Source organism: Streptomyces hokutonensis (genome assembly GCF_042751305.1).
GTDB lineage: Bacteria > Actinomycetota > Actinomycetes > Streptomycetales > Streptomycetaceae > Streptomyces > Streptomyces hokutonensis_A.
Window position 1 is genome coordinate 39,546 of sequence record NZ_JBHYWD010000032.1, and the last position, 54,556, is coordinate 94,101.

Genomic DNA, 54,556 nt, shown 5'->3' on the forward strand with positions numbered 1-54,556 from the left:
CCACCCCACCACCCCCACCCAAACCAACACCCCCCCCCCCCCCCCCCACCCACCCCCCCCCCCCCCCCCCGCCCCCCCCCCCCCCGCCCCCCGGGGAACTGCGCGACCAGCCACGACGGCGGGTCAGCCAAAAAACGGTGTTACGCGTCCTTGGCCTCGTCGTCGGCCTCAACCTCAGCCGGCTTGGCGTCCTCGACGACCTCAACCGGAGCCGCAGCCTCGGCATCCTTCGCCGCACGCTTCGTCGCCGCCTCGGCCTCACCCGTCGCAGCCTGTGCAACAGTCAGCGCCTCGACCAGCTCGATGACAGCCATGGGCGCGTTGTCGCCACGACGGTTACCGATCTTGGTGATACGGGTGTAGCCACCGGGACGGTTCTCGTAGCGCGGGCCGATCTCGGTGAAGAGCGTGTGGACGACGCTCTTGTCCGTGATCACCTGGAGCACCTGACGGCGGTTGTGAAGGTCGCCCTTCTTCGCCTTGGTGACCAGACGCTCGGCGTACGGCCGCAGCTTGCGGGCCTTCGCCTCGGTGGTGGTGATACGGCCGTGCTCGAAGAGCGACTTCGCGAGGTTCGCGATGAGCAGCTTCTCGTGCGCGGCACTGCCGCCCAGACGGGCACCCTTGGTGGGCTTCGGCATTTCTTTCTCCTTGGTATCTGCCCCGGCCGTATGAGGTACCGGAGTCAGGACCCGGTGAGCGGACGCTCACCGGCAACAACCGATCAGTACTGCTCGGTCTCCACAAAACCCGCGTCCACGTCGTCGTCGGCGCCGAACGCGTCCGCCGCGGCCGTCGGGTCGAATCCGGGCGGGCTGTCCTTCAGGGCCAGGCCCATGCCGGCCAGCTTCGCCTTGACCTCGTCGATGGACTTCGCACCGAAGTTGCGGATGTCCAGGAGGTCGGCCTCGGAACGAGCCACGAGCTCACCCACGGAGTGGATGCCCTCGCGCTTGAGGCAGTTGTAGGAGCGGACGGTGAGTTCCAGCTCCTCGATCGGCAGGGCGAGGTCGGCGGCCAGGGCGGCGTCCGTGGGGGACGGGCCCATGTCGATGCCCTCGGCGTCGATGTTCAGCTCGCGGGCGAGACCGAACAGCTCCACCAGGGTCTTGCCGGCCGACGCCATCGCGTCACGGGGACGCATCGCCTGCTTGGTCTCGACGTCGACGATCAGCTTGTCGAAGTCGGTGCGCTGCTCGACACGCGTCGCCTCGACCTTGTACGTGACCTTCAGCACCGGCGAGTAGATCGAGTCGACCGGAATACGGCCGATCTCCTGACCCACCTGCTTGTTCTGCACCGCCGAGACGTAGCCGCGGCCACGCTCGACCGTGAGCTCCATCTCCAGCTTGCCCTTGCCGTTCAGCGTGGCGAGGACGAGGTCGGGGTTGTGCACCTCGACACCGGCCGGGGGCGCGATGTCGGCGGCGGTGACCAGACCCGGACCCTGCTTGCGCAGGTACATCACGACCGGCTCGTCGTGCTCACTGCTCACGACCAGCTGCTTGATGTTGAGGATCAGGTCGGTGACGTCCTCCTTGACGCCCGGCACGGTGGTGAACTCGTGCAGAACGCCGTCGATCCGGATGCTGGTGACAGCGGCTCCGGGGATCGAGGAGAGGAGCGTACGACGGAGGGAGTTGCCGAGGGTGTAGCCGAAGCCGGGCTCCAGCGGCTCGATCACGAACCGGGAACGGAACTCGTCAACGACCTCTTCGGTCAGAGACGGACGCTGAGCGATCAGCATGAGGTGATTCCTTCAGTCATGGACACCCACTATTTGATGTCCTGCTGTTACCACAAGGGTACGGGCGATACGGCACCGAAGTGCCGTACCGCCCGAATCCTCAAGACAACCGTGCGTCAGACGCGGCGGCGCTTCGGCGGACGGCAGCCGTTGTGCGGGGTGGGGGTGACGTCCTGGATGGAGCCGACCTCAAGACCGGTGGCCTGGAGGGAGCGGATCGCGGTCTCGCGACCGGAGCCCGGGCCCTTCACGAAGACGTCGACCTTGCGCATGCCGTGCTCCTGCGCGCGACGGGCGGCCGACTCGGCGGCCATCTGCGCGGCGAAGGGGGTGGACTTGCGCGAGCCCTTGAAGCCGACGTGGCCGGCGGAGGCCCAGGAGATCACGTTGCCCGAGGGGTCCGTGATCGAGACGATCGTGTTGTTGAACGTGCTCTTGATGTGCGCGTGGCCGTGAGCGACGTTCTTCTTTTCCTTGCGGCGCACCTTCTTGGCAGCGCCCTGACGACCCTTGGGGGGCATCTATTACTCCTACGGGGAGGTGGTCGGTCCTACAGCGAAGACCGCTGGTGAAGCGTTGTCCGCTGTGGACTACTTCTTGCCCGGCTTCTTCTTGCCGGCGATGGCGCGACGCGGACCCTTGCGGGTACGAGCGTTCGTGCTGGTGCGCTGACCGCGAACGGGCAGACCACGACGGTGACGGAGACCCTGGTAGCAGCCGATCTCCACCTTGCGGCGGATGTCGGCCTGGATCTCGCGACGGAGGTCACCCTCGGTCTTGATGTTGGCGTCGACGTACTCACGAATCGCGACGAGCTGCTCTTCCGAGAGGTCGCGAACGCGGGTGTTGGGGTCGATGCCGGTCTCGGCCAGCGTCAGCTGGGAAAGGGTCCGACCAATGCCGAACACGTAGGTGAGGGCGACCTCCACGCGCTTTTCGCGCGGGATGTCGACACCGGAAACGCGTGCCATTCAATGGCTCCAGTTGATCTTCGGAGGTCTTCCGCAGAACCGGATCCCAGCCGCCGGCCTCTTCGTTCGAAGATTTGGTACGGCGTGGGTCCCCAGCCTCCGAGCCGGGGGTGTCGGACGCCTACTACGCCCGGGTCCTGCGTATGAACATGTACTGCTCGCGTCGCGCGAATCTCTGCGAAAAGATGCAGAGGGAAGGTCGTGCGTCAGCCCTGGCGCTGCTTGTGGCGCGGGTTCTCGCAGATGACCATGACCCGACCGTGACGGCGGATCACCCTGCACTTGTCGCAGATCTTCTTGACGCTCGGCTTGACCTTCATTGGTGAGGTTCTCCGGGTCAGTTGCCTGCGGCGCCGCTTGCGCGGAACCTGGGCAAGATCTACTTGTAGCGGTAGACGATCCGGCCACGCGTCAGGTCGTACGGAGACAGCTCCACCACGACCCGGTCGTCAGGGAGGATGCGGATGTAGTGCATACGCATCTTGCCGCTGATGTGTGCCAGGACCTGGTGGCCGTTCTGGAGCTCCACCTTGAACATGGCGTTCGGGAGAGACTCGACGACAGTGCCTTCGATCTCGATGGCACCTTGCTTCTTGGCCACGCTTCGCCCTTCGAATCGACTACCTTGATCGACTCACGAGCGTTCCCCTTGCGGGGTGCATGCGGACATGCGGGTGCACGAGAGCCGACGAGTCAGTCTACGTCAGGGCCCTCGGAAAGACGAATCGATGGAGGATGCCCCGGGCTGGAGATCATTAAGCACGCGGGGCTTTTTTGGCGCCCTCGCGGAAGGCGCCCCAAAGGGGCGCGGGGCTGCGACATTTGCGGCTCCGCCGCGCGGGCGCGACCAGCCCCCACCGGGCCCGCGGACAAACAACTACGCAACGGGATCCGGCGCAGCCGTGATCCCGTACTCGGCCAACTTCGCCTTACCCCCGTCGGGAGCCGTAAGCACCAGCGGCCCCTCCTCGGTCAAAGCAACCGAGTGCTCCCAGTGAGACGACCACGTCCCGTCGGTCGTGATCACCGTCCAGTCGTCCGAGAGAACCTCGGTCTTCGGCGTACCGAGCGACACCATCGGCTCGATCGCCAGGCAGAACCCGGGAATCAGCTTCGGCCCCTTGCCCCGCCGCTTCTCCACGTAGTTCAGCAGATGCGGATCCATGTGCATCTCGGTGCCGATGCCGTGACCACCGTAGTCCTCGACGATCCCGTACTTGCCGCCACCCGGCTTCGGCTGCCGTCGGATGTACGTCTCGATGGCTCGGGAGATGTCGACGAGCCGGTTGCCGAGCTTCATCGCGGCGATGCCGGCCCACATCGACTCCTCGGTCACCCGGGAGAGCTCGATGAGTTCCGGGGAGTGCCCGGAGCCGACGAACGCGGTGTACGCCGCGTCGCCGTGCCAGCCGTCGATGATCGCGCCGCAGTCGATGGAGATGATGTCGCCGTCCTTGAGCACGACCTCGTCGGAGGGGATGCCGTGGACGACGACCTCGTTCACCGAGGTGCAGATGGTGGCCGGGAAGCCGCCGTAGCCGAGGAAGTTGGGCTTCGCGTTGTGGTCGGCGAGGACCTTGCGGGCGACCTCGTCCAGATCCTTCGTGCTCGCGCCGGGTACGGCCGCTTCACGCGTGGCCGCGTGGATCGCGGCGACGACCAGCCCCGCCTCGCGCATCTTGGCGATCTGCTCGGGGGTCTTGATCTGCACCATGGGGGCCTGCGCTCTCCGTCTTCCGCGTCACATGGGATTTTGGCTGTACACAACAGTACGGCCGCGACGCCCCTGAGGGCACCGCGGCCGGAACTGGTGGGCGACTACTTGTCGTCGTCGCGCTTCAGCGCGTCCAGCGCGCGCTGGGTGATCTCGTCCACCGGGCCGAGCGAGGAGATCGTGACCACCAGGCCCTGGGCCTTGTAGTAGTCGATGATCGGCTCGGTCTGGGTGTGGTAGACCTCCAGCCGGGTGCGGACCGTGTCCTCGGAGTCGTCGTCGCGCTGGTACAGCTCGCCGCCGCAGGTGTCACAGACACCGTCCTGCTTGGGCGGGCTGTACGTCACGTGGAAGACGTGGCTGGAGTCCTTCCGGCAGATGCGGCGGCCGGCGATGCGCTTGACCACCTCTTCCTCGGAGACCTCCAGGTCCAGCACCGCGTCCAGCTTGATGCCCTCGGTCTTCAGCAGTTCGTCCAGCGCCTCGGCCTGCGACACATTGCGCGGGAAACCGTCGAGGAGGAAGCCGTTCACAGCGTCCGGCTGCTCCATGCGGTCCTTGGCCATCGCGATGGTGACCTCGTCCGGGACCAGGTTGCCCGCGTCCATGTAGGACTTCGCCAGTTTGCCGAGTTCCGTGGCCTGACTGATGTTGGCACGGAAGAGATCGCCGGTGGAGATGTGCGGGATGTGCAGCGTCTTGGCCAGTCGCACAGCCTGCGTTCCCTTACCGGCGCCCGGCGGCCCGACGAGGACGATTCGCATCAGCGGAGGAACCCTTCGTAATTGCGCTGCTGGAGCTGGCTCTCGATCTGCTTCACCGTCTCGAGACCGACACCCACGATGATGAGGATGCTGGTCCCGCCGAACGGGAAGTTGCCGCTTGCGTTGAAACCGACCAACGCCATCGTCGGTACGAGAGCGATCAGACCCAGATACAGCGAACCCGGCCAGGTGATCCGGTTGAGTACGTAGCTCAGGTACTCAGCGGTGGGCCGGCCAGCCCGGATGCCCGGGATGAAGCCACCATACTTCTTCATGTTGTCGGCGACTTCCTCGGGGTTGAACGAGATCGCCACGTAGAAGAACGCGAAGAAAACGATCAGGAGGAAGTAACTGACCAGGTAGATCGGGTGGTCACCCTTGGTCAGGTTCTGTGTCACCCAGGTCTTCCAGGCGGAGTCGCCGCTGGAGAACTGCGCGACCAGAGCCGGGATGTAGAGCAGCGAGGACGCGAAGATGACGGGAATCACACCCGCCTGATTGACCTTCAGCGGGATGTAGGTCGACGTACCGCCGTAGGAACGGCGGCCGATCATGCGCTTCGCGTACTGGACGGGGATGCGGCGCTGGGCCTGTTCGACGAAGACCACCAGGCCGACCATGACCAGGCCGACGAGGATGACGGTGCCGAACTCGATCCAGCCGTCTGCCAGCGTGCCCTGCTTCTTGATGGCCCACAGCGCGGACGGGAAGGTGGCCGCGATCGAGATGAACATCAGGATCGACATGCCGTTGCCGATGCCGCGGTCGGTGATGAGCTCACCGAGCCACATCACGACGCCGGTGCCGGCGGTCATGGTGACGACCATGGTGATGGTCGTGAAGATGGCACGGTCCGGGACGATGCTCGTCGCGACCGTGCAGCCGGAGAAGAGGGCGCCGCTGCGTGCGGTGGCCACCAGGCCGGTGCCCTGAAGGATGGCGAGCGCCACGGTCAGATAGCGCGTGTACTGCGTGATCTTCGCCGTACCGGCCTGGCCCTCCTTCTTGAGGGCCTCCAGACGCGGGATCACCACGGTCAGCAGCTGCAGAATGATGCTCGCCGTGATGTACGGCATGATGCCGAGCGCGAAGACCGTGATCTGCAGCAGCGCACCGCCGGAGAACATGTTGACCAGCCCGAAGAGGCCCTGGTTGCCGGAGGCCTCGGTCACACACTGCTGTACGGCCGTGTAGTTGACGCCGGGGATCGGAACGTGGGTACCGACCCGGTAGACCACGATGATGCCGAGCGTGAAGAGCAGCTTCTTGCGCAGGTCGGGCGTCCTGAACGCCCGGGCGAACGCGGTGAGCACGGTGCCTCCTGCGACCCCCGCGCGCGTGCGTCAAGGGTGACGGTCTTGAGGTTCGACGAATAAGAACAGTGCAGGCCACCTTACCGGCGACTCTGCCCCCGTGGAACGACCAACCGGGGATACCCCGTTATGGGGTATCCCCGGTCGGGATCGCTTATGTCATCGCGCTCAGACGAGCTCGGTGACGGTACCGCCCGCGGCGGTGATCTTCTCCTTGGCGGAACCGGAGACGGCGTCCACCGTCACCTGCAGCGCCACGGAGATCTCGCCCTGGCCGAGGACCTTGACGAGGCTGTTCTTGCGCACCGCACCGTTGGCGACGAGACCCTCTACGGTGACCTCGCCACCTTCCGGGTACAGGGACGCCAGCTTGTCGAGGTTCACGACCTGGTACTCGGTCTTGAACGGGTTGCGGAAGCCCTTGAGCTTCGGAAGACGCATGTGGAGGGGCATCTGGCCACCCTCGAAGCGCTCCGGAACCTGGTAACGGGCCTTCGTACCCTTGGTTCCACGACCGGCCGTCTTACCCTTCGACGCCTCACCACGACCCACACGGGTCTTGGCGGTCTTGGCGCCCGGGGCGGGACGGAGGTTGTGGATCTTGAGCGGGTTGTTCTCCGCCATGATCAGTCGACCTCCTCAACCGTCACGAGGTGGCGGACGGTGTGCACCATTCCGCGGAACTCGGGGCGGTCCTCCTTGACGACCACGGTGTTGATCCCCTTGAGACCAAGCGACCGCAGCGTGTCACGGTGGTTCTGCTTGCTGCCGATGTACGACTTCGTCTGCGTGACCTTGAGGCGAGCCATTACGCACCCGCCCCGGCACGTGCACGAAGGAGAGCCGCGGGGGCGACGTCCTCGAGGGGCAGACCGCGGCGGGCCGCGATCTCCTCGGGACGCTGCAGGCCCTTGAGGGCCGCCACGGTCGCGTGCACGATGTTGATCGCGTTGGACGAGCCGAGCGACTTCGACAGGATGTCGTGCACGCCGGCGCACTCCAGGACGGCTCGCACCGGGCCACCGGCGATAACGCCGGTACCGGGGGAAGCAGGCTTGAGCAGGACGACGCCCGCGGCCTTCTCGCCCGTGATCGGGTGCGGGATGGTGCCCTGGATACGGGGGACCTTGAAGAAGTGCTTCTTGGCCTCTTCAACACCCTTGGCGATCGCGGCCGGCACCTCCTTGGCCTTGCCGTAACCGACACCGACGGTGCCGTCACCGTCGCCCACCACGACGAGCGCGGTGAAGCTGAAGCGACGACCACCCTTGACAACCTTGGCGACGCGGTTGATCGCGACTACGCGCTCAACGTACGCGGTCTTCTCGGCGGCAGCAGCGCCGCCGTCACGGCCCTTCCGGTCCCGCCGCTCGCCGCCACCGGCACCGCTTCCACGGCGCTGGGGTCCAGCCATTGGATTACCTCTCTCTTTCCGCTAGCTACGGAAGCGACTAGAACTTCAGTCCGGCTTCGCGGGCGGCGTCCGCCAGGGCGGCGATGCGCCCCGCGTACTGATTGCCACCGCGGTCGAATACGACAGCCTCGACACCGGCGGCCTTGGCGCGCTCGGCGACCAGGGCGCCGACCGACTTGGCCTGCGCGGACTTGTCGCTCTCGCCGCCGCGGATCGAGGTGTCCAGGGTCGACGCCGACGCCAGGGTGTGACCCTTGATGTCGTCGATGACCTGGGCCACGATGTGGCGGTTGGAGCGGGTCACGACCAGGCGCGGACGCTCAGCCGTACCGGAAATGTGCTTCCGGATGCGGATGTGACGACGCTTGATGGCAGCACGCTTGTAAGCGTCGCCCTTAGCGATCTTCGTACCGTATGCCATGGCTTACTTACCCGCCTTTCCGACCTTGCGCCGGATGACTTCGCCCTCGTACTTGACGCCCTTGGCCTTGTACGGGTCGGGCTTGCGCAGCTTGCGGATGTTGGCCGCAACCTCGCCGACCTTCTGCTTGTCGATGCCCTCGACCGAGAAGTGCGTCGGGTTCTCGACCTTGAACGAGATGCCCTCGGGCGCCTCGACGGTGATCGAGTGGCTGTAGCCGAGCGCGAACTCGAGGTTCGATCCCTTGGCCGCAACGCGGTAACCGACACCGCTGATCTCGAGCTTCTTCACGTAACCCTCGGTCACGCCGGTGATCATGTTCGCCACCAGCGTGCGGGACAGGCCGTGCAGGGCCTTGTTCTGACGCTCGTCGTTGGGGCGGGTGACGTTGAGAACGCCGTCCTCACCCTTGGCGATGTCGATCGGCGAAGCGACGGTGTGGGTCAGGGTGCCCTTGGGGCCCTTGACCGAGACCGTACGGCCGTCGATGGTGACGTCCACGCCGGCGGGAACCGTGATGGGGAGCTTGCCAATACGCGACATAGCTTCTTCCGATTCCTTTCCGCTACCAGACGTAGGCGAGAACTTCTCCGCCTACGCCCTTCTTGCCGGCCTGCTTGTCGGTGAGGAGACCGTGCGACGTGGAGATGATCGCCACGCCGAGGCCACCGAGCACCTTGGGCAGGGAGGTGGACTTCGCGTAAACCCGGAGACCGGGCTTGGAGATCCGCTTGATGCCCGCGATGGAGCGCTCACGGTTCGGGCCGAACTTCAGCTCGAGGACGAGGTTCTTGCCGACCTCGGCGTCCTCGACCTTCCAGCCCGTGATGAAGCCCTCCTGCTGGAGGATCTCCGCGATGTGAGACTTGATCTTGGACGCCGGCATCGTCACGGAGTCGTGGTATGCCGAGTTCGCGTTCCGCAGACGCGTAAGCATGTCTGCGATCGGATCAGTCATGGTCATGAATTGGCCTTCGGCCTCTCTCGCCGGGGTTTCCAGGTGCCCATCCCTCTCCTCGATCCGAGACGAGGCGGGTGCGGTGCGGTGGACCTACGGCGTAGTAAGTCGTATGGGCGGCAATCAGGCGCCCAACCCCCCTAGCCTAAGCCATGGAGGGGTGGGCACCTGACCGTGCCCTTTGCTTACCGAGAGCTTCGGGAGTCCGGAAGTACCGGACTACCAGGAGCTCTTGGTCACGCCCGGCAGCTCGCCACGGTGAGCCATCTCACGAAGGCACACGCGGCAGAGGCCGAACTTGCGGTACACGGAGTGCGGGCGGCCGCAGCGCTGGCAGCGGGTGTAGCCACGCACACCGAACTTGGGCTTACGAGCAGCCTTGGCAATCAGAGCCTTCTTCGCCATCTCGCTTACGCCTCCTTGAAGGGGAAGCCGAGGTGACGGAGAAGGGCACGGCCTTCGGCGTCGTTGGTCGCCGTGGTCACCACGGTGATGTCCATACCCCGGACGCGGTCGATCTTGTCCTGGTCGATCTCGTGGAACATGACCTGCTCGGTGAGACCGAAGGTGTAGTTGCCACGACCGTCGAACTGCTTGGGAGACAGACCACGGAAGTCGCGGATGCGCGGAAGCGCGAGCGACAGGGTGCGGTCCAGGAACTCCCACATGCGGTCGCCACGGAGCGTGACGTGGGCACCGATCGGCTGACCCTCGCGCAGCTTGAACTGCGCGATGGACTTGCGGGCCTTGGTGATGGCCGGCTTCTGACCGGTGATCGTGGTCAGGTCACGGACGGCACCGTCCATGAGCTTGGAGTCACGGGCGGCGTCGCCGACACCCATGTTCACCACGATCTTGACGAGGCCGGGGATCTGCATGACGTTCTCGTACTTGAACTCGTCACGCAGCTTGCCCGCGATCTCCTCGCGGTACTTCGTCTTGAGACGCGGAGTGGTGGTGGTAGTCATCAGATGTCCTCACCCGTCCGCTTGGCAACGCGAACCTTGTTGCCCTCGTCGTCGAAGCGGTAGCCGACACGCGTGACGACCTTGTTGCCGTCCTTCTCAACGACCAGCTGGACGTTGGAGACGTGGATCGGCGCCTCGGTCGTGACGATGCCACCGGCCTGCGAACCCTTGGCGGTGGGGCCGGCCTTGGTGTGCTTCTTGACCCGGTTGACACCCTCGACCAGGACGCGCTCGTCGCGCGGGTAAGCGGCAATGACCTTGCCCTGCTTGCCCTTGTCCTTGCCGGTGATGACCTGAACCGTGTCACCCTTCTTGATCTTCATGCTTACAGCACCTCCGGAGCCAGCGAGATGATCTTCATGAACTTCTTCTCGCGCAGCTCGCGCCCGACCGGGCCGAAGATGCGGGTACCACGAGGGTCGCCGTCGTTCTTCAGAATGACGGCGGCGTTCTCGTCGAAGCGGATGTACGAGCCGTCCGGACGGCGGCGCTCCTTGACGGTGCGAACGATGACGGCCTTGACGACGTCACCCTTCTTCACGTTGCCACCGGGGATCGCGTCCTTGACGGTGGCGACGATGACGTCACCGATGCCCGCGTAGCGGCGACCGGAGCCACCGAGCACACGGATGCAAAGGATTTCCTTCGCACCAGTGTTGTCGGCGACGCGCAGTCGCGACTCCTGCTGGATCACGTCTATCTCCTGATCGTCTGCCGGTTCCCCAACAGGGCTGAGTAATCAGCCCTGTTGGAGCCTGGCGGAACTGTCCTGCGGAATTTTGCCCGCAGGAATTACTTGGCCTTCTCGAGGATCTCGACGATGCGCCAGCGCTTCGTCGCGGACAGCGGACGCGTCTCCATGAGGAGGACGCGGTCGCCGACGCCTGCGGCGTTCTGCTCGTCGTGGGCCTTGAGCTTGTTCGTACGGCGGATGACCTTGCCGTACAGCGCGTGCTTCACGCGGTCCTCGACGGCGACGACGACGGTCTTGTCCATCTTGTCGCTGACGACGAGACCCTCACGGGTCTTGCGGAAGCCGCGGGAAGCGGTCTGCTCTTCAGTCACGTTGCTCTCGCTCATCAGGCGCTCTCCACCGTCTCGATGCCCAGCTCGCGCTCACGCATCAGGGTGTAGATCCGCGCGATGTCCTTCCGGACGGCCTTCAGCCGACCGTGGTTCTCGAGCTGACCGGTCGCCGCCTGGAAGCGGAGGTTGAACAGCTCTTCCTTGGCTTCGCGGAGCTTCGCGAGAAGCTCCTCGTCACCCAGTTCGCGCAGCTCGGACGCCTTGGTACCGGCCGACATCACGCTTCACCTGCCTCGCGCTTGACGATCCGGCACTTCATCGGCAGCTTGTGGGCTGCGCGAGTGAGGGCCTCACGGGCGATCTTCTCGTTGGGGTAGGACAGCTCGAACATGACCCGGCCCGGGTGCACGTTCGCGATCCACCACTCGGGAGAACCCTTACCGGAACCCATGCGGGTCTCGGCAGGCTTCTTCGTGAGCGGGCGGTCCGGGTAGATGTTGATCCAGACCTTGCCGCCACGCTTGATGTGGCGGGTCATCGCGATACGGGCGGCCTCGATCTGGCGGTTCGTCACGTACGCCGGCGTGAGGGCCTGAATGCCGTACTCGCCGAACGAAACCTGCGTACCGCCCTTGGCCTGACCACGACGCTTGGGGTGGTGCTGCTTGCGGTGCTTGACCCTACGGGGGATCAGCATTTCGGTCAGGCCTCCGTTCCGGTGCTCTCAGCCGGAGCGGCAGCGGCGGCGGGAGCGTCGGCCTTGGGGGCCTCGGCAGCCGGCGCGGACTGCTGCTGCGGCTTGCGGCCGCGGCCGCCACGCTCGCCACCGCGGCCACCGCCACGGGCCGGGCGGTCGCCGCCCGGGCCACCACCGCGGGCCGGGCGGTTACCCGCACGGGCAGCGGCGTTCTCGGCGCGGACCTCGGCGATGTTCTTGACGTCGCCCTTGTAGATCCAGACCTTCACACCGATACGGCCGAAGGTCGTCTTGGCCTCGAAGAAGCCGTAGTCGACGTTCGCGCGGAGCGTGTGCAGGGGCACACGGCCCTCGCGGTAGAACTCCGAGCGGGACATCTCGGCGCCGCCGAGGCGGCCACCGCACTGGATCTTGATGCCCTTGGCGCCGGCCTTCATCGCCGACTGCATGCTCTTGCGCATGGCACGGCGGAAGGAGACGCGGGAGGACAGCTGCTCGGCGACGGCCTGGGCCACCAGCTGAGCGTCCGTCTCCGGGTTCTTGACCTCGAGGATGTTCAGCTGGACCTGCTTGCCGGTCAGCTTCTCCAGGTCACCGCGGATGCGGTCGGCCTCGGCGCCGCGGCGGCCGATGACGATGCCCGGGCGAGCGGTGTGAATGTCCACACGCACGCGGTCACGGGTGCGCTCGATCTCAACCTTCGAGATGCCGGCGCGCTCCATGCCGGACGTCATCATCCGACGGATGGCGACGTCTTCCTTGACGTAGTCCTTGTACAGCTTGTCGGCGTACCACCGGGACTTGAAGTCCGTGGTGATGCCGAGCCGGAACCCGTGCGGGTTAACCTTCTGGCCCATTACCGGGTTCCTTCCTTGCTGCTGACGACCACGGTGATGTGGCTGGTCCGCTTGCGGATCCGGTAGGCGCGGCCCTGGGCACGCGGACGGAACCGCTTCAGGGTCGGGCCCTCGTCGACGTAGGCCTCGGAAATGAAGAGGCTGTCGGCGTCGGTGTGGTCGTAGTTGTGCGCGGCGTTGGCAATGGCGCTGTCCAGCACCTTGCCGACCGGCACGCTCGCGGCCTGCGGGGCGAAACGCAGGACCGCCTGAGCCTCCGTGGCGTCCATGCCACGGATGAGGTCCACCACGCGGCGGGCCTTCATGGGCGTGACGCGGATGTACCGCGCCTGGGCCCTGGCTTCCATGGTTGTCCCTTCAGTGTTTGTCATGGTCGTTCACCCCGCGCTAGCGGCGCTTCGACTTCCGGTCGTCCTTGACGTGACCCCGGAAGGTGCGCGTCGGCGAGAACTCGCCGAGCTTGTGGCCGACCATCGACTCGGTGACAAACACCGGGATGTGGGTCTTGCCGTTGTGCACCGCGATCGTGTGGCCGAGCATGGCCGGGACGATCATCGAGCGGCGGGACCAGGTCTTGATGACGTTCTTGGAACCGGCTTCGTTCTGGGCGTCCACCTTCTTGATGAGGTGTCCGTCGACGAAGGGCCCCTTCTTGAGACTGCGCGGCATCTAAACCCGCTCCTAGCGCTTCTTGTTCGTCTTGCGGCGGCGGACGATGTACTTGTTCGAAGCCTTCTTCGGCGAACGAGTACGACCCTCCTTCTGACCCCACGGGCTGACCGGGTGGCGACCACCGGAGGTCTTGCCCTCACCACCACCGTGCGGGTGGTCGACCGGGTTCATCGCCACACCGCGGACGGTCGGGCGGACGCCCAGCCAGCGCTTGCGGCCGGCCTTGCCCCAGTTGATGTTGCTCTGCTCGGCGTTGCCGACCTCGCCGACCGTGGCGCGGCAGCGCTGGTCGACCAGGCGGATCTCACCGGAGGGCATACGAAGGTGGGCCATGGTGCCCTCCTTCGCCAGCAGCTGCACGGAGGCACCGGCGGAGCGGGCGAACTTGGCGCCGCCACCGGGACGGAGCTCGATCGCGTGGATCGTGGTACCGACCGGGATGTTGCGGAGCGCCAGGTTGTTGCCCGGCTTGATGTCGGCCCCGGGACCGTTCTCCACCCGGTCGCCCTGCTGCAGGTTGCGCGGGGCGAGGATGTAGCGCTTCTCGCCGTCCGCGTAGTGCAGCAGCGCGATGCGCGCGGTGCGGTTGGGGTCGTACTCGATGTGCGCGACCTTCGCCGGCACGCCGTCCTTGTCGTGACGACGGAAGTCGATCACTCGGTAGGCGCGCTTGTGTCCGCCACCCTGGTGGCGAACGGTCACACGACCGGCGTTGTTACGGCCGCCCTTGCTGTGCAGCGGGCGGACCAGCGACTTCTCCGGCGTGGACCGCGTGACCTCGACGAAGTCGGCGACGCTGGAGCCACGACGGCCCGGCGTAGTCGGCTTGTACTTGCGGATTCCCATTTCTCAGTCCTCGTCCGATATCGGACGATCCGACCCGCTTACGCGGCCGGACCGCCGAAGATGTCGATACGGTCGCCCTCAGCGAGGGTCACGATCGCGCGCTTGGAGCCCGCGCGCTGACCGAAACCGGTCTTGGTGCGCTTGCGCTTGCCCTGGCGGTTGATCGTGTTGACCCCGGTGACCTTGACCGAGAAGACCGCCTGGACGGCCTGCTTGATCTGGGTCTTGTTGGCGCCCGGGGCCACGATGAAGGTGTACTTGCCCTCGTCGAGGAGCGCGTAGCTCTTCTCCGAGACGACCGGCTTCAGCAGCACGTCACGGGGGTCCGTGTACGACTTGCTGATCGGCGTCTCGACGGTGTTCTTGCCTTCGGCCTCGTGGCGCTTCGCCTTGGCGACGCGCGCGGCCTTGGCGGCCTTGGCCGCCTTGGAGGCGATGCTCGGGTGACGCGTAGCCATCAGGCTTCGCTCCCTTCGGTGTCAGCGGCCTGGGGGCCAGACACGAAGGACTCGAAAGCGGCCTGGGTGAAGACCACGTCGTCCGAGACGAGAACGTCGTACGTGTTCAGCTGGCCCGGCTCCAGGATGTGGACCTGGGGCAGGTTGCGCGCGGAAAGCAGCGCGGCCTCGTCGGAGCGCTCGATGACCAGGAGCACGTTCTTGCGCTCGCTGACCTTGCCGAGGAAGCTCTTGGCGGCCTTGGTGGAGGGGGTCTCGCCCTCGATCACGCCGGTGATGACGTGGATGCGAGCGTTGCGGGCCCGGTCGGTGAGGGCGTGGCGCAGGGCCGCGGCCTTCATCTTCTTCGGGGTCCGCTGCGAGTAGTCGCGCGGCGTGGGGCCGTGGACGACGCCACCGCCGGCGAACTGCGGGGCGCGGGTCGAACCCTGACGGGCGCGGCCGGTGCCCTTCTGGCGGTACGGCTTCTTGCCGCCACCGCGGACCTCGCCACGACGCTTGACCTTGTGCGTGCCCTGACGGGCGGCGGCCAGCTGTGCGACGACGACCTGGTGAAGCAGCGGGATGCTGATCTTCTCTACGTCGAAGATCTCGGCCGGGAGCTCTACGGTCCCGGCGGTGTCGCCGGAGGGCGACAGAATGTCAATGGTGCTCATAGTCCTCAGGCCCCCTTGGCCGCGGTGCGGACCAGGACGAGGCCGCCGTTCGGACCAGGAACCGCGCCCTTGATGAGGAGCAGGCCCTTCTCCGCGTCAACGGCGTGAACGGTCAGGTTCTGGGTGGTGACCCGCTCGTTGCCCATACGACCCGCCATGCGGAGGCCCTTGAACACACGACCCGGGGTGGCGCAGCCACCGATGGAGCCGGGAGAGCGGTGCTTGCGCTGGGTGCCGTGTCCGGCGCCGAGGCCCTTGAAGTTGTGACGCTTCATGACACCGGCGAAGCCCTTGCCCTTGCTCTTGCCGGTCACGTCCACCTTGACGCCGGCCTCGAAGGTCGCGGCGGTGATCTCCTGGCCGAGGGTGTACTCGCTGGCGTCAGCGGTACGGATCTCGACGAGGTGACGACGGGGCGTGACATCGGCCTTGGCGAAGTGGCCCTTGAGGGGCTTGTTCACCTTGCGCGGGTCGATCTCGCCGAAGGCGATCTGGACCGACTCGTAGCCGTCACTGTCGTTCGTACGGACCTGGGTCACGACGTTGGGCCCGGCCTTGACGACGGTGACCGGAACAACACGGTTGTTCTCGTCCCACACCTGCGTCATGCCGAGCTTCTCGCCCAGGATGCCCTTGATCTGCTTAGCCATCTTCAGCTCACCGACCCCTAGAGCTTGATCTCGATGTCGACACCGGCCGGGAGGTCGAGTCGCATCAGAGAGTCAACGGTCTTGGGGGTGGGGTCGAGGATGTCGATCAGGCGCTTGTGCGTGCGCATCTCGAAGTGCTCGCGAGAGTCCTTGTACTTGTGCGGCGACTTGATGACGCAGTACACGTTCTTCTCAGTGGGCAGCGGCACCGGGCCCGCGACCGACGCACCAGTGCGGGTCACCGTCTCGACGATCTTCTTCGCCGAGCTGTCGATGACCTCGTGGTCGTAGGCCTTGAGCCGGATGCGGATCTTCTGTCCCGCCATGGCTACTCAGTAGTCCTGTCTCTAGTAACGCTCTGCACCCCGGCAAGCTCTTCTGCTCGCTTCGTTCTTCGATTCCTCCGACCCACGCGGTCGGGTGTGTCGCGCTCTCACCGACACAGAAGTCCCAAGGTTCGGAACTTCCCTACTGGGAAAGCACGGCCCTTCCGGAACCGCAGGCCGAGGGCGAAGAAGCCCACCGGGTGCCTGGCCTGCGCTGCACTGACGCTTCCCGAAAGATTCCCGTACGTCCGCCTCAGCGCTGCCGTAAGGCAGTTGGGGCGACGAGTACTGTGGGACTCGCTTCCGGTCCTCCCGACGGGAGGCGCGCAGCATCAACACTCGACCGAGCAACTCGGACAGTCTGCCATATGGGGCAGGGGGCTGGCCAATCGGGGCGTAGAGATTACCCGGGGAGTGACGCAGGTCAAACACGCGCGCCAGGCGGACGTCTCGCGCGGCCCCCATCTTCGTTCACCCCTGTGAATAAGAATCAAGTACACGTCCATTGACGCGCCCATAGCAAGCGCTTACGGTCCCTCACGAGAAGCGAGAAAGCGCTTTCCCCTGCACTTGCACGGCACCCCTGGTCATGGGACGACCCTGGAGGCAGAACGATGCAAGCGAGACCAGTCATGGCGTGTGTCGGCCTGGTGGCCGGCACGCTCGTAGCACTCTCCGGCACCCCGGCACAGGCCGCGAGCGCCACGCAGTACGTGTCACCGACCGGCACCGCGAGCGCGGCCGGCACCCTCTCCGCCCCCACCACCCTCGCCACCGCGATCAGCCGCATCGCGTCCGGCGGCACGATCTACCTGCGCGGCGGGACGTACAACTACTCGTCGACCGTCACCGTCCCTGTGGGCAGCGACGGCACATCGAGCGCACGGACCACCCTGACCGCCTACTCCGGCGAGACCCCGGTCCTCAACTTCTCGGCGCAGAGCGAGAGTTCGTCGAACCGCGGGCTCCAGCTGAACGCCAACTACTGGCACGTCTACGGCCTCACGGTGTCGCATGCCGGGGACAACGGGATCTACGTCGGAGGCAGCAACAACGTCATCGAGCGCACGGTGACGTCGTACAACCGCGACACGGGCCTGCAACTGGGCCGCATCTCGTCCAGCACGCCGAGCTCCCAGTGGCCCTCGAACAACCTGATCGTGAGCTCGGAGTCGCACGACAACGAGGACTCCGGCGGCGAGAACGCCGACGGCTTCGCCTCGAAGCTCACCACCGGCACCGGGAACGTCTTCCGCTACGACGTCTCCCACAACAACATCGACGATGGCTGGGACCTCTACACCAAGACCGACACCGGCGCCATCGGCCCGGTGACCATCGAGTACTCCCTCTCCTACGGCAACGGCACCCTCACCGACGGCACCCAGAACGCGAACGGCGACCGCAACGGCTACAAGCTCGGTGGCGACGACATCGCGGTCAACCACGTCGTCCGGCACGACATCGCCTACGGCAACGGCCATCACGGGTTCACCTACAACAGCAACCCGGGCACGATGACGGTCTCGAACAACGTCGGCATCGACAACGCGGAACGCAACTTCTCGTTCGACAAGGGGACGTCGGTGTTCCGAACGAACACGTCGTGCCGGTTCGCGGTCAGCGGCTCGAACGACAAGACGGTGGGCGACGCGGACAGCTCCAACCAGTTCTGGACCGGGACGAACGGGTCCCGGTGCTCGTCGTACAGCGGCGCGCTGGGGTGGTCGTTCGCGTCGAGCGGGGTGTTGAGGGTGACGTTCGGGGGGACGGTGGTGAATCCGTAGGGGATGGCCCCTACGCCCGGCTGCCTGCCTGCTTGGACCGGCCCACTCGGCGCTATTCGGCGCTATTCGGCGGCGTACGCGACGAAGTCGGTCCAGGCGGTGGGGGCGAGGGCGAGGCGGGGGCCCTGGGTGTTCTTGGAGTCGCGGATGTGGATGGTGTGGGGGGTGGTGGCTATCTCGACGCAGTCGTTGCCGTTGCTGCTGTCGCTGTAGCTGCTCTTGAACCACAGCAACTCAGTAGCCTTGCCGATCATGTCTCTCCCAGCACTTGCTCGATAAAGGCCAGCGACTCCTCTGGCGTAAGAGCCTGGGCCCGGATGATGCCATACCGCAGCTCAAGGACCCGGAGCTGCCTCGGGCTGTCGACCGGTCGGCCTCCGAAATCGTCGTCCATACGCCCCGCCCCCGAACCGTCCGCGAACTTCAGCACCTGGATCCGCCCGCCCGTTCCAGGATGGCTCGCGTGAGCCGTTGGCATCACTTGGAGTTCCACGTAAGGCAACTGAGCCACCTCCAGCATGTGTTCAAGCTGTCGGCGCAACACCATTGTGCCTCCGACCGGACGGCGCAGCGTCACCTCTTCCTGCACGAAGCTCAGTTCAGGCGCGGGCTCGCGTTCGAAGATGGACTTGCGCGCCATACGTCCTGCCAGCATGCGTTCCAGCTCGCCCTGCGAGTACGCCGGCCGCCACGTCCCCAGCAGCGCCCGCGCGTACTCCGGGGTCTGCAACAACCCATGAATGTTGTGGTTGCTGTACAGCTGAAGCTCTACCGCCATGTCCTCCTTCTTCTTCAGATCCCGCACTTTCTTCGGGTACTGGGCCTTCTCCACATCCTCCTGGAACGCCCTCAGATGCCCACCCGCGTTCAGGACGTCGTCGGCCCGGTCCAGGAACTCCACCCGAGGAATCCGCACCCCGCGCTCGATCTTGCGGATCATGTCCTCGCCGTACCCCATGACGTGGGCGAAGTCGGCCACCCGCATCCCGGCCTGTTCTCGGCAGAACCTGACGAGTCGCCCCACGGCCTCCACCAACGGCGCGCTCTCGTCGCCGGGTTCGAGGTCCCAGCCGGCCTCGTCCACGCCTTCGTTCTCGTTACTCACGCTCTCGTCACTCATGGCCACCCACCTCCAACGCGCACCCGTACCCGTACGTCGTCGGAGACAGCCGAGACAACGCGAGACAACGACGGGACAGGGCGGATACGTACAGGCGTCATCGCACGTCAAGGCAAGCAGCGTCGGCCACGCTGAGTGACGTGATTCAGGAATCCGCCACCCCCGAAACCCAACCCGACTACTCCACGCGCAACCTCACCGTGCAGCTGTCCTCCACCCCGCGCGGCGCCCGCCTGGCCCGCCTCCTCGCGACGGAACAACTCCGCGCCTGGGGCCTCCCGTTGGACCCGGCCCGCCAACTCGTCGCCGAACTCGCCACGAACGCGAGCACCCACGGCCGCATCCCCGGCCGGGACTTCAGACTCATGCTCTGCGTCATCGACAACACCCTGCGCATCGAGGTCACCGACACCCGCGGCGACCTCCCTCCCCGCCCCCAAGACCCCACACAGGACGGGGAGTCGGGCCGCGGACTGCTCCTGGTCGACGCGCTCGCCGACCGCTGGGGCTGGTCCCCGGGCCGCCGCCCCCGCAAGACGGTCTGGGCGGAACTGGCACTGAAACCGGCACCGATCTCCGGAAACCCGAACTACGGCGAGGACGTCACCATGGCCGAGTGGACCATCTCCACGGAGGGCTTGCCGCGGTATGCGGGGCCTGGCAGCCCAGAGTCTTGAGGGCGGCGAGGAAGAAGACCCGCAGGAATCCATACGGAGCGGGTCCGTAGCCCAGGAAACCCGACCGGTGTTCTTGGTCGGCCCCCGCCGGTGCAGGAACCTCCTGGCTGGTCCGCCCCACGAGGGCCATGACGGCCACGGCCATGAAAGTGGCCGGCTCACTCCGGAGCGAGCCGAGGCGGCCACCTCGACCCCGGGCCCGCGAATGCTTGGCTAGCCACACGATTACTGTTACGGTAATCATGTGGCCAGCCACACTTTCTCTTGAACGTCCCCCGCAGAACTGAGGAGACCCCATGTCCCACGAGAACTCTCTAGTGAAGCCTCCGATCAATCAACGCGTGCTGACCCTCGGCATCACCTCTGATGCGCTTTCGCCGGACGATTTCCCGCCGGGGGTTGCGACGCTCGAAGAGCTGGTCGCCATGAGGGAGCGCAGCTGGGCTGCGCTCCAGGCGACAGGCATCGACGGCGAGGCGGGATATGTCAGCCTGGACCCCGACGAGGCCGAGGCCGAGCTGCGCCGGCTGTTCGACGCGCACTCATACGGCGTGGTGCTCATCGGCGGCGGCATCAAGAATGTCCCGGAGTACACCGTCCTGTTCGAACGGATCGTCAACGTGCTCATCGACCTCCAGCCCGACATCCGGTTGAGCTTCAGCTCACATCCGACGAACGTGCCCGAGGCGCTGCAACGCTGGCTCAAGAAGTCCTGACAAGGACGCCTCACGGAGCTGGGCGTTGGACGCGGCGGTGGGTGATGAGGCAGGCGGCGAAGCCGCGGAAGGCTTCGTGGATGTCGTCGCGTCGTTCCCAGCCGATCCGCAGCCGGCCCAAGCCGTGCAACCAGGCGATCGTCCGACTCCCCGCACAGTGGGCAGCTTTAGTCGCAAGCTCTCACAGCCGGCAGCTCGCCACCACCGTCAGTACCTGCCTCGACCAGCCGGCCGGCGACACCAGGCACGTACGGGGCAAGCTCGTCCTGACCGTCGTCTGAGCACGTCCGCCCACCGCCTCCCCAGGCGGCGGAGCGGCCGGCCGCACCGACTACCCACCCACACTGGCTGAGGAACCGAACAATGCCCACCCCCGAACCCCGCATCCCCACGACGGCCGACGCAGGACCGATGAGCTACGCGATCTTCCAACTCGCCCGCGCCCACCGCGCCTACGCTGCCGCTCTGCTGCGCGAGATGGACCTGCATCCCGGACAGGAACTGGTGCTGATGCACCTTTTCGACCGGGACGGCCAGTCCCAGTCCGAGCTGATCGAATGCCTCGGCGTGGATCATTCCACGATCTCCAAGGCGCTACGCCGCATGCAGGACGCCGGCCTGGTCATCCGCGAGCCGGCCGCACATGACCGGCGCGTCATGGTGGTCCACCTCACCGACAAGGGCCGGGCGATGCGCGAGCCCATCACAGCCCTGTGGCAGGCCCTGGAGGAGACCACCGCCCGGAATCTGTCGGAGCAGCAGGCGGAGTCCTTTGTCGAGACCGCCTACGCCATCACCGAGGCGATCAGCAGCCGCGCGTTGCCCGAGGGAGAGTCCGACTGACTCCCCCGGAGCGCACCCCAGACCCCGTACGCCACACCGCACATGAAAAAAGGGCACGCGGACTGGAGTGCACACCGTTCCGCATGGGGCATGACCACCTCCAGCCAGGCCATATCACCTCCCCTGTACCGACTGTTCCGGACGCGGCACGTGGCACGTGGCACGTGGCACGTGGCGGCGAGGCGCACGACGGATCTGTCACCACGAATCTGCCACCACGGCCCGCCTCCCCCAGCCCCGTCCGGCACGCAGGCACCCATGCCCGCAGCCACCGCCCACCAGCCTGACCGAAAGTGAGACCCCATGCCCGCCACCGACTCAACCACTTTCCCGGTCCTCGTCGTCGGGGCGACCGGCTCCCTGGGGAGCAAGGTCGTCGACGAACTACTCAAACGCGGCAAGAACGTCCGCGCCCTGGTGAGGCCGGCCAGCGACGCCGGCCGGCTCGAAACCCGGGGCGTCCAGATCGTCCGCGGCGACATGCTCGACGTCGACTCGCTCGTGGCCGCCATGACCGGCGCCGACGCCGTCATCACCACCGCCGCCGGCTACACCCGCGGCGGCAAGAACGCCCACGACATCGACACCCTCGGCAACGCCAACCTCGCCGAGGCCGCCCACCGCACCGGCATCCGGCGGTTCGTCCTGACCAGCATCCTCACCAGCGACCAGACGCCCCACGTCCCGCACTTCTGGCACAAGAAGCTCGCCGAGGACAAACTCGAACAGCTCGGCGTCCCGTTCGTCGCCCTGCGCCCGGGGGCCTTCCTCGACCAGGTCGCGACCATGGCGGGCAACCCGCTCGACAAGGGCCGCCTGATCTGGATGTCCAAGGCCACCGTCCCGCTGACCTTCGTCCGCACCTCCGATCTCGCGGCCTACCTGGCGGCTGCGGTCGACGCCGAAGCGGAGGCCGGTGAGCGGATCGACATCGGATGGGACCGTCCGGTCAGCATGCGCGAGGTGGCCGACGCGATGGGCCACCGGGCCGGAAAGAAGATCAAGGTGTGGGCCGTCCCCTCCGCCGTCGTCCGCGCCGCAGGAGCCGTCGTCGGCCGCTTCAATCCGGTGGTCAAGGACATGGCCGCGATGTTCGGCTGGTTCGACACCGGACGCTACGTCGCCGACCCCCGCCGCCAGGAGCAGCTGTTCGGCCCCGTCCCCACGGCCGAGGACGTCCTCGCCCAGTTCACCGACGAGCTGCGCACCGCACAGCACCGGTGACAGGCCCGCGTCCCATTCTCGCCGCCCAGCGCCTGACCAGGACGCCCCGGGCCAATCCGCTAGCCCCGGGAAAGGAAACACTCATGAACGGATCGACCCTGCAGACGTTCGCCGCCGACTGCGCGCAGGAACTCCCCGGAGCCCAGCTGGAGCATCCCTTCGGCCCGGACTGGGAGGTCTTCAAGGTACGCGGCAAGGTGTTCATGCTGATGACCGAAGTCCCCGGGCGCCCCGTCGTGATCCTCAAGGCGGACCCCGGCGAGGCCCAGGCCCTCCGGGAACACAACAGCCACATCACCCCCGGCTACCACATGAACAAGAAGCACTGGATCACGCTGGAGGGCGGGACAGGCGTCGACGAGGAGCTCGTCACGGAACTCGTCACCGACTCCTACCTGCTCGTCGTCTCCCACCTGCCCAAAGCCGAGCAACCCGTCGACCCGCACACCTACGGCACCGGCACCCGCGCAGGCCGGTGACCGCCGTTCAGGTCACCGCCCGCAAGGCGGCCCTCGCTCTCCCCGACGTCGGCCACGGCTACTCCTTCACCCCCGGACTCGACGTGTACAGGGCGCGGACAAGGTGTTCCTGATCGTCACCGACGACCCGGACGAACAGATCATCACGGTCAAGTGCGAGCCCGAGCTCACGCGGGCACCGGAACGCGGCTCTCCCGAGCGCAGGCCATACGAGCCCCTGCTGCCCCGACCGGCTGGACGATCGCCGTCTCAACCTCAGATGACCAGCCAGTTCGCCGTCTTGGGCCCTCAGGAATCCGCAAACCTGTCGGCTTCCACCCGCGACAGCTCCGACGCCCTCGGCATCCACATCGCGGAACGCCTCACCGACACCCCCCACATCGCCTACGCCAAGCGCGCCCGCAACGACCCGGCGGACCCGAGCCGTCACACCCGCCACGAGCCGATCCCGGTACTCCCGGCCCACGCCCCGCGCTACACCGGCCCAGTGGCCGCCCTGACCGGCGGCTCCACGGTGAGCGCGGGCGAGACCTTCACCCAGGCCCTCCTCGACCGCCCCACCCGCACGATCCGCATCGGCCGGCCCACCCAGGGCGTCTTCTCCGACGTCATGGAACGCGAACTCCCCAACGGCTTGACCGCCTGGCTCCCGAACGAGGAGTACTTGACCGACTCGGGCCGGACGTTCGACGGGACGGGGGTTCCGCCGGAGGTGAGGGTGCCGGTTTTCACGAAGGAGGAGTTCGCGGCGGGGCGGGATTCGGGGGTCGATCGGGCGGTGGCTGTACTGAGGAACGGGCGCTGAACCGCGCCGGCAGACCGGCGTCGTCCTTGCACCCGAGTTCCTTGGCCATCGCGAGGGAGACCGCGTGCAGGACGTTCATGTTCTTTTCCCGCAAGGTGTCGTCATCGCTGTTCACTGCCAGAGGGTTCGTCAGTTCCCCTCGGATCAACACGCTGTCGCCGTCCGACCTGAAGGAGCCACTGGAACACTTCATGTAGAGAAACGCGTTCAGCGGCCTGGAGAGCGCCAGTTCACCCATCTCGTACTGGGTGAACTTCGGCAGGAGAGCGATGGGCCCGGGAACTGTTCTGCTGAGGTAGAAGGACAGCTCGACACCAAAGTCCGCCGCGGGAGCGTAGGCCGTGCACAGCTGGTATTCCTCCGCTGTGGCGGAGTCGTCAGGCCCCTTCTCCTGATAGCCGGAGACGAGGGACCGAGCGGTCTTGCCAAGGGCTGCGGTGGGTTCGCTCGTCGTGAACTTCTTACTCCCGAGCACGTACAGGAGTGCTCTCCTGGCACCTGTCGAGAGCTGTGCTCCGCACAGGTTCGACGACACAGCCTCGGTCGTCGGCTTCTCTGTTGGCTCACTGCTGTCGCAGGCCGTCAGAGAAGCAGCCAGCGCGGCGACGGTCGCCGCGGCGGCGGCAAGTTGTCGCACGGGCCTGTTGCTGAGCATCGTCATTCTCCTGTTGTGGGCAACTGCCCCCGTTGGTCCTCGCGGAAGCTGCCGCTGTGGTAACCACTGAGCCAGGCTTCCTCGAGGTCCTGCCCGAAGGCGGTATCTCCCTGACTGATGTTGTGGTGGGTCAGGAAGGTCCTGGCCGGCTTCTCGGCGTTCGTCTGGCCGGCCTCAAAGATCGCCTTGCGCTGCGCCTGGATGTCCTCGCCGCTGTCCTGCTGCTTGGCCTCGGTCCAGTCCCCGATGACATTGCCGATCTGCTGCTCCAACATGCCCTGCCCCGTGTCGGTCAGCACCGGGATGGCCGTTGCGGCGACTCCGGCCGCGGCGACCTCGGGCAGGAAGGCCACACCGGCAGCGACGGTTGCCCCGGTGCCGAACTCGATCCAGCCGTTGCGCTTCTCCAGCGCGTCGTTGTACTCCTTGTCCGCCGCGAGCTGTCCGGCCTTGAGCTGGTCCGCCCGTGACTGATCCAGGAGTCCCTGGATCTCCGCACCGCTGCGGGTCGCATCGCGTGCGCGCGGCTCGTTGATGGAGCCGTCGTCGCCGACCTGCGCTTCCAGAACACTGGTGGTGTAGACCTGCCCCGCTTTGGAGACCTCCGCGTAGGCGTCCGGATGTTGTCCGAGGGTGCTGAGGAAACTGATCGTGTCGCTCTGACCGAACTTGGCGCGCCCGTCGGCCCCCGGCGCCGGCGCGAAGGTGCTGTCCTTACGGTTCTCGTCGAGTCCCCAGTTCAGGTCGTCGATATAGCCCGCCCCCATCCGGCCGAGGCTGTCGGAGAGGATCGCCTGCTGATTGACGAGCTTGGGATCGTTGCCGTACGTGTGCACGACCTTTTTCATGATCTTGGCGGAGTCCTCGTCGCGTACCAGCGTCGGTGTCGGATCGTCGTACGCGTGCCCGAGCGTCGCGGACTCCAGCGCGTGGCCCAGGGCGTCCACCCCGTAGGCCTTCGTGGGCAGCCCCGAGCCGTCCATCGGCCACTGGAACTTCTTGTCCGTCAGCTCGTCGAAGTACGTGTAGCCGAGCTTCGCGCCTTTGTGTTCGCTGCCGTCGGCGTTGTACACCTTCGGGCTGTCATCCGCGAAGAACGCCTTCGAGGCCTCCGGGCTGTGCCCCAGCCCTTCGAGGACGCTGGTCAGCGGGTCGTACCCTGCTCCGACCTTTCCCGAAGGGTTGTAGCCGAAATCGGCGTCGAATCCGCCCGTCATGGGCCTGTTCAGCGTGAACAGGTTGGGGTTCTGGTGGTGCAGTTGGACGATGTGGCCGGCGATGGGGTTGATGAAGGCCGCATCGTAGTTCCCGTACCGCAGCAGACCACCGAGAACCTGGTATCCGTACGGTTGGTTGAGCCCGGCGTTCTCCAGCCGCAGGCGCCGGCCGCCGAGCTTGCGGAGCTGGTCGCCCCAGCTCGCGGGCACGTGGTGCTTGTGGTCCGGGTCGGTCGCGTTGGCCAGCGCCAGGCCCATGGACTGCTGGAGGTCCTTGGTCAGGGTGAGACGGACCTTGTTGTCGCCGGCCGTGCCGTCGAGCGCCATGGAGCCGTAGAACTCCAGCGTCTTCTCCGGGCCGAGGGTCTTGTAGAAGTCGGTGGCGAACTCCCCGCCCTTTTCCGTGCCGTTGTACTTCATCAGCCGGTCGAATTCCTTCAACTCGGCGTTGCTCATGTGCTCGCCCTTCTTGGCGAGCTCGACCGCGCGTGCGGCTTGTGCCTCGTTGAGCGAACCGTAGTCCGCGTGGCCCGCGTCATGCAGGTCGTTGCCGTGGGACCGGGCGAGCGCGGCCTTCACCGACTGGTCCACGTCGTCGGCGCGCCCGACCGTCGCCGAGATCCGGTCGGCGATCGACTGCCAGTCCTGCCCCGCCTTGTCACCGGCCTTCGCCGTCTGCGCCTGGTCCCGCACGACGCATTCGTGGACGGTGACCGTGGTGTCCCCGTTGTCGGCGATCGTGTAGTTCTTCGCCCGCGCTTCCTCGACCAGGGTCTTCAACCCGCGCTGCAGCGCGACGAGTTCACTGTGCGCGTCGTCGAGGATCTGGTAGATGCTGTTCGCCTCGGTGTGCAGATCGGTGAACTCCTTGGCCGTCCTGTCTACGAACCCCCGGGTGACATCGGCGTTCACACCGGCCCAGCGAGCAGCGTCCGACTTGGCCTTCATCCCCGAACGCGCGTCCTCGTCCAATGACTTGAGGGCGTCGACCGCTTGCTTCCAGTCGTCGACGGCCGCACCGAGTTTCCCGAGATCGACGTCGAGCAGGTCCGTGTACTTGAGTGGCACGGCGGTTCGTCTCTCTCAGTTCTCTCAGTGGAAGTAGCGGCTGAGGCTGGACACGGACGTCACGGAACCGTCCCGGCCGCGGATCTCGGCGGAGATCTGCGCGTCGTCCCGAGCGTGCAGCTTCTTGCTGTAGTCCAGGTGGTTCGAAATGTGCGCGACGGCCTGAAGCACCGACTTGACCTGCGAGGTCCAGACCGCGACCGTGGTCACGAGGGCGGCACCCATCGCAAAGCCGCTGCCCTTCAACTCCTCACCGGCCTGCGTCGTCGAGCCGGATCCACTCCTGCCCGAGCCCGCACCGGCGATGTCCACGCGCTGCCGCAGCTGGTCGTGGAGGATGCACGCCTCATGCCCTACGGCACCGAGGTCGTCCTGGTGCACCACCAGGTCCCCGCCGGCACCGCGCCCGCCCACGCCCGCGGGGAGTTGGTCGAGCCGCATGTGCGCGGACCCTCTCCGGGCCGCGTCGGCCTTGAGCTGCTCCCACTCTTCCCAGGCCATTCCCCCGTGCCTCCCCGGATCCTCAGTGTCCGCTGCTCACGCATGCCCGCGCCTTCGGCGGCGTACGACGAGCACCACCACGGATCCAACGACCGGGCCTGTCCGGAGGACACCGCCGCCGCCCGAAGGCGAGGCCGAGGCCCGGAGGTTGCCGTCCTCTTCGCCGGCGCGCCTGCCGCCGTCAGCCGGGGTACGGAACCATCCCCTCGAAGAGGAGGAACGAGAACACGACGGTGCTGGGCGCGAGGACAGCGAACACGGCGCGCCGGGCGGCGTTCTCCTCCGTCTGCGGCAGGCCCCAGCTGACGAGCAGCAGTGCCAGCGAGGTCAGAAGCCCCACCCGAAGGAGCGTGAAGGCGGTGTCGAAACTCCGGGTGAAGTGCTCGGCTTCCGCGCCGTCGCAGGAGTCGCAGGCCATGGGTGTGAGGCTGCCGATGACGTACGCGAAGAGGGCGGCGGGAAGCGTGACCACCGTCGCGATCAGCTGTCCGACCCGTGTGCCGCGTACCGACGTGCCCTGTGTGATCGACATGCCGCCAGCCAACTGCATGGCAGGAGGCGGCACCTGAGCACGAGTACTCAGGCCCGGGGGCGTCATGCCCTCACTTGCATCCCAGGGTCTTGAGGGTCGCCGGGCAGTAGGCCCGCATGACCTTCTCGATGCCCTTGCGGTGGGTGTGGTCCGTCAGGCCGATTGGGGGGACTTGGAGAGTGAGGGTGAAGTATTTGCCGCCGAAGCGGGCGACCGCCGCGTCGGCACCGAGCCCCTGGTGGGGCGAGTGGAAAGAGGGGACAACAAAGGGGCCCGTACGACCGAAGTCGTACGGGCCCCTCTGGAAACTGCTACCAGGTCAGATCAGAACTACTTGTTGATCTTGGTGACCTGGCCGGCGCCCACCGTGCGGCCACCCTCACGGATGGCGAACTTCAGGCCCTCTTCCATGGCGACGGGCTGGATGAGCGAAACGGTCATCTCAGTGTTGTCGCCCGGCATGACCATCTCGGTGCCCTCGGGGAGGGTCACGACGCCGGTCACGTCCGTGGTGCGGAAGTAGAACTGGGGACGGTAGTTGTTGAAGAACGGCGTGTGACGGCCACCCTCGTCCTTGGACAGGATGTACGCCTGGGCCTCGAACTCCGTGTGCGGGGTGACCGAGCCGGGCTTGATGATGACCTGGCCGCGCTCGACGTCCTCGCGCTTGATGCCACGGAGGAGGAGACCGACGTTCTCACCGGCCTGGCCCTCGTCGAGCAGCTTGCGGAACATCTCGATGCCGGTGACCGTGGTGGTGGTCTTCTCCTGCTTGATGCCGATGATGTCAACGGTCTCGTTGACCTTCAGGACACCACGCTCGATACGGCCGGTGACGACCGTACCGCGACCGGTGATCGTGAAGACGTCCTCGACGGGCATGAGGAACGGCTTGTCGACGTCACGCTCGGGGGTCGGGATCGACTCGTCGACGGCGGCCATCAGGTCGAGGACCGTCTGGCCCCACTCCTTGTCGCCCTCGAGAGCCTTGAGCGCCGAGACCTTGACGACCGGAAGGTCGTCGCCCGGGAACTCGTACTCGGAGAGGAGCTCACGGACCTCGAGCTCGACGAGCTCCAGGATCTCCTCGTCGTCCACCATGTCGGCCTTGTTCAGGGCGACGACGATGTACGGAACGCCGACCTGGCGGGCCAGGAGCACGTGCTCCTTGGTCTGCGGCATCGGGCCGTCGGTGGCCGCGACCACGAGGATCGCGCCGTCCATCTGCGCGGCACCCGTGATCATGTTCTTGATGTAGTCCGCGTGACCGGGGCAGTCGACGTGGGCGTAGTGACGCGTCTCGGTCTGGTACTCGACGTGCGCGATCGAGATCGTGATACCGCGCTGGCGCTCCTCGGGAGCCTTGTCGATCTGGTCGAAGGCCGAGGCCTCGTTCAGGTCCGGGTACGCGTCGTGCAGCACCTTGGTAATGGCGGCCGTGAGGGTCGTCTTACCGTGGTCGATGTGACCGATGGTGCCGATGTTGACGTGCGGCTTAGTCCGCTCGAACTTTGCCTTCGCCACTGGGGTCCTCCTGCGGAGTGGTTCTGGTACGCCTTACTCATCGGCGCCAGGTGATCTTTGCTGGGATGCCGCCCGCCGGGGTCTGCCCTCCCGGGTGAGCCCCGGCGGTCGGTGTCAAGCCTAAAGCGTGCAAACGGTGTGTGTTACTCGCCCTTGGCCTTCGCGATGATCTCCTCGGCGACGTTCCGGGGAACCTCGGCGTAGGAGTCGAACTGCATCGAGTAGCTTGCGCGACCCGAGGTCTTGCTGCGGAGGTCGCCGACGTAGCCGAACATCTCCGAGAGCGGCACGAGGCCCCTCACGACGCGCGCACCGGCACGCTCCTCCATGGCCTGGATCTGGCCACGGCGGGAGTTGATGTCGCCGATGACCTCGCCCATGTAGTCCTCGGGCGTGGTGACCTCGACGGCCATCATCGGCTCGAGGAGCACGGGAGACGCCTTGCGGGCGGCCTCCTTGAACGCCTGCGAACCGGCGATCTTGAACGCGAGCTCGGAGGAGTCGACCTCGTGGTAGGCACCGTCGAGCAGCGTGATGCGGACGCCCGTCATCTCGTACCCGGCGAGGATGCCGAACTGCATGGCCTCCTGCGCACCGGCGTCCACCGACGGGATGTACTCCCGCGGGATACGGCCACCGGTGACCTTGTTCACGAACTCGTACGCCGGACCGTCGGTCTCGGTGATCGGCTCGATCGCGATCTGCACCTTGGCGAACTGACCGGTACCACCGGTCTGCTTCTTGTGGGTGTAGTCCACGCGCTCGACGGCCTTACGGATCGTCTCACGGTAGGCGACCTGCGGCTTGCCGACGTTGGCCTCGACCTTGAACTCACGGCGCATACGGTCGACCAGCACCTCGAGGTGCAGCTCGCCCATACCGCCGATGATCGTCTGGCCGGTCTCCTCGTCCGAGTGGACCTGGAAGGAGGGGTCCTCCTCCGCGAGACGCTGGATGGCGACACCCAGCTTCTCCTGGTCGCCCTTGGACTTGGGCTCGATCGCGACCTGGATGACCGGCGCCGGGAAGTCCATGGACTCCAGGATCACCGGGTTCTTGTCGTCGGACAGCGTCTCACCGGTGGTGGTCTGCTTCAGGCCCATGACGGCGACGATGTCGCCGGCGCCCACCGAGTCGATCTCCTCACGCTTGTTCGCGTGCATGCGGTAGATCTTGCCGATGCGCTCCTTCTTGCCCTTGACCGAGTTCAGCACTGCCGAACCCGCCTCCAGGCGGCCCGAGTAGACCCGGACGAAGGTGAGCTTGCCCAGGTGCGGGTCGCTCATGATCTTGAACGCGAGCGCGGACAGCGGCTCGTCCACGGACGGCTTGCGCTTGACGACCAGCTCCGGGTCCTTCACGTCGTGGCCCTCGATGGCCTCGACGTCCAGGGGAGTCGGCAGGTAGCGCACGACCGCGTCGAGCAGGGGCTGAACACCCTTGTTCTTGAACGCGGTACCGCAGAACACCGGGGTGACCGTGGTGTCCTTGGACTTGCCGGACGCGATGGTGATACGACGGATCGCGGCGTACAGCTGCTCCTCGGTGGGCTCCTGGCCCTCCAGGTACAGCTCCATGATCTCTTCGTCGTTCTCCGCGACGGCCTCGACGAGCTTGTTGTGCCACTCCTCGGCGGCCTCGGTGTGCGTGGCCGGGATGTCGACGACGTCGTACATCTCGCCCTTCGCAGCCTCGGCGGACCACACGAGCGCCTTCATGCGGACCAGGTCCACAACGCCCTTGAAGTCCATCTCGGCGCCGATCGGCAGCTGCATGACGAGCGGCTGGGCGCCCAGGCGGTCCGAGATCATGTCCACACAGCGGTGGAACTCGGCGCCGGTACGGTCCAGCTTGTTCACGAAGCAGATGCGCGGCACGCCGTAACGGTCGGCCTGACGCCACACCGTCTCGGACTGCGGCTCGACACCGGCGACACCGTCGAACACCGTGACGGCACCGTCGAGGACGCGCAGCGAGCGCTCCACCTCGACCGTGAAGTCGACGTGGCCCGGGGTGTCGATGATGTTGATCGTGTAGTCGTTGTCCTCAAGCGGCCAGTGACAGGTGGTGGCAGCAGAGGTGATCGTGATGCCACGCTCCTGCTCCTGCTCCATCCAGTCCATGGTGGCGGCGCCGTCGTGGACTTCACCGATCTTGTAGCTGACGCCGGTGTAGAAGAGGATCCGCTCGGTGGTGGTCGTCTTGCCCGCGTCGATGTGGGCCATGATCCCGATGTTGCGGACCTTGGCCAGGTCAAGTGAAGTGGTAGCCATAAGGCTTCAGTCTTCTCTCGGTCTCGATGGGGTCTGCGACTACCAGCGGTAGTGCGCGAAGGCCTTGTTGGACTCGGCCATCTTGTGGGTGTCCTCGCGCTTCTTGACGGCCGCGCCGAGGCCGTTCGAAGCGTCGAGAAGTTCGTTGAGCAGACGCTCGGTCATGGTCTTCTCGCGACGGGCGCGGGAGTAACCGACCAGCCAGCGCAGCGCGAGCGTGTTGGCGCGACCGGGCTTGACCTCGATCGGAACCTGGTACGTCGCACCACCGACACGGCGGGACTTGACCTCAAGCGTGGGCTTGATGTTCTCCAGCGCGCGCTTCAGCGTGATGACCGGGTCGTTGCTGGTCTTCTCGCGCAGGCCCTCCATGGCGCCGTACACGATGCGCTCGGCGGTGGAGCGCTTGCCGTTCAGCAGCACCTTGTTGATCAGGGAGGTGACAAGAGGAGAACCGTAGACCGGGTCGATGATGACCGGGCGCTTCGGGGCGGGGCCCTTACGAGGCATTTTCTACTTCTCCTTCTTGGCGCCGTAGCGGCTGCGGGCCTGCTTGCGGTTCTTGACACCCTGGGTGTCAAGGGAGCCGCGGATGATCTTGTAGCGAACACCGGGCAGGTCCTTCACACGACCGCCACGCACGAGCACGATGGAGTGCTCCTGCAGGTTGTGTCCCTCACCCGGAATGTAAGCGGTGACCTCGATCCCGCTGGTCAGACGCACACGCGCGACCTTACGCAGGGCCGAGTTCGGCTTCTTCGGGGTGGTCGTGAACACACGCGTGCAGACGCCGCGACGCTGAGGGGAACCCTCGAGTGCGGGCGTCTTGTTCTTCTCGACCTTGTCCTGCCGGCCCTTCCGGACCAGCTGCTGGATCGTAGGCACTACTTCTCCGGTTTCTGTGTGCCGATGGTGAAGCTAACCTGGAACGTCGCCGACCCACGCGGTCGGGTGTGTCGAATCCCGCAGACTTTCGCCGGGCAGCAAAAGGGGCGCAGATTGCGGTGGCCAGTGTCGGCCCCCTTAGTGCGGTTCAAGGCACGCACGAGGGCCAGGGCACACCCCAGGCACAAGGTCTGAGCGTACCTACCTCATTCGCTGCGGTCAAAACAAATGGGTGTCACCCACGGCTCGGCACGGAACAAGCCGAAGCCGCACCCCCTCCGCGATCTTCGAATCTACGGCTCGGAGGGGTCAGTTCGAGCTTACGCCGGCCACCACCAGCAGCAGGAGGAACAGGGTCCAGGCGCTGACCGCCAGCCACCCGAAGACCAGCCCGGTCAGCGCCATCCCGTCACCGATCTCGTCGGTCCGGCGTATCTCCGCGCGGGCGGTGTGGCCCAGGATCACCGCGGGGATGCCGGTCAGGCCCAGTGTCGGCACGGTCAGCAGGCCGCAGACCAGGGAGCCGACCGCCTTGCCGTTGGTCGGCGGCAGCGGGGCCGGCCGGAAGGTCCCGGGCACCGCGCGGAAACCCGGCGGCGGCACCTGGACGACCGTCGCCTGCGGGCCCTGGGGCAGATCGGCGACCAGCAGCATCAGCTCGCCGACCGTACGGGCGTCGTAGGCCCGCGCGACCCGCTTCTCCAGCTCATCCTCCCGCAGCCGGCCCTCGGCGAAGCCCGCCCGGAGCACGTCCACGGTCCGCTCGCGGTCGGCGGTCGCCGCCAGCATCGACGCCCCGCCCTGTCCGTGCCACGGCTGTGGTCCCTGTCCCTGCCACGGTGTCGGGTACGACACGGAACACCTCCCCCGGCGCCGGAGACCGAATGCCTCCATGATGCTCCAACGTGCCGAAAACGGCACCGGTTCCCCCACCCGGCACTTCCCCGGCGGCATCGGCCCAGATGGCGTGAACCCGCATGCTGACGGACAGGCTTCCGCCAGTGGCCGGTTTCTGCACTTTCACTCTCCGCGATCCCGTGCTTTCAGTACGTTGATCGACCCACTGTCGGAATTCGGGGGATGTAAATGACAACGGGGTTACCGGCGTACACGCCGGACGACGGGGGTCTGGACGACCAGGTGCCGTTCCTGGCCCGGCTGGAGGCCGAGGACCGCTCGGCGCTGCTGGCCCTGGGACGCGCGCTGGACTTCACCCCCCGGATGGTCCTGGTCCGGCAGCACGAACCCTCCGCGCACGTGCTCTTCCTCGTGCACGGCTGGACCAAGGTCACCGCCTCGGCCGCCAACGGCTACGAGGCCCTGCTGGCGCTGCGCGGCCCCGGCGACATCGTCGGCGAGTCGGCGGCGCTGACCGGACGCCCGCGGTCGGCGACGGTGACCGCGCTGGAGCCGGTGCGCGCGGTGGCGGTGGAACGCGGCCAGTTCAAGAGCTTCCTCAACCGCTCGCCCGCCACGTCCTTCGCCCTCCTCGGCCTCACCACGGACCGCACCCGCGCGGCCGACCGGCGCCGTCTGGAGTTCGCGTCGATGAGCGTGCGCGAACGGTTCGCCGTCCTGCTCCTGGACCTGACCCGCACCCACGGCCGCCGCACCCCCGACGGCATCGAACTCGCCGTACCCCTCAGCAAACAGGAGCTGGCCGGGTCGGTCGGCGCGTCCCGGGAGATGGTCCAGCGCCTGCTGAAGGAGTTACGGGACAAGGGGGCCGTATCCACCGGCCGCCGCACGATGCTGATCATGCGCCCGGACATCCTGCGCCGGATAGCGGCCGCGGGACCGACCGCGGGCATTCCGTCACCGCCGGGGCCGGCGGAGGACTGAACGGACTGGGACCTGCCGGTGGAGAACTGAACGGACCGGGACCTGCCGGTGGAGAACTGAGGAGGCCGGGACCTGCCGGTGCAGGACTGAACGGACCGGGACCTGCCAGTGGAGAACTGAGGGGGCCGGGACCTGCCGGTGCAGGACTGAGCAGGTCGGGACCTGCCGGTGGAGAACTGAACGGACCGGGACCTGCCAGTGCAGGACTGAGCAGGTCGGGACCTGCCGGTGCAGGACTGAGCAGGTCGGGACCTGCCGGTGCAGGACTGAGCGGGCCGGGACCTGCCGGTGGAGAACTGAACGGACCGGGACCTGCCAGTGCAGGACTGAGCGGGTCGGGATCTGCCGGTGGAGGACTGGGGCCGGTTCCGGCGAGCTGAGACCAGGGCAGGTGCGGCGAGCAGGGGGTGCCTCCCGCGTCCCTGACGGCGAGTGGGCGTTCGCGGACACGGCCCAGGGCAGCCCGCCCGGCCGGTCAGGGCGCAGCAGGCCGGCGGGCGGCCGGGCGAGAGAGGCCCCCGCGCCTTTGCGGCGGCGGGGTGTTCGTGTCGCGCCTCGTGTCCGCGTCCGCGGCAGGGCCCGGCGGACCGTCCCGGCCGACCCCGACTGTGAACACGTTCACAGTCGAAGTGCGTCATCCTCCCTCACCGCTGAAGCCCCGTCAGCCTCACGCTGCTGCTCTGCACAAGCACGCCCCCGCGCAATCCACACGAGCGCGCCCCCGTGAAAGGCGACCATGAGCGACCCCGTGAGCCGCACGATCCTGTTGCTGGACATCGAAAGGTACAGCGACCGGGACGACGTGGAACAGGCCTATCTGCGCCGCATGCTCTACGACATCACCGACCGCACGCTGGAGAGCGCGGGCATCGATGAGACCCGGCGGCTGCGGGCCGACCGCGGCGACTCGGTGATGGAGCTGATCGACGCGAGCGCCCCCGTCACGGCACTGCTGCGGGCCCTGCTCACGGAGGTGCCGGTCCGGCTGAAGGCCGTCAACCGCATGGCGTCCCGCTCCGCGCAGATCCGGCTGCGCGGTGTCGTCGCCACGGGGTACGTCGCCGTGGACCTGCACGACGGCTGGGTCGGCTCCGACCTCAACCACGCCTGCCGGCTGCTGGACGCGGACGTCCTGCGCGCCGCCCTGCGCGAGCGCACCGCGGATTTCGCGCTGTGCGTCTCGGACGCCCTGTACACGGGAGTCGTCCGCCACGACCACCCGGGCATCCCGGCCGACGACTTCCACCGGGTGACGGTGGCGAGCAAGAACGGCCCGCTGGAGGCCTGGCTGCACGGACCGGTGCCCGAGGGGGCGGCCGGCGAGAACCACGGTGACACGGGGGAGGGGGAGGCGCAGGGCGGATCGGGGGACCGCCCTGCGCCCGGGGCCCCGGCAGCGCAGGCCTCCGCACCGCAGGCCCCGGGTCAGGAAACTGCCGCGCCCGGGACCCCGGGTTCGGAATCCTCCGAGCCCGATGCCTCCGCGCCCCGGACCCCCGCGGCGGAGGCCCCGGCCGCGGACAACCCCGCAGCGCAGCCCGCGACTTCGGACACCCCCGCAGCGCAGGCCCCGGCCGAGGACACCCCCGCAGCGCGGCCCCCCGCCTCGGACGCCCCCGCAGCGCGGCCCCCCGCCTCGGACGCCCCCAAGGAGCGGGTACCGCCGCAGGGCGGGTCACCGGAGAACAGCCCGGCGCCGGACGGACCACGGGGAGCCCCGGCGCCGGGTGTCGTCTTCAACTTCAACGGCGGTCCGCCGTCCTTCGGCGGCAGCCTGGTCGGCCACGACCAGCACGGCGTCAGCGGCGGCCAGGTCACCGGCGACGTCCACCTCGGCGGGCAGGAGCGGAGGGACGGCGCGTGAGCGACCAGGAGGAGCCGGAGAAGCCGAGAGCCGCGTCCGGCGGCACGTCCGACGCCAAGGACCAGAAGGGCCCGAAGGACCAGAAGAACGCCAAGGGCGCCAAGGGTTCCGGTGACCCGAAGCAGGGCGAGACCGCGGCCGACGACACCGCACAGGGCAGCAGCACCGGCGACGACGAGGAACACGACCAGCCGCAGACCGCCTGGGCGGCCCGCCGGGACCTGATCGACCACAGCCCGCGCAGCATGCACGTCGGCGACCGCTCCCGCTTCGGTGGCAGCCTGGTCGGCCACGACCAGCACGGCGTCAGCGGCGGCCGGGTCACCGGCGACGTCATCATGGGCAGCAAGACGGAGATCCACTACGCGATACCCGGCCTGTCCGCACCCGCCTCCGCCTCCGGCGAGGTCCCGCGGATCGTCCTGGGACGCCTGGCCGAGACCTTCGTCGCCGACGAGGAGTACATGGCCGGACTGCTCGAACGCCTGCGCAGCGACCGCGTCCTGGTCCTCTCCGGCGCCCGCTTCACCGGCCGCCACACCGCCGCCCTGATGCTGCTGCACCGGCTGGGCGCCGACCCGGTCCGCACCCTGGTGCGCGACACCGACCCGGCCTCCCTCGCCAAGGAGTTCAACTCCGAGGACCAGGCCCGCGGTTACCTCGTCAGCGACCTCGCCACCCGCCGCGACCGCCCGCTGCGCGAACCGCACCTTCTCGCCGCGAAGGACCGGCTCGTCGAACAGGACGCCTATCTCGTCGTCACCGTCGGCCCCACCGCCGTACTGGAGGACGTACCGAAGGTCGAGTGGCTGCCGCCGAGCGCGGCCGAGGTCCTCGGCGCGCATCTGCGCACCCGCACCGACGCGGAGACCGCGGCCAAGCTGCTGGACCTGCCGGACGTGGTCGAGTTCCTCACCGGCGACTACCAACTACGCGAAGTCGTCGCGTTCGCAGGGGAGTTGGGCCGGTTCGCGGCCGGTGAGATCACCGAGGACGCGATCGCGCAGTTCTCGCTGGCCTCCCTGGAGAACCAGGTCAGGGAGTGGTTCGAGGAGGACGAGAGCGCGATCCATCTGCGGGACAAGGCGTTCCTGGTCGCGCTCGCCGCCTTCGACGGCGGCCCGTACGCCCTCACCGCCGAACTCAGCGACCTCCTCTACCGGTTCCTCCAGGAGACCGAGAACCCCACCCGCGTCCCCGAGGTCCCCGTCTTCGGCACCCACATCGGCAAGCGCCTCCAACTCGCCCGCGCCACGCGGTACGAGGAGGACGAGCACACCGAGTGGGGCCCGGTCGCCCAGCAGAAGGCCAGATTCCTCGACGAGCGGGCCTCCCTGGTGCTGCTGCGCGAGCTGTGGACCGGCCATCCGTCCGCCCGCCCGGCCCTCATCAACTGGCTGCGCCGGCTCGCCGACGACGGCCGTCCGCTGGTGCGCACCCGCGCCGCGTCAACCGTCGCGATCCTGGCCCGCACCGACCTGCCCTCCGCGATGGCCCTGGTCATCGAGGTGTGGGCCACCTCCAAGCTGTTCCGGCACCGGCTGGTCGCCGTCAACTCCCTGACCCTCGCCCACCTCATCGACACCCCCAACATCCCGCGCATCCTCGACGACTGGTGCGAGGGCGACGACGAGCGCCGCCGCTGGGTGGGCGTCCGGTCGTACGGCCTGATCGGCTCGGAGCGCCCCGAACAGGCACTCGCCGCACTGCGCAAGGCGGTACGCCGGCTCTACGACAACGATCAGGACCTGGACCTGGAGATCGGCCGTGAACTCGCCGAGGCCGTAGGGCTGTTGCTGCTCTCCTCGGCCGAGGAGCGGGCGCTCGCGGAGCTGCGCCGGCACCTCGACGACGACCGCGCGGTCCGCGACCTCACGCTCGCCGGCTTCGTCAACGCCTGCGAGCGCACCGAGGGCGACGAGCGCTACGGCATGCCGCTGGTCCTCGACTGGTACGCCCGCGCGGTGGCCGCGGGCAGCGCCTCGGCGTACGGCATCCCCCACCTCTGGCGGGCCGCGCTGGCCGATCTGCGCACCACCCGGCCCGCGCTGGACGTGCTGAAGGCGTGGGTGCTGATCGCCGACCGCGCCACCGCCACCGAGTGGGCGCTCGCCGCCCTGCTCCCGGCCCTGGTGGCCACGCCCGAGGACCACCAGCGGCTCAGCCACCTGCTGCGCACCATGTCCGGCGAGGACGGAAAACCACCGCCCCAGGTGGCGGCCCGACTGCTGACCACGCTCCCCATCCGCTGACCCACGTCATCCGCCGACCCACGTCGGAACGACCCGCGCACGCCGGGTGGTACGTCCGAGGAGACACGCCCATGCCCACCTTCCGCCAGCCCGAGTGGCAGCAGCCGGCCGACCGGCACACCGAGATCGTCGACCCCGTCCTCACCGTGCGACAGCTGTCGCGCTTCGAGTTCAACCTCAAGTCGTACGTCCGTATCGACCACGCCCTGGTCTTCGCCACTGGCAAGGGCGGTTACGTGGCGTACCTCCCGCCGCAGCGGCCGACCCGCGGGGACATCGCGGCGAACCGCTACACCGCGGTGTACGAGGTCGACATGGGCGTGCATCCGCACACCTGCGAGCTCGCGCTGCCCAGCGACAACGACGCGTTCGAGTTCACGGCGGCGGTCGACCTGTCCTGGCAGGTCCTCGACCCGGTCCGGTTCGTGGCCAGCGGCCACCGGAACGTACCCGGGCTGCTGCTGGGCGAACTCCAGCAGGCTGCCCGGCCGGTGACCCGCCGCTTCGCCATCGCCGACAGCGCGTCGGCCGAGGTCGAACTGCTGGAACGGATGAACCTCCTCGGCCCGCTCGGCGCCCCCGCCGGACTCCAGGTCACCTGGACGCTGCGGCTGAAGCGCGACGAGGCCAACATCGAGCACGAGATGCGCAAGCAGGCCATCGAGCACTCCGCCGACGAACAGATCCGGGCGGCCCAGCGGGGCATGGACATCGACATCGAGGTCGACCGCCGCGCCCGCCAGGGCGACTCGCTCCAACTCGACCGCGCCATGCAGTACGGCACCCACCAGCAGGAACTTCTCCTCCAACAGCAGCGCTGGCAGCACGCGCAGGCCCTGCTCACGGGCCAACAGCAGCTGGAACTCCAGCGGTTGGAGGCACAGAAGATCGAGTTCTACCAGTTCCACCTCCAACAGGGCGGCGTCCACCAGTGGGCACTCCACCTCGCCCAGCACCCGGAGGACTCCCACATGGTCATGAACAGCATGCGCGAGGACCAACTCCGCATGATCCAGGCCCAGATGGAACTGGTCCAACAACTCCTCAACGGCGACACGGCCGAAAGCTGGGAACTGGAGGGCCCCAAACAACTGGCCCTCCGCACGGTGAACGACATCCTCACCCAACGCCTCCCGGGCGTCCCCCAGAACCCGCCCCCACCGCTCCCTCCAGGAGCGGGCCCGGAATACCCCGGGGAGCCGATCGCCGGCTCGCCTGCGGGGATGGGCATGGACCCGGGGATGGCTATGCCGTCTGCTACGTCTCCGGCTACGGCTACGGGAGGCGGCCCCGTCGATGGGCAGGGGCTGGGCGGGCAGCCGATGGGGATGGGGCCGTATGTGCCTGAGCAGTGGGTGGTGCCTGGGGGTTATGCGGGTGGGCAAGGGGCAGTGCCCGGGGCTTACGCCGGTGGGCAGCCCTCGGCGCCCGGGGCGTACGTTCCTGGGCAGGCGCCGACGGCAGGAGGGCATGCGCCCGGGCAGGCGGCGGAGACAGGGCCGTACGGATCCGGGCAGGCCTCGGCGCCGGGACCGCACGCGCCTGGGCAACCGCCGGGAGCGGGACCGTACGGGCCCGGGCAGTCCCCGGCGACAGGCCCGTACGCCCCCGGACAGGGCGCGGCATCAGGGGCGTTCCCGGACGGGGCCAACCCCAGCGATCCGTACCCGAGCGGGTCCAATCCGAGCGGCCCGTACCCGAACTCCTCCAACCCGAACTCCTCCAACCCGAACTCCTCCAACCCGAACTCCTCCAACCCGAGCGGCCCGTATCCGAGCGGCCCCTACCCGGGTGCGTCGACAGCTGTCCCCGGCACCGCCGCCGGACCGTTCCCCGGTGCTCCGGGCCACGTGGCTTCCGGTCGGCCTCCGGTTCAGGCCGGGTCCATCACACCGATTGGACCGACCAGACCCGCTGGGCAGACTGCGCCGAGTGGGCCCGCTGGCCCGGTCGGATCGGCCGGCGTCTCGCCGTATCCGCAAGGGCCGACCGCGGGCATGCCGACGTCCACGCCCTACAGCACACCGCCCGCCGGGCAGGCACCGCAGGGCTCGTACCCGGACGCCCCGGCGCAGCCCCCGGCATCGACTCCGGCCGCCCTGCCACAGCCGTCGGGACAGCCCTCGGGTTCGACACCCGCCACCCTGTCCAAGGCGCCGGCCGACGAGGCTCCTGCCTCGGCACCCTCTGCCGCCCCCGAGACCTCCGCCTGGCAGCCCCCGCCCGGATACGGCCGGACACCGACCCTGCCGGAAGTGGCCGCAGGCTCGGACGAGGAGGGCGTCGAGGGAGCCGACAGGCCAGAGGGCGGCGGCGCGTGACCACACTCGACCCCGCTCCCCCGCCGGCACCCGCACCACTCCCCCACCCCAACCCCACCGACCTCATCCCCCTCTGCGAGCGGCTGCTCTCGGAGCTCCGCAACGAAGTCGCCCGGGCGGACGGCAAGGCGTCCGTCCTGGTCGGGGCTCTCGGGATGATCGGGGGCGTGTTCAGCGGGCTGTTGGCCGGGCGGGGGTGGACCCCGGGCGAGCTGTCGGCCACGGCCACCGTGCTGTGGTGGACCGCGCTGGCCACGCTGGGGCTCTCGCTGTTCGCGCTGCTGCTGGCCGTGCTGCCCCGCTACCGCTCCGAGCGGTGGACGCCCGGTCGGCCACTCTCCTACTTCGGTGACATCCAACAGGCCGTACGGCAGGGCCAGTTGGAGACCGCGCTCGGCGACACCGGGCGTGACCCCACGACCGGGCTGACCAAGGCTCTCGCCGAGCTGAGCCAGATCGTCTCCCGCAAGCACCAGTGGATCCGTACCGGCCTGATCGCCTTCTGCACCGGCACGGTACTGCTGCCCGCCTCACTGCTGATCGGCTGACCGCCGCACCGGCACCCGTCCCCGCCTCCGAAGGAAGCAAGCACCATGACCCAACAGCCACCGGGATACCCGGAGTACCCGGAGTACCCCGAATACCCCCAGCAGTCTGCGCAGGTACCCCCGCAGTACCCCCAGCAGCAGCCGCAGCCGCCCGCCTATCCGCAGTCCCCGTACACCTACCCGCAGGCCCCGCAGGCCTCCGCCCCGATACCCCCGCAGTACCCGCAGACCCCGCCCCAGGTACCCCTGACTCCCCCTGCCCGGGCCCAGGCGGCCCCTGCTCCGGCCCCGGCCGCCAAGCCCGCGCCCGCCGACGACCCGGACCACCCGAACCACATCAACACCGACGCCCGCCGCGTCCACATCTCCAGCCAGCAGCGCCACACGGACGCCACCGCGGTCGGCAACCTGCTGCTCTATCTGCCGAACTTCCTGTGCAGCCTCGCCGTTGTCGGCCTGTTCTCCGCCTTCTTCGGCAAGCTCGCGTTCCTGATCATCCTGCTCTGGCTGGCCAGCGGCGCACTCGTGTTCCACCGCCCCACGGAAAGCGCCCTCGCGCGCCGTCTGCTCCACCTGCGCTACCCCACTCCGCAAGAACGAGCCAAAATCGAACCGGTCTGGCGGGAGGTCACCGCCCGCGCCGGCGTCGAGGGCCGTAACTACGAGCTGTGGGTCGAGGACAGCGACGGCCTGAACGCGGTCGCCGCGGCCGGCCACATCGTCGGCGTCACCCGCTTCGCTCTGAACGAGCTGCCCAACGGCGAGCTGGCCGCCGTCATGGCGCACGAACTCGGCCACCACGTCGGCGGCCACGCCTGGTCCGGGCTGCTCGGCTACTGGTACGCGCTGCCGGGCCGGATGGCCTGGCGGGTGCTGAAGGCGGTCTCCGTCGTCGCCTTCCACGTCTCGCGCGCCTTCGGCTGCTTCGGCGTCGCCTTCGTCGTGATGATCGTCGGCGGTCTCGCGTTCGCCACGATCAGCACCCTGTACGGGCTGCCGCTGCTGATCCTGGGCGTGCCGTACGCGCTCGCCGCCGTCGGCCGGCGTGCCGAACTGCGCGCCGACGAGCACGCCGCCGCCCTCGGTTTCGCCCCGATGCTGGCCTCCGTACTCGACAAGCTGCACCAGGGCGAGCAGCACGAGCAGGCCGCGCAGACCGCGCTGAACGGCGGGGTGCCCGTCGAGGAGAGCGCACTGAGCAAGCTGCTCTCCTCCCACCCGGACTACCACACCCGCCTGCACCACCTGCAGCAGTACCTCCAGCCGCAGCGGCCGTACTGAGCACGGGCACGACGGCCCGATACACGCCTGAGGGCGGCCACCCCGTACGAAACGGGATGGCCGCCCTCAGTACTTCAGAGCCGACTACTACTGGTTGTACGGACCGTAGTCGTAGTCCTCCAGCGGGACGGCCTGGCCGGAGCCGGTGCCGAACGGCGAGTAGTCGATGTCGTCGTAGCCGACGGCCGAGTACATCGCGGCCTTGGCCTCCTCGGTGGGCTCCACCCGGATGTTGCGGTAGCGGGACAGACCCGTACCGGCCGGGATGAGCTTACCGATGATGACGTTCTCCTTGAGGCCGATCAGGGAGTCGGACTTGGCGTTGATCGCCGCGTCCGTCAGAACCCTGGTCGTCTCCTGGAAGGACGCCGCCGACAGCCAGGACTCCGTGGCCAGCGAGGCCTTGGTGATACCCATGAGCTGCGGACGACCGGAGGCCGGGTGACCGCCCTCCTGGACCACACGACGGTTCTCCTGCTCGAAGCGGGAGCGCTCGACCAGCTCGCCGGGCAGCAGCTCGGCGTCGCCGGACTCGATGATCGTCACGCGGCGGAGCATCTGCCGGATGATGATCTCGATGTGCTTGTCGTGGATCGACACACCCTGCGAGTTGTACACCTTCTGGACCTCGCCGACCAGGTGGACCTGGACGGCACGCTGACCCAGGATGCGCAGCACGTCGTGCGGGTTGGTGGCACCCACGGTGAGCTTCTGGCCCACCTCGACGTGCTCGCCCTCGCTGACCAGAAGACGGGCACGCTTCGAGATCGGGAACGCCGTCTCGTCGCTGCCGTCGTCCGGGGTGACGACGATCTTCTTGGTCTTCTCGGTCTCCTCGATCCGCACGCGGCCCTGGGCCTCGGAGATCGGGGCGACACCCTTCGGCGTACGAGCCTCGAAGAGCTCGACGACACGGGGCAGACCCTGGGTGATGTCGTCACCGGCCACACCACCGGTGTGGAAGGTACGCATCGTCAGCTGCGTGCCGGGCTCACCGATGGACTGGGCGGCGATGATGCCGACCGCCTCACCGATGTCGACCAGCTTGCCGGTGGCCAGCGAGCGGCCGTAGCACATGGCGCAGGTACCGACGGCGGACTCGCAGGTCAGGACCGAGCGGGTCTTGACCGTCTCGATGCCGTGCTTGACCAGCTCGTCGATGAGGACGTCGCCGAGGTCGGTGTTGGCCGGGGCCAGCACCTTGCCGTCGACGGTGATGTCCTCGGCCAGCGCACGGGCGTACACGCTGGTCTCGACGTTCTCCGCCTTGCGCAGGACACCGTCCGCGCCGCGCTCCGCGATGTGCAGCTTGAGGCCGCGGTCGGTGCCGCAGTCCTCCTCGCGGATGATGACGTCCTGGGAGACGTCGACGAGACGACGGGTGAGGTAACCCGAGTCGGCGGTACGGAGGGCGGTGTCGGCCAGACCCTTACGGGCACCGTGGGTGGAGATGAAGTACTCCAGCACGGACAGGCCTTCACGGAAGGACGCCTTGATGGGACGGGGAATCGTCTCGTTCTTGGCGTTCGACACCAGACCACGCATACCGGCGATCTGACGCATCTGCATCATGTTTCCTCGGGCACCCGAGTCAACCATCATGAAGATGGGGTTCGTCTTGGGGAAGTTCTCGTTCATCGCCTCGGCGACCTCGTTGGTCGCCTGGGTCCAGATCTGGATGAGCTCCTGCGTGCGCTCTTCCTTGGTGATCAGACCGCGCTCGTACTGCTTCTGGACCTTCTCGTCCTTGGCCTCGTAGCCCTTGACGATCTCCTTCTTCGCCTCGGGAACGACGACGTCGGAGATGGCCACGGTGACACCGGAACGGGTCGCCCAGAAGAAGCCGGCCGCCTTCAGGTTGTCGAGCGTCGCCGCCACGATGACCTTGGGGTAGCGCTCGGCCAGGTCGTTGACGATCTCGGAGAGCTGCTTCTTGCCCACCGAGTAGTCGACGAACGGGTAGTCCTCGGGCAGCAGCTCGTTGAAGAGCGCGCGGCCCAGGGTCGTACGGAGGCGGAAGGTGTCACCCTGCTGCCACTCGGGCTCGCCCTCCTCGCGGACCGGCGGCACCCAGCCACGCGGCGGGATGGTGCCCACCGGGAAGCGGATGTCGACGGCCGACTGGAGCGCCAGCTCGCCGGCGTCGAACGCCATGGTCGCCTCGGCCGTGGAGCCGAACGCGCGGCCCTCGCCCTTGACGTCACGGAGCTCGCCGTCGGTGGTGAGGAAGAACAGGCCCAGCACCATGTCCTGGGTCGGCATGGTGACGGGACGACCGTCGGCCGGCTTCAGGATGTTGTTCGAGGACAGCATCAGGATGCGGGCCTCGGCCTGCGCCTCCGCGGAGAGCGGCAGGTGCACGGCCATCTGGTCGCCGTCGAAGTCCGCGTTGAACGCGGTGCAGACGAGCGGGTGGATCTGGATGGCCTTGCCCTCGACCAGCTGCGGCTCGAAGGCCTGGATGCCGAGGCGGTGCAGCGTGGGCGCACGGTTCAGGAGAACCGGGTGCTCCGCGATGACCTCTTCCAGGACGTCGTAGACGACCGTGCGGCCGCGCTCGACCATCCGCTTCGCCGACTTGATGTTCTGCGCGTGGTTCAGGTCGACCAGGCGCTTCATCACGAACGGCTTGAAGAGTTCCAGCGCCATGGCCTTCGGCAGACCGCACTGGTGCAGCTTCAGCTGCGGACCGACGACGATCACGGAACGCGCGGAGTAGTCCACGCGCTTGCCGAGCAGGTTCTGACGGAAGCGACCCTGCTTGCCCTTGAGCATGTCGGACAGCGACTTCAGCGGACGGTTGCCGGGGCCCGTCACCGGGCGGCCACGACGGCCGTTGTCGAAGAGCGCGTCGACGGCCTCCTGGAGCATGCGCTTCTCGTTGTTCACGATGATCTCGGGGGCACCGAGGTCGAGAAGGCGCTTCAGGCGGTTGTTGCGGTTGATCACACGGCGGTACAGGTCGTTCAGGTCGGAGGTCGCGAAGCGGCCACCGTCCAGCTGCACCATCGGGCGGAGGTCCGGCGGGATGACCGGGACGCAGTCGAGGACCATGCCCTTGGGGCTGTTGGAGGTCTGCAGGAAGGCAGACACGACCTTCAGCCGCTTCAGGGCGCGGGTCTTCTTCTGGCCCTTGCCGGTGCGGATGATCTCGCGGAGGCGCTCGGCCTCCTCCTCGAGGTCGAAGGACTCCAGGCGCTTCTGCAGCGCCGCGGCACCCATCGAACCGTCGAAGTAGGTGCCGAAGCGGTCCCGCAGCTCGCGGTAGAGCAGCTCGTCACCCTCGAGGTCCTGGACCTTGAGGTTCTTGAACCGGGTCCACACCTCGTCCAGGCGGTCGATCTCGCGCTGCGCACGGTCGCGCAGCTGCTTCATCTCCCGCTCGGCGCCTTCGCGCACCTTGCGGCGCACGTCGGCCTTGGCACCCTCGGCCTCCAGCTCGGCCAGGTCGGCCTCGAGCTTCTTGGCGCGGGCTTCGAGGTCGGAGTCACGCCGGTTCTCGACCTGCTGACGCTCCACGGAGACGTGCGCCTCCAGGGACGGCAGGTCGCGGGTGCGGCGCTCCTCGTCGACGAACGTGATCATGTACGCCGCGAAGTAGATGACCTTCTCGAGGTCCTTCGGGGCGAGGTCGAGCAGGTATCCCAGCCGGGACGGGACACCCTTGAAGTACCAGATGTGCGTGACGGGCGCGGCCAGTTCGATGTGGCCCATCCGCTCACGGCGCACCTTGGCGCGGGTCACCTCGACGCCGCAGCGCTCACAGATGATGCCCTTGAAGCGGACGCGCTTGTACTTGCCGCAGTAGCACTCCCAGTCCCGGGTCGGACCGAAGATCTTCTCGCAGAAGAGTCCGTCCTTTTCGGGCTTGAGGGTGCGGTAGTTGATGGTCTCGGGCTTCTTGACCTCGCCGTGGCTCCACTGACGGATGTCGTCAGCGGTTGCCAGACCGATCCGGAGCTCATCGAAGAAGTTGACGTCGAGCACTATGCGTCAATCCCTCTCAGGGTTGTAAGTCTTGGGGTCTGATACGGGGGTCCTGGGGCCGGAGACCTGCGCGCGGCAGGTCTCCGGACTCCCGTCAGACCTCTTCGACGCTGCTCGGCTCGCGCCGGGACAGGTCGATGCCGAGCTCCTCCGCTGCGCGGAAGACATCCTCGTCGGTGTCACGCATCTCGATGGACATACCGTCACTGGACAGCACCTCCACGTTCAGGCAGAGCGACTGCATCTCCTTGATGAGCACCTTGAAGGACTCGGGGATGCCGGGCTCGGGGATGTTCTCGCCCTTGACGATGGCCTCGTAGACCTTCACGCGGCCGGTGACGTCGTCGGACTTGATGGTCAGCAGTTCCTGGAGGGCGTAGGCGGCGCCGTATGCCTCCAGCGCCCACACCTCCATCTCGCCGAATCGCTGACCACCGAACTGCGCCTTACCACCCAGCGGCTGCTGGGTGATCATCGAGTACGGACCGGTCGAACGGGCGTGCAGCTTGTCGTCGACCAGGTGGTGCAGCTTCAGGATGTACATGTAGCCGATCGAGATCGGCTCCGGGAACGGCTCGCCGGAGCGGCCGTCGAACAGGTTGGCCTTTCCGGAGGCCTGGACCAGGCGGTCGCCGTCGCGGTTCGGGATCGTGGCCTCGAAGAGACCGGAGATCTCGTCCTCGCGGGCGCCGTCGAAGACCGGGGTCGCGACGTTGGTGCCCGGGGCGACCTGGTCGGCGCCGATGGCCTGCAGGCGGCGCGCCCACTCGTCGCTGAGCCCGGAGACGTCCCAGCCGCGGCTGGCGAGCCAGCCGAGGTGGATCTCCAGGACCTGTCCCGGGTTCATTCGGGACGGGACACCCAGCGGGTTGAGGATGATGTCGACCGGAGTCCCGTCCTCGAGGAACGGCATGTCCTCGATGGGCAGGATCTTCGAAATAACACCCTTGTTGCCGTGACGGCCGGCCAGCTTGTCACCGTCGGTGATCTTGCGCTTCTGCGCAACATACACCCGGACCAACTGGTTGACGCCGGGCGGCAGTTCGTCGCCCTCCTCGCGGTCGAAGACGCGGACGCCGATGACCTTGCCGATCTCGCCGTGCGGCACCTTCAGCGAGGTGTCGCGTACTTCGCGCGCCTTCTCACCAAAGATCGCGCGGAGCAGGCGCTCCTCGGGGGTCAGCTCGGTCTCGCCCTTGGGCGTGACCTTGCCGACGAGGATGTCACCGGCGACGACCTCGGCACCGATCCGGATGATGCCGCGCTCGTCGAGGTCGGCGAGGACCTCCTCGGAGACGTTCGGGATGTCCCGGGTGATCTCCTCGGGGCCGAGCTTGGTGTCACGGGCGTCGACCTCGTGCTCCTCGATGTGGATCGAGGAGAGGACGTCGTCCTGTACGAGGCGCTGCGACAGGATGATCGCGTCCTCGTAGTTGTGACCCTCCCAGGGCATGAACGCCACGAGCAGGTTCTTGCCGAGCGCCATCTCGCCGAACTCGGTCGCCGGACCGTCGGCCAGCACCTGGTTGGCGACGACCCGGGCGCCCTCGTCCACGACAACCTTCTGGTTGACGGAGGTGCCCTGGTTGGAGCGGGAGAACTTGGCGAGGCGGTACGTGGTGTACGTGCCGTCGTCGTTGGCGGTGGTGATGTAGTCCGCGGAGACCTCCTGGACCACACCGTCCTTCTCCGACTTCAGGACGTCACCGGCGTCGACCGCGCAGCGGTACTCCATGCCGGTGCCGACCAGCGGCGCCTCGGACTTGATGAGGGGCACGGCCTGACGCATCATGTTCGCGCCCATGAGGGCACGGTTGGCGTCGTCGTGCTCCAGGAACGGGATCATCGCGGTCGCGACCGACACCATCTGGCGCGGGGAGACGTCCATGTAGTCGACGTCGTCACCGGGGACGTAGTCGACCTCGCCGCCGCGGATGCGGACCAGGACGCGGGACTCCTCGAAGCGGAACTCCTCCGTCAGCGGCGCGTTGGCCTGCGCGATGACGAATCGGTCCTCTTCGTCGGCCGTCAGGTAGTCGACCTCGTCGGTGACGACACCGTCGGTGACCCGGCGGTACGGCGTCTCGACGAAACCGAACGCGTTGACGCGGCCGTAGGAGGCGAGCGAGCCGATCAGGCCGATGTTCGGGCCTTCGGGGGTCTCGATCGGGCACATGCGGCCGTAGTGCGAGGGGTGCACGTCACGGACCTCGAAGCCGGCCCGCTCACGGGAGAGACCACCCGGGCCAAGCGCCGACAGACGGCGCTTGTGGGTGAGACCCGACAGCGGGTTGTTCTGGTCCATGAACTGCGACAGCTGGCTGGTGCCGAAGAACTCCTTGATGGAGGCGACGACCGGCCGGATGTTGATCAGGGTCTGCGGCGTGATCGCCTCGACGTCCTGGGTCGTCATCCGCTCGCGGACGACTCGCTCCATACGCGCCAGACCCGTACGGACCTGGTTCTGGATGAGCTCGCCGACGTTGCGCAGACGACGGTTGCCGAAGTGGTCGATGTCGTCGGTCTCGACGACGATCGTCGTGCCGTTGTCACCGACGGTCTCGGTCTCGCCGGCGTGCAGCTTCACCAGGTACTTGATCGACGAGATGATGTCCTCGACGGTCAGCACACCGGCGTCCAGCGGGGCTTCGCCGCCCAGCTTCTTGTTGACCTTGTAGCGGCCGACCTTGGCGAGGTCGTAGCGCTTCGGGTTGAAGTAGAGGTTCTCCAGAAGCGTCTGCGCGGCCTCGCGGGTCGGGGGCTCGCCCGGACGCAGCTTGCGGTAGATGTCGAGGAGCGCGTCGTCCTGGCCCTGGGTGTGGTCCTTCTCCAGGGTGGCGCGCATGGACTCGTACTCGCCGAACTCCTCGAGGATCTGCTCGGTCGTCCAACCGAGAGCCTTGAGCAGGACGGTGACGGACTGCTTGCGCTTGCGGTCGATGCGGACACCGACCATGTCGCGCTTGTCGATCTCCATCTCCAGCCAGGCACCCCGGGAGGGGATCACCTTGGCGGAGAAGATGTCCTTGTCGGACGTCTTGTCGATCGAGGAGTCGAAGTAGACGCCCGGCGAGCGGACCAGCTGCGACACGACGACACGCTCGGTGCCGTTGATGACGAAGGTGCCCTTGTTGGTCATGAGCGGGAAGTCGCCCATGAAGACCGTCTGGGACTTGATCTCGCCGGTCTCGTTGTTGGTGAACTCAGCGGTTACGAAGAGCGGGGCGGCGTACGTGAAGTCGCGCTCCTTGCACTCGTCGATGCTGTTCTTGGGAGGTTCGAAACGGTGGTCGCGGAAGGTCAGCGACATCGACCCGGAGAAGTCCTCGATCGGAGAGATCTCCTCGAAGATCTCCTCCAGACCGGACTTGGTGGGGACGTCCTGACCCGACTCCAGAGCCGCCTCGACCCGACTCTGCCAGGCGGTGTTGCCGAGCAGCCAGTCGAAGCTCTCGGTCTGCAACGCGAGCAGGTTGGGAACCTCGAGGGGCTCCTTGATCTTTGCAAAGGAGATGCGCAGCGGGGCGGTGCTGGCGCCGTTGTTCATATTCGCGGTCGAGGCAGTGCGCGAGGCGGCCAAGAGGGGGTCCTTCCGAGGGCTCGGACTCACTACGCGCGTACCGGCCCCCCACTCGCGCACAGAGACAGAAGTCCCAGGTCAGGGACAATCCGGTCGTCGGTGCTAGAGCGAGGGCATGCCCCTGGTGACGGGCAGGGAGCAGCTAACAGGCAGCGCAAAGGGTCAGTGTAGCCACTTGGCGCACTGATGTCCAGCCCCGCTTTTTTGAGACCCTCGTCGTGCTCAACACCCTCGGCAAGCTCACGTCCTCAACGCGTTGATACTGCCCTCTTCGCCGCCGATCCATGCCTCGGATTCGGATCGTTGTGACGACGCGTCCTGAGAATTGCGCGCTGCGTGCGGTTCGTCAAGGCCTGCATGGCCCACCCCACATGCCACCAGGGTGCTCGGAGGCACGAAGAAGATCACCATACTCCGCGAACCCCTGGCTGCAAGGCTGCCGCTCACCCGACCCAGGAACGCCGAAGAGCGACCACCCAGATGGATGATCGCTCTTCGGTGCTTAGGCGTTACAAGGTCCTTGAGACCTCGTCCACGACCTCGAGGTGTTACTTGACCTCGACGGAGGCGCCGGCGGCCTTGAGGGACTCGGCGGCCTTCTCGGCGACGTCCTTGGCGACCTTCTCGACGACGGGCTTCGGGGCGCCGTCCACGAGGTCCTTGGCCTCCTTGAGACCCAGCGAGGTCAGCTCACGCACGACCTTGATGACCTGGATCTTCTTCTCGCCGGCGCCGGTGAGGATGACGTCGAACTCGTCCTGCTCCTCAGCGGCCTCGGCCGGGGCGCCGGGGGCGGCGGGGCCGGCAACGGCGACCGCGGCGGCGGCGGTGACGTCGAACTTCTCCTCGAACGCCTTCACGAACTCGGAAAGCTGGATGAGGGTCATGGTCTCGAACTCGGCGAGCAGTTCGTCCTGGGTGAGAGCCACGATGGCTTCCTTCCACTAATTTCGGCTGGTGCCGGTGTGTACATGTCTGGCGGGCGTACGTTCGGCCCGCTACGACCACTGCCTTGGGCTGGCTGCTTCAGGCGGCGGTCATGCTGCGAGCCGAATTACTCGGCACCGCCCTGCTCTTCTTGCTTGGCGCGAAGGGCGTCCACCGTGCGGACGAGCTTCGACGGAAGCGCCTGGAAGAGCTGCGCAGCCTGAGTCTGCTTGCCCTTGAAGGCACCCGCCAGCTTGGAGAGCAGAACCTCGCGGGACTCGAGGTCCGCGAGCTTCTTGATCTCGTCGGCGGACAGCGCCTTGCCGTCAAGGACACCGCCCTTGATGACGAGGTTCGGGTTGTCCTTGGCGAAGTCACGAAGACCCTTCGCCGACTCCACCGGGTCACCGGTGATGAAGGCGACCGCCGTCGGACCGTTGAACAGGTCGTCGAGCGTAGAGATCCCGGCCTCGTTGGCCGCAATCTTGGTCAGCGTGTTCTTCACCACGGCGTACTGGGCGTTCTCACCGAGCGAACGACGCAGCGTCTTGAGCTGCGCCACGGTGAGACCCCGGTACTCGGTCAGCACGGCGGCGTTCGAGTCGCGGAACTGGTCCGCAAGCTCGGCTACCGCGGCAGCCTTGTCGGGCCTTGCCATAGAGCGTCGGCCTCCTTCCGGGTGATGAGGACCGCTCAGAAGGGGCTGGGACAGAGAAAACGCCCCGGCGCAGGCGCACGGGGCGTAGCTCGACCGGAAACAACGTCTCCGGGAGCACATCCAGTTCACCTGCGCGGGTCGTCCACTGTTCAGCGGATCCTTCGGTCACCACACCCTTTGACAGGCACGGCAACGACCAGCGGTCTTTGGCTTCTCCCGAAGAGTACGGGACCCGTACACGCCCAAGCAAATCCGCCTGTACGGCTCAGCCCCGGGCGTCCTTCATCAGCTGGGCGAGGTCGGTGGTGTCCTTCGCCGGCGGGACGGTGACCGTCATGTCGAGCGGGCCCTTGTCGCCATCGCCGCGCATCCGGAACCGCTTGGTGTGGTGGTCGCCGTCGACCCACATGTCCATGGTGAGCGCGTCGACGCCCATCTTCTCGTAACTCTCGACGCTCTTCGCGCGCCGCTCCCCCCGTTGGCGGTGAGGTTGTTCCGCAGGCCGCCCAGGGCCGACATGTCGAGCTTCACCCAGTGCTTGCCGCCCAGTTCCCTGGCCGTCTCGGCGCCGCCGTCGAGGTAGAGCGCCTTGTCCACGACGCGCACCCGGACGGTGGAGCAGGTCTTGGCCGAGGTCATCCTCATGCTCATGGCCTGGGGCTTCATGCTCATGGCCGCCTCGGCCGTGACCTTCCCCTCGCCGGGCATCGCGCCGGCCATCCGATAGCGGAGGGACGTGATGTCCTGCGTCCGCTTCGCCGCCTGGGCCACGGCCGCCGCGGGCGCCATGTCCGGCGAGGAGTCCGCGGCGAGCTTCGAGCAGCCGACCGCTCCGGTCTTCTGAATTCCCGTGCCCCTGGGGCGAGTTGGGCGGTCTGGTGAATTCCCTTGGCCCCAGGGCGAGTTGGGCGGCTCAGGAGCTGGTGCCGGAGCCGGTCGCCGTGTCGGCGCTGCCCGGGGTCACCCCCTGCTTCTTCAGCAGCGACATGAAGTCCTCGGTGTCGCTCGCCGGGGGCACGGTGGCCTCGACCTTCACGCCGTAGTCGCTGTAGTAGGCGGTCTGGCTGTACTCGCCCGACGACATCTCGCCCTTCTCGACCTTCTTGACCAGCAGGTCCTGGGCGTTGATCCAGATGTCGACCCGCTCCGTGGAGACGCCGGCCGAGGTGAGCTGCTTCTTCAGGCCGGCGAGCTGGCTCGCGGTGAGGTTGGAGTTCTTGGTGGCGAGGTCGGCGACGTTGACCGTGCCCGAGTAGTGCGTGGTCTGCTGGCCGCGGACCGACTCCGTGCCGACCTTCTTGACGTCCCCGGAGGCGAGCAGGAGCTTCACCGACTGGTTCGGCGTGGAGTTCTGCATCTGGTCCTTGAGGTACGCGCCGGAGCTGCCGCCGAGCTTGGCGAGGTCGTCGTAGGCGTACTTGATCCAGTGCTTGCCGCCGGCCTGCGCGGCGAACTTCTCGCCCATCTTGGCGTAGTAGGCGTCGGGCAGATAGCGGGCCTCCATCGAGGTGCTGCCCGCCGCGCGCATCGCGTCGGCCATCGAGCCGCCGGTGTAGTTCATCGTGAGCGTGCCGCTGATGCCGTCGCTCCAGCCGAGGTTGCCCTTGGCGTCCATGGACATCAGGGTGCCCAGGACCGTGGAGGACTCGACCTTGGCGGAGTCGGCCTTGTCGGTGGACTGCTCGGCGCTGCGCAGGGCCGCTATGGGGCTCACCCGGGTCGCGCCCTTGCCGACCGTCTTGTCGTCCTTGCCCGAGCCCCCGGAGGAGCCCGTGGAACCGCAGGCGGCCACCGAGGCCAGCGCGGTCCCCACCGCGATCGACAGACCCACCCTGCGCACGGTCGTGCTCTTCATCCGTCCCCCACCCCTATGCGATTGCTGTGCCTGCCTCAAACGCTAGCGCAGAGCACTGACACCCCGTACGAAAGAGGACGAGCCCCGCACCTCGAAGGTTGCGGGGCTCGTCCAATTCTGACGCGTACGCGACGCGGCTACCGGGGTGAGCGCGGGGCTCAGACGGCGGCCGGGTCCTCCTCGACGAGGAGGTTGCGGGTGCGGTTCGGGTCGACCGGAATGCCGGGGCCGATCGTGGTGCTGATCGCGGCCTTCTTGATGTAGCGACCCTTGGCGGCGGACGGCTTCAGACGGAGGATCTCGTCCAGGGCCGCGCCGTAGTTCTCCACCAGCTTGGTGTCGTCGAAGGACGACTTGCCGATGATGAAGTGCAGGTTCGAGTGCTTGTCGACGCGGAACTCGATCTTTCCGCCCTTGATCTCGTTGACGGCCTTGGCCACGTCCGGCGTCACGGTGCCGGTCTTGGGGTTCGGCATGAGACCACGGGGGCCGAGCACGCGGCCGAGGCGGCCGACCTTGCCCATGAGGTCCGGGGTGGCGACGACGGCGTCGAAGTCCAGCCGGCCCTTCGCCACCTCGTCGATGAGTTCGTCGGAGCCGACGATGTCGGCGCCCGCGGCGGTCGCGGCCTCGGCACGGTCACCGGTCGCGAAGACCAGGACCCGGGCGGTCTTACC

At 67.4% G+C, this 54,556-nt stretch carries 60 protein-coding genes and 3 pseudogenes (1 of these 63 running past the window's edge); 14 read left to right on the top strand and 49 right to left on the bottom strand.

The window, feature by feature from the left end:
* Positions 1-140: 140 nt before the first annotated feature.
* The 30 genes from rplQ to rpsJ all read right to left on the bottom strand — a co-directional run bounded on the left by rplQ (position 141) and on the right by rpsJ (position 16,458).
* Positions 141-641 (bottom strand): 50S ribosomal protein L17, encoded by a 501-nt coding sequence (rplQ, locus tag ACFXC1_RS46275; RefSeq protein WP_381255120.1) that lies wholly within the window; start codon positions 639-641, stop codon positions 141-143.
* A gap of 83 nt (positions 642-724) precedes the next feature.
* On the bottom strand, positions 725-1,747 hold the full coding sequence (locus tag ACFXC1_RS46280) for a DNA-directed RNA polymerase subunit alpha (protein WP_019055532.1): 1,023 nt from the start codon (positions 1,745-1,747) through the stop codon (positions 725-727).
* A gap of 116 nt (positions 1,748-1,863) precedes the next feature.
* The gene (gene rpsK / locus ACFXC1_RS46285) at positions 1,864-2,268 is read right to left on the bottom strand and encodes a 30S ribosomal protein S11 (RefSeq protein WP_003956432.1); all 405 of its coding nucleotides are present in this window, start codon (positions 2,266-2,268) and stop codon (positions 1,864-1,866) included.
* Positions 2,269-2,337: 69 nt separating this feature from the next.
* A complete protein-coding gene (rpsM, locus tag ACFXC1_RS46290; protein WP_019055531.1) occupies positions 2,338-2,718 on the bottom strand; it encodes a 30S ribosomal protein S13 in 381 nt (126 codons plus the stop codon).
* Between the two features lie 206 nt (positions 2,719-2,924).
* On the bottom strand, positions 2,925-3,038 hold the full coding sequence (gene rpmJ, locus ACFXC1_RS46295) for a 50S ribosomal protein L36 (RefSeq protein WP_003998809.1): 114 nt from the start codon (positions 3,036-3,038) through the stop codon (positions 2,925-2,927).
* Positions 3,039-3,097: 59 nt separating this feature from the next.
* Positions 3,098-3,319: a translation initiation factor IF-1 gene (gene infA, locus ACFXC1_RS46300; protein WP_003948620.1), complete on the bottom strand. Its 222-nt coding sequence runs from the start codon at positions 3,317-3,319 to the stop codon at positions 3,098-3,100.
* Positions 3,320-3,595: 276 nt separating this feature from the next.
* A complete protein-coding gene (gene map, locus ACFXC1_RS46305; RefSeq protein WP_381255123.1) occupies positions 3,596-4,432 on the bottom strand; it encodes a type I methionyl aminopeptidase in 837 nt (278 codons plus the stop codon).
* A gap of 104 nt (positions 4,433-4,536) precedes the next feature.
* The gene (locus ACFXC1_RS46310; protein ID WP_026179094.1) at positions 4,537-5,196 is read right to left on the bottom strand and encodes an adenylate kinase; all 660 of its coding nucleotides are present in this window, start codon (positions 5,194-5,196) and stop codon (positions 4,537-4,539) included.
* A complete protein-coding gene (secY, locus tag ACFXC1_RS46315) occupies positions 5,196-6,509 on the bottom strand; it encodes a preprotein translocase subunit SecY (protein WP_019072277.1) in 1,314 nt (437 codons plus the stop codon). Before secY ends, ACFXC1_RS46310 begins: the two co-directional genes overlap by 1 nt.
* A 168-nt stretch (positions 6,510-6,677) precedes the next feature.
* Positions 6,678-7,133 (bottom strand): 50S ribosomal protein L15, encoded by a 456-nt coding sequence (gene rplO / locus ACFXC1_RS46320; RefSeq protein ID WP_043676833.1) that lies wholly within the window; start codon positions 7,131-7,133, stop codon positions 6,678-6,680.
* 2 nt (positions 7,134-7,135) lie between these two features.
* On the bottom strand, positions 7,136-7,318 hold the full coding sequence (rpmD, locus tag ACFXC1_RS46325) for a 50S ribosomal protein L30 (protein WP_006376032.1): 183 nt from the start codon (positions 7,316-7,318) through the stop codon (positions 7,136-7,138).
* Positions 7,318-7,923, bottom strand: coding sequence for a 30S ribosomal protein S5 (rpsE, locus tag ACFXC1_RS46330; RefSeq protein ID WP_006376045.1), 606 nt, complete (start codon positions 7,921-7,923; stop codon positions 7,318-7,320). The genes rpmD and rpsE overlap by 1 nt, the downstream gene beginning before the upstream one ends.
* 37 nt (positions 7,924-7,960) lie before the next feature.
* Positions 7,961-8,344 carry a 50S ribosomal protein L18 gene (gene rplR / locus ACFXC1_RS46335; protein WP_019055526.1) on the bottom strand — a complete coding sequence of 128 codons (384 nt, stop codon included), beginning with the start codon at positions 8,342-8,344 and terminating at the stop codon, positions 7,961-7,963.
* Between the two features lie 3 nt (positions 8,345-8,347).
* A complete protein-coding gene (gene rplF / locus ACFXC1_RS46340) occupies positions 8,348-8,887 on the bottom strand; it encodes a 50S ribosomal protein L6 (protein WP_019072279.1) in 540 nt (179 codons plus the stop codon).
* A 22-nt stretch (positions 8,888-8,909) separates the two neighbouring features.
* The gene (gene rpsH / locus ACFXC1_RS46345) at positions 8,910-9,308 is read right to left on the bottom strand and encodes a 30S ribosomal protein S8 (protein ID WP_013001411.1); all 399 of its coding nucleotides are present in this window, start codon (positions 9,306-9,308) and stop codon (positions 8,910-8,912) included.
* A gap of 213 nt (positions 9,309-9,521) precedes the next feature.
* Positions 9,522-9,707 (bottom strand): type Z 30S ribosomal protein S14, encoded by a 186-nt coding sequence (locus ACFXC1_RS46350; protein ID WP_003948630.1) that lies wholly within the window; start codon positions 9,705-9,707, stop codon positions 9,522-9,524.
* A 5-nt stretch (positions 9,708-9,712) separates the two neighbouring features.
* On the bottom strand, positions 9,713-10,270 hold the full coding sequence (gene rplE, locus ACFXC1_RS46355; RefSeq protein WP_266435027.1) for a 50S ribosomal protein L5: 558 nt from the start codon (positions 10,268-10,270) through the stop codon (positions 9,713-9,715).
* On the bottom strand, positions 10,270-10,593 hold the full coding sequence (gene rplX / locus ACFXC1_RS46360; protein WP_019072281.1) for a 50S ribosomal protein L24: 324 nt from the start codon (positions 10,591-10,593) through the stop codon (positions 10,270-10,272). Before rplX ends, rplE begins: the two co-directional genes overlap by 1 nt.
* Before the next feature lie 2 nt (positions 10,594-10,595).
* Positions 10,596-10,964: a 50S ribosomal protein L14 gene (gene rplN / locus ACFXC1_RS46365; RefSeq protein ID WP_003998823.1), complete on the bottom strand. Its 369-nt coding sequence runs from the start codon at positions 10,962-10,964 to the stop codon at positions 10,596-10,598.
* A 98-nt stretch (positions 10,965-11,062) separates the two neighbouring features.
* Entirely contained in the window at positions 11,063-11,350 is a 288-nt protein-coding gene (rpsQ, locus tag ACFXC1_RS46370) for a 30S ribosomal protein S17 (protein ID WP_019072282.1), read from the bottom strand.
* Positions 11,350-11,574: a 50S ribosomal protein L29 gene (gene rpmC, locus ACFXC1_RS46375; RefSeq protein ID WP_003998824.1), complete on the bottom strand. Its 225-nt coding sequence runs from the start codon at positions 11,572-11,574 to the stop codon at positions 11,350-11,352. Before rpmC ends, rpsQ begins: the two co-directional genes overlap by 1 nt.
* A complete protein-coding gene (rplP, locus tag ACFXC1_RS46380) occupies positions 11,574-11,993 on the bottom strand; it encodes a 50S ribosomal protein L16 (RefSeq protein WP_010986348.1) in 420 nt (139 codons plus the stop codon). Before rplP ends, rpmC begins: the two co-directional genes overlap by 1 nt.
* Before the next feature lie 5 nt (positions 11,994-11,998).
* Positions 11,999-12,850 carry a 30S ribosomal protein S3 gene (rpsC, locus tag ACFXC1_RS46385; protein WP_093627312.1) on the bottom strand — a complete coding sequence of 284 codons (852 nt, stop codon included), beginning with the start codon at positions 12,848-12,850 and terminating at the stop codon, positions 11,999-12,001.
* Entirely contained in the window at positions 12,850-13,197 is a 348-nt protein-coding gene (rplV, locus tag ACFXC1_RS46390) for a 50S ribosomal protein L22 (RefSeq protein ID WP_003974262.1), read from the bottom strand. Before rplV ends, rpsC begins: the two co-directional genes overlap by 1 nt.
* Before the next feature lie 40 nt (positions 13,198-13,237).
* Positions 13,238-13,519 carry a 30S ribosomal protein S19 gene (rpsS, locus tag ACFXC1_RS46395; RefSeq protein WP_019072284.1) on the bottom strand — a complete coding sequence of 94 codons (282 nt, stop codon included), beginning with the start codon at positions 13,517-13,519 and terminating at the stop codon, positions 13,238-13,240.
* Positions 13,520-13,531: 12 nt separating this feature from the next.
* Positions 13,532-14,368, bottom strand: coding sequence for a 50S ribosomal protein L2 (gene rplB, locus ACFXC1_RS46400; RefSeq protein ID WP_007384068.1), 837 nt, complete (start codon positions 14,366-14,368; stop codon positions 13,532-13,534).
* A gap of 38 nt (positions 14,369-14,406) precedes the next feature.
* On the bottom strand, positions 14,407-14,826 hold the full coding sequence (gene rplW / locus ACFXC1_RS46405) for a 50S ribosomal protein L23 (RefSeq protein WP_019072285.1): 420 nt from the start codon (positions 14,824-14,826) through the stop codon (positions 14,407-14,409).
* Positions 14,826-15,482, bottom strand: a complete 657-nt coding sequence (rplD, locus tag ACFXC1_RS46410) for a 50S ribosomal protein L4 (RefSeq protein ID WP_037747970.1) — start codon at positions 15,480-15,482, stop codon at positions 14,826-14,828. Before rplD ends, rplW begins: the two co-directional genes overlap by 1 nt.
* A gap of 5 nt (positions 15,483-15,487) precedes the next feature.
* The gene (gene rplC, locus ACFXC1_RS46415; protein WP_019072287.1) at positions 15,488-16,132 is read right to left on the bottom strand and encodes a 50S ribosomal protein L3; all 645 of its coding nucleotides are present in this window, start codon (positions 16,130-16,132) and stop codon (positions 15,488-15,490) included.
* 17 nt (positions 16,133-16,149) lie between these two features.
* On the bottom strand, positions 16,150-16,458 hold the full coding sequence (gene rpsJ / locus ACFXC1_RS46420) for a 30S ribosomal protein S10 (protein ID WP_003948644.1): 309 nt from the start codon (positions 16,456-16,458) through the stop codon (positions 16,150-16,152).
* Positions 16,459-17,072: 614 nt separating this feature from the next.
* On the opposite strand from rpsJ, the gene ACFXC1_RS46425 reads away from it, so the two are divergent.
* A complete protein-coding gene (locus tag ACFXC1_RS46425; protein WP_381255134.1) occupies positions 17,073-18,245 on the top strand; it encodes a right-handed parallel beta-helix repeat-containing protein in 1,173 nt (390 codons plus the stop codon).
* A gap of 62 nt (positions 18,246-18,307) precedes the next feature.
* On the opposite strand, the gene ACFXC1_RS46430 is transcribed toward ACFXC1_RS46425, so the two are convergent.
* Both ACFXC1_RS46430 and ACFXC1_RS46435 read right to left on the bottom strand, forming a co-directional pair.
* Entirely contained in the window at positions 18,308-18,499 is a 192-nt protein-coding gene (locus tag ACFXC1_RS46430; protein WP_381255137.1) for a DUF397 domain-containing protein, read from the bottom strand.
* A complete protein-coding gene (locus tag ACFXC1_RS46435; RefSeq protein WP_381255140.1) occupies positions 18,496-19,365 on the bottom strand; it encodes a helix-turn-helix domain-containing protein in 870 nt (289 codons plus the stop codon). The genes ACFXC1_RS46430 and ACFXC1_RS46435 overlap by 4 nt, the downstream gene beginning before the upstream one ends.
* Positions 19,366-19,505: 140 nt before the next feature.
* Here ACFXC1_RS46435 and ACFXC1_RS46440 point away from each other — a divergent pair, with 140 nt between their 5' ends.
* Both ACFXC1_RS46440 and ACFXC1_RS46445 read left to right on the top strand, forming a co-directional pair.
* Positions 19,506-20,042 (top strand): ATP-binding protein, encoded by a 537-nt coding sequence (locus ACFXC1_RS46440; RefSeq protein WP_381255142.1) that lies wholly within the window; start codon positions 19,506-19,508, stop codon positions 20,040-20,042.
* Between the two features lie 296 nt (positions 20,043-20,338).
* Complete coding sequence (locus ACFXC1_RS46445; protein WP_200684466.1) at positions 20,339-20,758, top strand: hypothetical protein; 420 nt, start codon at positions 20,339-20,341, stop codon at positions 20,756-20,758.
* Between the two features lie 10 nt (positions 20,759-20,768).
* Here ACFXC1_RS46445 and ACFXC1_RS46450 read toward each other — a convergent pair.
* Positions 20,769-20,903, bottom strand: a pseudogene (locus tag ACFXC1_RS46450) (IS5/IS1182 family transposase); the annotation flags it as partial.
* Between ACFXC1_RS46450 and ACFXC1_RS46455 the strand changes: the two are divergent.
* From ACFXC1_RS46455 to ACFXC1_RS46475, 5 genes and pseudogenes are all read left to right on the top strand, one after another.
* Complete coding sequence (locus ACFXC1_RS46455) at positions 20,839-21,039, top strand: hypothetical protein (protein WP_381255146.1); 201 nt, start codon at positions 20,839-20,841, stop codon at positions 21,037-21,039. The pseudogene ACFXC1_RS46450 and the gene ACFXC1_RS46455 sit on opposite strands and share 65 nt — an antisense overlap.
* Positions 21,040-21,121: 82 nt before the next feature.
* The gene (locus ACFXC1_RS46460) at positions 21,122-21,601 is read left to right on the top strand and encodes a MarR family winged helix-turn-helix transcriptional regulator (protein ID WP_381255148.1); all 480 of its coding nucleotides are present in this window, start codon (positions 21,122-21,124) and stop codon (positions 21,599-21,601) included.
* 303 nt (positions 21,602-21,904) lie between these two features.
* On the top strand, positions 21,905-22,825 hold the full coding sequence (locus ACFXC1_RS46465) for an SDR family oxidoreductase (protein ID WP_381255151.1): 921 nt from the start codon (positions 21,905-21,907) through the stop codon (positions 22,823-22,825).
* An 83-nt stretch (positions 22,826-22,908) separates the two neighbouring features.
* Positions 22,909-23,304, top strand: a complete 396-nt coding sequence (locus ACFXC1_RS46470) for an MmcQ/YjbR family DNA-binding protein (RefSeq protein ID WP_381255153.1) — start codon at positions 22,909-22,911, stop codon at positions 23,302-23,304.
* Positions 23,305-23,632: 328 nt separating this feature from the next.
* A pseudogene (locus ACFXC1_RS46475) lies at positions 23,633-24,109 on the top strand (S41 family peptidase); the annotation flags it as partial.
* On the opposite strand, the gene ACFXC1_RS46480 reads toward ACFXC1_RS46475, so the two are convergent.
* The 9 genes from ACFXC1_RS46480 to ACFXC1_RS46520 form a co-directional block, all read right to left on the bottom strand.
* Complete coding sequence (locus ACFXC1_RS46480; protein ID WP_381255156.1) at positions 24,033-24,764, bottom strand: hypothetical protein; 732 nt, start codon at positions 24,762-24,764, stop codon at positions 24,033-24,035. The pseudogene ACFXC1_RS46475 and the gene ACFXC1_RS46480 sit on opposite strands and share 77 nt — an antisense overlap.
* Before the next feature lie 2 nt (positions 24,765-24,766).
* A complete protein-coding gene (locus ACFXC1_RS46485) occupies positions 24,767-27,049 on the bottom strand; it encodes a hypothetical protein (RefSeq protein WP_381255159.1) in 2,283 nt (760 codons plus the stop codon).
* A gap of 24 nt (positions 27,050-27,073) precedes the next feature.
* Positions 27,074-27,550 (bottom strand): hypothetical protein, encoded by a 477-nt coding sequence (locus tag ACFXC1_RS46490; RefSeq protein WP_381255161.1) that lies wholly within the window; start codon positions 27,548-27,550, stop codon positions 27,074-27,076.
* Positions 27,551-27,731: 181 nt separating this feature from the next.
* Entirely contained in the window at positions 27,732-28,082 is a 351-nt protein-coding gene (locus tag ACFXC1_RS46495; RefSeq protein WP_381255163.1) for a hypothetical protein, read from the bottom strand.
* A 330-nt stretch (positions 28,083-28,412) separates the two neighbouring features.
* On the bottom strand, positions 28,413-29,606 hold the full coding sequence (gene tuf, locus ACFXC1_RS46500) for an elongation factor Tu (RefSeq protein ID WP_019072299.1): 1,194 nt from the start codon (positions 29,604-29,606) through the stop codon (positions 28,413-28,415).
* Positions 29,607-29,749: 143 nt separating this feature from the next.
* The gene (fusA, locus tag ACFXC1_RS46505) at positions 29,750-31,879 is read right to left on the bottom strand and encodes an elongation factor G (RefSeq protein WP_381255166.1); all 2,130 of its coding nucleotides are present in this window, start codon (positions 31,877-31,879) and stop codon (positions 29,750-29,752) included.
* Between the two features lie 39 nt (positions 31,880-31,918).
* Entirely contained in the window at positions 31,919-32,389 is a 471-nt protein-coding gene (gene rpsG / locus ACFXC1_RS46510) for a 30S ribosomal protein S7 (RefSeq protein WP_005481264.1), read from the bottom strand.
* 3 nt (positions 32,390-32,392) lie between these two features.
* Positions 32,393-32,764, bottom strand: coding sequence for a 30S ribosomal protein S12 (gene rpsL, locus ACFXC1_RS46515; RefSeq protein WP_003948652.1), 372 nt, complete (start codon positions 32,762-32,764; stop codon positions 32,393-32,395).
* Positions 32,765-33,073: 309 nt separating this feature from the next.
* Positions 33,074-33,619, bottom strand: coding sequence for a DUF1707 and DUF4190 domain-containing protein (locus ACFXC1_RS46520; RefSeq protein WP_381255168.1), 546 nt, complete (start codon positions 33,617-33,619; stop codon positions 33,074-33,076).
* A gap of 231 nt (positions 33,620-33,850) precedes the next feature.
* On the opposite strand from ACFXC1_RS46520, the gene ACFXC1_RS46525 reads away from it, so the two are divergent.
* The 6 genes from ACFXC1_RS46525 (at position 33,851) to ACFXC1_RS46550 (ending at position 42,872) form a co-directional block, all read left to right on the top strand.
* The gene (locus ACFXC1_RS46525; protein WP_381255170.1) at positions 33,851-34,606 is read left to right on the top strand and encodes a Crp/Fnr family transcriptional regulator; all 756 of its coding nucleotides are present in this window, start codon (positions 33,851-33,853) and stop codon (positions 34,604-34,606) included.
* A 736-nt stretch (positions 34,607-35,342) separates the two neighbouring features.
* Complete coding sequence (locus ACFXC1_RS46530; RefSeq protein WP_381255171.1) at positions 35,343-36,470, top strand: hypothetical protein; 1,128 nt, start codon at positions 35,343-35,345, stop codon at positions 36,468-36,470.
* Positions 36,467-38,722 carry a hypothetical protein gene (locus ACFXC1_RS46535; RefSeq protein WP_381255173.1) on the top strand — a complete coding sequence of 752 codons (2,256 nt, stop codon included), beginning with the start codon at positions 36,467-36,469 and terminating at the stop codon, positions 38,720-38,722. The genes ACFXC1_RS46530 and ACFXC1_RS46535 overlap by 4 nt, the downstream gene beginning before the upstream one ends.
* A 71-nt stretch (positions 38,723-38,793) precedes the next feature.
* Positions 38,794-41,043 carry a hypothetical protein gene (locus tag ACFXC1_RS46540; RefSeq protein ID WP_381255176.1) on the top strand — a complete coding sequence of 750 codons (2,250 nt, stop codon included), beginning with the start codon at positions 38,794-38,796 and terminating at the stop codon, positions 41,041-41,043.
* The gene (locus tag ACFXC1_RS46545; RefSeq protein ID WP_381255178.1) at positions 41,040-41,591 is read left to right on the top strand and encodes a Pycsar system effector family protein; all 552 of its coding nucleotides are present in this window, start codon (positions 41,040-41,042) and stop codon (positions 41,589-41,591) included. The genes ACFXC1_RS46540 and ACFXC1_RS46545 overlap by 4 nt, the downstream gene beginning before the upstream one ends.
* A gap of 45 nt (positions 41,592-41,636) precedes the next feature.
* Positions 41,637-42,872 (top strand): M48 family metalloprotease, encoded by a 1,236-nt coding sequence (locus tag ACFXC1_RS46550; protein ID WP_381255181.1) that lies wholly within the window; start codon positions 41,637-41,639, stop codon positions 42,870-42,872.
* 87 nt (positions 42,873-42,959) lie between these two features.
* Here ACFXC1_RS46550 and ACFXC1_RS46555 read toward each other — a convergent pair whose 3' ends face one another.
* From ACFXC1_RS46555 to rplA, 7 genes and pseudogenes are all read right to left on the bottom strand, one after another.
* Entirely contained in the window at positions 42,960-46,859 is a 3,900-nt protein-coding gene (locus ACFXC1_RS46555) for a DNA-directed RNA polymerase subunit beta' (protein ID WP_381255183.1), read from the bottom strand.
* A gap of 94 nt (positions 46,860-46,953) precedes the next feature.
* A complete protein-coding gene (rpoB, locus tag ACFXC1_RS46560; protein WP_381255186.1) occupies positions 46,954-50,439 on the bottom strand; it encodes a DNA-directed RNA polymerase subunit beta in 3,486 nt (1,161 codons plus the stop codon).
* 548 nt (positions 50,440-50,987) lie between these two features.
* Entirely contained in the window at positions 50,988-51,371 is a 384-nt protein-coding gene (gene rplL / locus ACFXC1_RS46565; RefSeq protein ID WP_381255208.1) for a 50S ribosomal protein L7/L12, read from the bottom strand.
* A 122-nt stretch (positions 51,372-51,493) separates the two neighbouring features.
* Positions 51,494-52,024, bottom strand: coding sequence for a 50S ribosomal protein L10 (gene rplJ / locus ACFXC1_RS46570; RefSeq protein WP_019055481.1), 531 nt, complete (start codon positions 52,022-52,024; stop codon positions 51,494-51,496).
* A 265-nt stretch (positions 52,025-52,289) separates the two neighbouring features.
* Positions 52,290-52,870 (bottom strand): annotated as a pseudogene (locus ACFXC1_RS46575) (SCO4651 family lipoprotein).
* Between the two features lie 67 nt (positions 52,871-52,937).
* On the bottom strand, positions 52,938-53,879 hold the full coding sequence (locus ACFXC1_RS46580; protein ID WP_381255187.1) for an SCO4651 family lipoprotein: 942 nt from the start codon (positions 53,877-53,879) through the stop codon (positions 52,938-52,940).
* A gap of 158 nt (positions 53,880-54,037) precedes the next feature.
* Positions 54,038-54,556: the 3' portion of a 50S ribosomal protein L1 gene (gene rplA / locus ACFXC1_RS46585; RefSeq protein WP_381255189.1), read on the bottom strand. 207 nt of this gene lie beyond the right edge of the window; the window shows 519 of its 726 coding nt (coding positions 208-726); the start codon falls outside the window, past its right edge — the gene reads right to left on this strand; the stop codon is at positions 54,038-54,040.

Bases quoted from the DNA above. Each gene is read 5' to 3' on its own strand.
- ACFXC1_RS46550 (WP_381255181.1), top strand. From the start codon at position 41,637: ATGACCCAACAGCCACCGGGATACCCGGAGTACCCGGAGTACCCCGAA.
- rplQ (WP_381255120.1), bottom strand. From the start codon at position 641: ATGCCGAAGCCCACCAAGGGTGCCCGTCTGGGCGGCAGTGCCGCGCAC.
- ACFXC1_RS46350 (WP_003948630.1), bottom strand. From the start codon at position 9,707: ATGGCGAAGAAGGCTCTGATTGCCAAGGCTGCTCGTAAGCCCAAGTTC.
- ACFXC1_RS46525 (WP_381255170.1), top strand. From the start codon at position 33,851: ATGACAACGGGGTTACCGGCGTACACGCCGGACGACGGGGGTCTGGAC.
- ACFXC1_RS46430 (WP_381255137.1), bottom strand. From the start codon at position 18,499: ATGATCGGCAAGGCTACTGAGTTGCTGTGGTTCAAGAGCAGCTACAGC.
- ACFXC1_RS46495 (WP_381255163.1), bottom strand. From the start codon at position 28,082: ATGTCGATCACACAGGGCACGTCGGTACGCGGCACACGGGTCGGACAG.
- rpsC (WP_093627312.1), bottom strand. From the start codon at position 12,850: ATGGGCCAGAAGGTTAACCCGCACGGGTTCCGGCTCGGCATCACCACG.
- ACFXC1_RS46445 (WP_200684466.1), top strand. From the start codon at position 20,339: ATGTCCCACGAGAACTCTCTAGTGAAGCCTCCGATCAATCAACGCGTG.
- rpmJ (WP_003998809.1), bottom strand. From the start codon at position 3,038: ATGAAGGTCAAGCCGAGCGTCAAGAAGATCTGCGACAAGTGCAGGGTG.
- rplC (WP_019072287.1), bottom strand. From the start codon at position 16,132: ATGGCTAAGCAGATCAAGGGCATCCTGGGCGAGAAGCTCGGCATGACG.
- rplV (WP_003974262.1), bottom strand. From the start codon at position 13,197: ATGGAAGCCAGGGCCCAGGCGCGGTACATCCGCGTCACGCCCATGAAG.
- ACFXC1_RS46580 (WP_381255187.1), bottom strand. From the start codon at position 53,879: ATGAAGAGCACGACCGTGCGCAGGGTGGGTCTGTCGATCGCGGTGGGG.
- rpsG (WP_005481264.1), bottom strand. From the start codon at position 32,389: ATGCCTCGTAAGGGCCCCGCCCCGAAGCGCCCGGTCATCATCGACCCG.
- rpsJ (WP_003948644.1), bottom strand. From the start codon at position 16,458: ATGGCGGGACAGAAGATCCGCATCCGGCTCAAGGCCTACGACCACGAG.
- ACFXC1_RS46470 (WP_381255153.1), top strand. From the start codon at position 22,909: ATGAACGGATCGACCCTGCAGACGTTCGCCGCCGACTGCGCGCAGGAA.
- rplW (WP_019072285.1), bottom strand. From the start codon at position 14,826: ATGGCTACGCGTCACCCGAGCATCGCCTCCAAGGCGGCCAAGGCCGCC.
- ACFXC1_RS46425 (WP_381255134.1), top strand. From the start codon at position 17,073: ATGCAAGCGAGACCAGTCATGGCGTGTGTCGGCCTGGTGGCCGGCACG.
- rplF (WP_019072279.1), bottom strand. From the start codon at position 8,887: ATGTCGCGTATTGGCAAGCTCCCCATCACGGTTCCCGCCGGCGTGGAC.
- ACFXC1_RS46480 (WP_381255156.1), bottom strand. From the start codon at position 24,764: ATGCTCAGCAACAGGCCCGTGCGACAACTTGCCGCCGCCGCGGCGACC.
- ACFXC1_RS46280 (WP_019055532.1), bottom strand. From the start codon at position 1,747: ATGCTGATCGCTCAGCGTCCGTCTCTGACCGAAGAGGTCGTTGACGAG.
- rpsE (WP_006376045.1), bottom strand. From the start codon at position 7,923: ATGGCTGGACCCCAGCGCCGTGGAAGCGGTGCCGGTGGCGGCGAGCGG.
- ACFXC1_RS46455 (WP_381255146.1), top strand. From the start codon at position 20,839: ATGTCGTCGCGTCGTTCCCAGCCGATCCGCAGCCGGCCCAAGCCGTGC.
- ACFXC1_RS46465 (WP_381255151.1), top strand. From the start codon at position 21,905: ATGCCCGCCACCGACTCAACCACTTTCCCGGTCCTCGTCGTCGGGGCG.
- rplR (WP_019055526.1), bottom strand. From the start codon at position 8,344: ATGGCATACGGTACGAAGATCGCTAAGGGCGACGCTTACAAGCGTGCT.
- rplP (WP_010986348.1), bottom strand. From the start codon at position 11,993: ATGCTGATCCCCCGTAGGGTCAAGCACCGCAAGCAGCACCACCCCAAG.
- ACFXC1_RS46310 (WP_026179094.1), bottom strand. From the start codon at position 5,196: ATGCGAATCGTCCTCGTCGGGCCGCCGGGCGCCGGTAAGGGAACGCAG.
- rpsK (WP_003956432.1), bottom strand. From the start codon at position 2,268: ATGCCCCCCAAGGGTCGTCAGGGCGCTGCCAAGAAGGTGCGCCGCAAG.
- rplJ (WP_019055481.1), bottom strand. From the start codon at position 52,024: ATGGCAAGGCCCGACAAGGCTGCCGCGGTAGCCGAGCTTGCGGACCAG.
- rpsQ (WP_019072282.1), bottom strand. From the start codon at position 11,350: ATGAGCGAGAGCAACGTGACTGAAGAGCAGACCGCTTCCCGCGGCTTC.
- fusA (WP_381255166.1), bottom strand. From the start codon at position 31,879: ATGGCTACCACTTCACTTGACCTGGCCAAGGTCCGCAACATCGGGATC.
- rplE (WP_266435027.1), bottom strand. From the start codon at position 10,270: ATGACTACCACCACCACTCCGCGTCTCAAGACGAAGTACCGCGAGGAG.
- ACFXC1_RS46530 (WP_381255171.1), top strand. From the start codon at position 35,343: ATGAGCGACCCCGTGAGCCGCACGATCCTGTTGCTGGACATCGAAAGG.
- ACFXC1_RS46435 (WP_381255140.1), bottom strand. From the start codon at position 19,365: ATGAGTGACGAGAGCGTGAGTAACGAGAACGAAGGCGTGGACGAGGCC.
- ACFXC1_RS46460 (WP_381255148.1), top strand. From the start codon at position 21,122: ATGCCCACCCCCGAACCCCGCATCCCCACGACGGCCGACGCAGGACCG.
- rplX (WP_019072281.1), bottom strand. From the start codon at position 10,593: ATGAAGATCAAGAAGGGTGACACGGTTCAGGTCATCACCGGCAAGGAC.
- ACFXC1_RS46490 (WP_381255161.1), bottom strand. From the start codon at position 27,550: ATGGCCTGGGAAGAGTGGGAGCAGCTCAAGGCCGACGCGGCCCGGAGA.
- rplB (WP_007384068.1), bottom strand. From the start codon at position 14,368: ATGGGAATCCGCAAGTACAAGCCGACTACGCCGGGCCGTCGTGGCTCC.
- rpsS (WP_019072284.1), bottom strand. From the start codon at position 13,519: ATGCCGCGCAGTCTCAAGAAGGGGCCCTTCGTCGACGGACACCTCATC.
- rplD (WP_037747970.1), bottom strand. From the start codon at position 15,482: ATGAGCACCATTGACATTCTGTCGCCCTCCGGCGACACCGCCGGGACC.
- rpmD (WP_006376032.1), bottom strand. From the start codon at position 7,318: ATGGCTCGCCTCAAGGTCACGCAGACGAAGTCGTACATCGGCAGCAAG.
- rplO (WP_043676833.1), bottom strand. From the start codon at position 7,133: ATGGCGGAGAACAACCCGCTCAAGATCCACAACCTCCGTCCCGCCCCG.
- ACFXC1_RS46540 (WP_381255176.1), top strand. From the start codon at position 38,794: ATGCCCACCTTCCGCCAGCCCGAGTGGCAGCAGCCGGCCGACCGGCAC.
- map (WP_381255123.1), bottom strand. From the start codon at position 4,432: ATGGTGCAGATCAAGACCCCCGAGCAGATCGCCAAGATGCGCGAGGCG.
- rpsM (WP_019055531.1), bottom strand. From the start codon at position 2,718: ATGGCACGCGTTTCCGGTGTCGACATCCCGCGCGAAAAGCGCGTGGAG.
- rpmC (WP_003998824.1), bottom strand. From the start codon at position 11,574: ATGTCGGCCGGTACCAAGGCGTCCGAGCTGCGCGAACTGGGTGACGAG.
- rpsH (WP_013001411.1), bottom strand. From the start codon at position 9,308: ATGACCATGACTGATCCGATCGCAGACATGCTTACGCGTCTGCGGAAC.